Annotated in this window: 48 protein-coding genes, 2 tRNA genes and 1 pseudogene (1 of these 51 running past the window's edge); 23 read left to right on the plus strand and 28 right to left on the minus strand. The window is 65.8% G+C overall.

Annotated features, from left to right (window positions below):
* Positions 1–10: 10 nt before the first annotated feature.
* The 3 genes from WS46_RS31800 to WS46_RS31810 all read right to left on the minus strand — a co-directional run bounded on the left by WS46_RS31800 (position 11) and on the right by WS46_RS31810 (position 1,908).
* Positions 11–1,009, minus strand: a complete 999-nt coding sequence (locus WS46_RS31800) for an NADP-dependent oxidoreductase (protein ID WP_059693321.1) — start codon at positions 1,007–1,009, stop codon at positions 11–13.
* 108 nt (positions 1,010–1,117) lie between these two features.
* Positions 1,118–1,597, minus strand: a complete 480-nt coding sequence (locus WS46_RS31805; RefSeq protein ID WP_011885047.1) for a PaaI family thioesterase — start codon at positions 1,595–1,597, stop codon at positions 1,118–1,120.
* On the minus strand, positions 1,594–1,908 hold the full coding sequence (locus WS46_RS31810) for a Dabb family protein (RefSeq protein WP_059529737.1): 315 nt from the start codon (positions 1,906–1,908) through the stop codon (positions 1,594–1,596). Before WS46_RS31810 ends, WS46_RS31805 begins: the two co-directional genes overlap by 4 nt.
* A gap of 335 nt (positions 1,909–2,243) precedes the next feature.
* On the opposite strand from WS46_RS31810, the pseudogene WS46_RS36980 reads away from it, so the two are divergent.
* The 6 genes and pseudogenes from WS46_RS36980 to WS46_RS34850 form a co-directional block, all read left to right on the plus strand.
* A pseudogene (locus WS46_RS36980) lies at positions 2,244–2,288 on the plus strand (hypothetical protein); the annotation flags it as partial.
* Positions 2,289–2,351: 63 nt separating this feature from the next.
* Positions 2,352–3,320, plus strand: coding sequence for a site-specific integrase (locus tag WS46_RS31815; RefSeq protein WP_257130098.1), 969 nt, complete (start codon positions 2,352–2,354; stop codon positions 3,318–3,320).
* Between the two features lie 310 nt (positions 3,321–3,630).
* Complete coding sequence (locus WS46_RS34845; RefSeq protein ID WP_257130099.1) at positions 3,631–4,422, plus strand: abortive infection family protein; 792 nt, start codon at positions 3,631–3,633, stop codon at positions 4,420–4,422.
* Between the two features lie 364 nt (positions 4,423–4,786).
* The gene (locus tag WS46_RS31825) at positions 4,787–5,281 is read left to right on the plus strand and encodes a hypothetical protein (RefSeq protein WP_059693327.1); all 495 of its coding nucleotides are present in this window, start codon (positions 4,787–4,789) and stop codon (positions 5,279–5,281) included.
* Positions 5,278–5,724 carry a hypothetical protein gene (locus WS46_RS31830; RefSeq protein ID WP_257130100.1) on the plus strand — a complete coding sequence of 149 codons (447 nt, stop codon included), beginning with the start codon at positions 5,278–5,280 and terminating at the stop codon, positions 5,722–5,724. Before WS46_RS31825 ends, WS46_RS31830 begins: the two co-directional genes overlap by 4 nt.
* Before the next feature lie 14 nt (positions 5,725–5,738).
* Positions 5,739–5,942, plus strand: a complete 204-nt coding sequence (locus tag WS46_RS34850) for an AlpA family transcriptional regulator (protein ID WP_082725431.1) — start codon at positions 5,739–5,741, stop codon at positions 5,940–5,942.
* A 173-nt stretch (positions 5,943–6,115) separates the two neighbouring features.
* Here WS46_RS34850 and WS46_RS31835 read toward each other — a convergent pair whose 3' ends face one another.
* From WS46_RS31835 to WS46_RS31845, 3 genes are read right to left on the minus strand one after another with little or no spacing between them, the layout of a single operon-like run.
* Complete coding sequence (locus WS46_RS31835; RefSeq protein ID WP_059693329.1) at positions 6,116–6,643, minus strand: hypothetical protein; 528 nt, start codon at positions 6,641–6,643, stop codon at positions 6,116–6,118.
* Between the two features lie 3 nt (positions 6,644–6,646).
* Positions 6,647–7,201 (minus strand): hypothetical protein, encoded by a 555-nt coding sequence (locus WS46_RS35800; RefSeq protein WP_156443206.1) that lies wholly within the window; start codon positions 7,199–7,201, stop codon positions 6,647–6,649.
* Positions 7,202–7,224: 23 nt separating this feature from the next.
* Complete coding sequence (locus WS46_RS31845) at positions 7,225–7,587, minus strand: hypothetical protein (protein WP_156443207.1); 363 nt, start codon at positions 7,585–7,587, stop codon at positions 7,225–7,227.
* A 1,261-nt stretch (positions 7,588–8,848) separates the two neighbouring features.
* Here WS46_RS31845 and WS46_RS31850 point away from each other — a divergent pair.
* Positions 8,849–10,990 (plus strand): hypothetical protein, encoded by a 2,142-nt coding sequence (locus WS46_RS31850; protein ID WP_059693610.1) that lies wholly within the window; start codon positions 8,849–8,851, stop codon positions 10,988–10,990.
* Positions 10,991–11,135: 145 nt separating this feature from the next.
* Here WS46_RS31850 and WS46_RS31855 read toward each other — a convergent pair whose 3' ends face one another.
* The 5 genes from WS46_RS31855 to WS46_RS31875 form a co-directional block, all read right to left on the minus strand.
* Positions 11,136–12,536, minus strand: coding sequence for a sensor domain-containing diguanylate cyclase (locus tag WS46_RS31855; protein WP_059693338.1), 1,401 nt, complete (start codon positions 12,534–12,536; stop codon positions 11,136–11,138).
* Positions 12,537–12,833: 297 nt separating this feature from the next.
* Positions 12,834–14,012, minus strand: a complete 1,179-nt coding sequence (locus WS46_RS31860) for an acetyl-CoA C-acyltransferase (protein ID WP_059693340.1) — start codon at positions 14,010–14,012, stop codon at positions 12,834–12,836.
* A gap of 45 nt (positions 14,013–14,057) precedes the next feature.
* On the minus strand, positions 14,058–14,690 hold the full coding sequence (gene pncA, locus WS46_RS31865; RefSeq protein WP_059693341.1) for a bifunctional nicotinamidase/pyrazinamidase: 633 nt from the start codon (positions 14,688–14,690) through the stop codon (positions 14,058–14,060).
* Between the two features lie 43 nt (positions 14,691–14,733).
* Positions 14,734–16,818, minus strand: a complete 2,085-nt coding sequence (locus WS46_RS31870) for a 3-hydroxyacyl-CoA dehydrogenase NAD-binding domain-containing protein (RefSeq protein WP_059693344.1) — start codon at positions 16,816–16,818, stop codon at positions 14,734–14,736.
* Between the two features lie 182 nt (positions 16,819–17,000).
* Entirely contained in the window at positions 17,001–18,644 is a 1,644-nt protein-coding gene (locus tag WS46_RS31875) for a 3-(methylthio)propionyl-CoA ligase (RefSeq protein WP_059693345.1), read from the minus strand.
* 164 nt (positions 18,645–18,808) lie between these two features.
* Here WS46_RS31875 and WS46_RS31880 point away from each other — a divergent pair, with 164 nt between their 5' ends.
* The 5 genes from WS46_RS31880 (at position 18,809) to WS46_RS31900 (ending at position 22,613) form a co-directional block, all read left to right on the plus strand.
* On the plus strand, positions 18,809–20,377 hold the full coding sequence (locus WS46_RS31880) for a YdiU family protein (RefSeq protein WP_059693347.1): 1,569 nt from the start codon (positions 18,809–18,811) through the stop codon (positions 20,375–20,377).
* A gap of 38 nt (positions 20,378–20,415) precedes the next feature.
* Complete coding sequence (msrB, locus tag WS46_RS31885) at positions 20,416–20,847, plus strand: peptide-methionine (R)-S-oxide reductase MsrB (RefSeq protein ID WP_059529717.1); 432 nt, start codon at positions 20,416–20,418, stop codon at positions 20,845–20,847.
* A 124-nt stretch (positions 20,848–20,971) separates the two neighbouring features.
* Complete coding sequence (locus tag WS46_RS31890) at positions 20,972–21,502, plus strand: septation protein A (RefSeq protein ID WP_011352350.1); 531 nt, start codon at positions 20,972–20,974, stop codon at positions 21,500–21,502.
* 1 nt (position 21,503) lies between these two features.
* Entirely contained in the window at positions 21,504–21,812 is a 309-nt protein-coding gene (locus WS46_RS31895) for a BolA family transcriptional regulator (RefSeq protein WP_059529714.1), read from the plus strand.
* Positions 21,813–21,830: 18 nt separating this feature from the next.
* Positions 21,831–22,613, plus strand: coding sequence for a peptidylprolyl isomerase (locus WS46_RS31900; RefSeq protein WP_059529712.1), 783 nt, complete (start codon positions 21,831–21,833; stop codon positions 22,611–22,613).
* 160 nt (positions 22,614–22,773) lie between these two features.
* On the opposite strand, the gene WS46_RS31905 is transcribed toward WS46_RS31900, so the two are convergent.
* Complete coding sequence (locus WS46_RS31905) at positions 22,774–23,316, minus strand: GNAT family N-acetyltransferase (RefSeq protein ID WP_059693349.1); 543 nt, start codon at positions 23,314–23,316, stop codon at positions 22,774–22,776.
* Positions 23,316–27,380: a phosphoribosylformylglycinamidine synthase gene (purL, locus tag WS46_RS31910; protein WP_059693351.1), complete on the minus strand. Its 4,065-nt coding sequence runs from the start codon at positions 27,378–27,380 to the stop codon at positions 23,316–23,318. The genes WS46_RS31905 and purL overlap by 1 nt, the downstream gene beginning before the upstream one ends.
* A 330-nt stretch (positions 27,381–27,710) precedes the next feature.
* On the opposite strand from purL, the gene WS46_RS31915 reads away from it, so the two are divergent.
* From WS46_RS31915 to pgi, 3 genes are all read left to right on the plus strand, one after another.
* Positions 27,711–29,012 (plus strand): FAD-dependent oxidoreductase, encoded by a 1,302-nt coding sequence (locus WS46_RS31915; RefSeq protein ID WP_059693354.1) that lies wholly within the window; start codon positions 27,711–27,713, stop codon positions 29,010–29,012.
* Between the two features lie 51 nt (positions 29,013–29,063).
* Positions 29,064–30,608, plus strand: coding sequence for an NAD(P)H-hydrate dehydratase (locus WS46_RS31920; RefSeq protein WP_059693356.1), 1,545 nt, complete (start codon positions 29,064–29,066; stop codon positions 30,606–30,608).
* A gap of 111 nt (positions 30,609–30,719) precedes the next feature.
* Positions 30,720–32,342 (plus strand): glucose-6-phosphate isomerase, encoded by a 1,623-nt coding sequence (pgi, locus tag WS46_RS31925; protein WP_059529697.1) that lies wholly within the window; start codon positions 30,720–30,722, stop codon positions 32,340–32,342.
* Between the two features lie 75 nt (positions 32,343–32,417).
* Here pgi and WS46_RS31930 read toward each other — a convergent pair whose 3' ends face one another.
* Positions 32,418–33,119, minus strand: coding sequence for an ABC transporter ATP-binding protein (locus tag WS46_RS31930; RefSeq protein WP_059529693.1), 702 nt, complete (start codon positions 33,117–33,119; stop codon positions 32,418–32,420).
* Here WS46_RS31930 and WS46_RS31935 point away from each other — a divergent pair.
* The gene (locus tag WS46_RS31935; RefSeq protein ID WP_059693358.1) at positions 33,118–33,792 is read left to right on the plus strand and encodes an arylesterase; all 675 of its coding nucleotides are present in this window, start codon (positions 33,118–33,120) and stop codon (positions 33,790–33,792) included. The genes WS46_RS31930 and WS46_RS31935 overlap by 2 nt on opposite strands.
* 112 nt (positions 33,793–33,904) lie before the next feature.
* Here WS46_RS31935 and WS46_RS31940 read toward each other — a convergent pair whose 3' ends face one another.
* The 7 genes from WS46_RS31940 to tig form a co-directional block, all read right to left on the minus strand.
* Positions 33,905–35,839, minus strand: coding sequence for a SurA N-terminal domain-containing protein (locus WS46_RS31940; RefSeq protein WP_059693361.1), 1,935 nt, complete (start codon positions 35,837–35,839; stop codon positions 33,905–33,907).
* A 137-nt stretch (positions 35,840–35,976) separates the two neighbouring features.
* Positions 35,977–36,053 (minus strand) — tRNA-Asp (locus WS46_RS31945).
* Positions 36,054–36,076: 23 nt separating this feature from the next.
* Positions 36,077–36,152, minus strand: a tRNA-Val gene (locus tag WS46_RS31950).
* Between the two features lie 203 nt (positions 36,153–36,355).
* Positions 36,356–38,779 carry an endopeptidase La gene (gene lon, locus WS46_RS31955; protein ID WP_044843675.1) on the minus strand — a complete coding sequence of 808 codons (2,424 nt, stop codon included), beginning with the start codon at positions 38,777–38,779 and terminating at the stop codon, positions 36,356–36,358.
* A gap of 197 nt (positions 38,780–38,976) precedes the next feature.
* On the minus strand, positions 38,977–40,248 hold the full coding sequence (gene clpX, locus WS46_RS31960; protein WP_006754177.1) for an ATP-dependent Clp protease ATP-binding subunit ClpX: 1,272 nt from the start codon (positions 40,246–40,248) through the stop codon (positions 38,977–38,979).
* 164 nt (positions 40,249–40,412) lie between these two features.
* Entirely contained in the window at positions 40,413–41,066 is a 654-nt protein-coding gene (clpP, locus tag WS46_RS31965) for an ATP-dependent Clp endopeptidase proteolytic subunit ClpP (protein WP_006496351.1), read from the minus strand.
* 140 nt (positions 41,067–41,206) lie between these two features.
* A complete protein-coding gene (gene tig, locus WS46_RS31970; protein WP_059529684.1) occupies positions 41,207–42,553 on the minus strand; it encodes a trigger factor in 1,347 nt (448 codons plus the stop codon).
* Positions 42,554–42,940: 387 nt separating this feature from the next.
* Between tig and WS46_RS31975 the strand changes: the two genes are divergently transcribed.
* Both WS46_RS31975 and WS46_RS31980 read left to right on the plus strand, forming a co-directional pair.
* Positions 42,941–44,086, plus strand: a complete 1,146-nt coding sequence (locus WS46_RS31975) for a glycerate kinase (protein WP_059693363.1) — start codon at positions 42,941–42,943, stop codon at positions 44,084–44,086.
* A gap of 62 nt (positions 44,087–44,148) precedes the next feature.
* Entirely contained in the window at positions 44,149–44,598 is a 450-nt protein-coding gene (locus WS46_RS31980) for a MarR family winged helix-turn-helix transcriptional regulator (protein WP_059693366.1), read from the plus strand.
* A gap of 153 nt (positions 44,599–44,751) precedes the next feature.
* Here WS46_RS31980 and WS46_RS31985 read toward each other — a convergent pair whose 3' ends face one another.
* Positions 44,752–45,750: a 2-dehydropantoate 2-reductase gene (locus WS46_RS31985; RefSeq protein ID WP_059693367.1), complete on the minus strand. Its 999-nt coding sequence runs from the start codon at positions 45,748–45,750 to the stop codon at positions 44,752–44,754.
* A gap of 101 nt (positions 45,751–45,851) precedes the next feature.
* A complete protein-coding gene (locus WS46_RS31990; protein WP_059693370.1) occupies positions 45,852–46,997 on the minus strand; it encodes a LuxR C-terminal-related transcriptional regulator in 1,146 nt (381 codons plus the stop codon).
* A 302-nt stretch (positions 46,998–47,299) separates the two neighbouring features.
* Between WS46_RS31990 and WS46_RS31995 the strand changes: the two genes are divergently transcribed.
* The 5 genes from WS46_RS31995 (at position 47,300) to WS46_RS34860 (ending at position 52,466) form a co-directional block, all read left to right on the plus strand.
* Complete coding sequence (locus WS46_RS31995) at positions 47,300–48,343, plus strand: porin (RefSeq protein WP_059693372.1); 1,044 nt, start codon at positions 47,300–47,302, stop codon at positions 48,341–48,343.
* A gap of 22 nt (positions 48,344–48,365) precedes the next feature.
* Positions 48,366–49,583, plus strand: a complete 1,218-nt coding sequence (locus tag WS46_RS32000) for an MFS transporter (protein ID WP_059693375.1) — start codon at positions 48,366–48,368, stop codon at positions 49,581–49,583.
* 14 nt (positions 49,584–49,597) lie between these two features.
* A complete protein-coding gene (locus tag WS46_RS32005; protein WP_059693377.1) occupies positions 49,598–50,707 on the plus strand; it encodes a class II histone deacetylase in 1,110 nt (369 codons plus the stop codon).
* Positions 50,708–50,804: 97 nt separating this feature from the next.
* Complete coding sequence (locus WS46_RS32010) at positions 50,805–51,035, plus strand: hypothetical protein (protein ID WP_059529650.1); 231 nt, start codon at positions 50,805–50,807, stop codon at positions 51,033–51,035.
* A gap of 618 nt (positions 51,036–51,653) precedes the next feature.
* Positions 51,654–52,466, plus strand: a complete 813-nt coding sequence (locus WS46_RS34860; protein ID WP_082725432.1) for a hypothetical protein — start codon at positions 51,654–51,656, stop codon at positions 52,464–52,466.
* On the opposite strand, the gene WS46_RS35805 is transcribed toward WS46_RS34860, so the two are convergent.
* The 5 genes in view from WS46_RS35805 to WS46_RS32035 are tightly spaced (at most 13 nt apart) and all read right to left on the minus strand, a layout consistent with a single transcriptional unit that may run on beyond the window.
* Positions 52,402–52,923, minus strand: coding sequence for a hypothetical protein (locus WS46_RS35805; RefSeq protein WP_156443208.1), 522 nt, complete (start codon positions 52,921–52,923; stop codon positions 52,402–52,404). The two genes, WS46_RS34860 and WS46_RS35805, sit on opposite strands and share 65 nt — an antisense overlap.
* 13 nt (positions 52,924–52,936) lie before the next feature.
* Positions 52,937–54,280: a hypothetical protein gene (locus WS46_RS32020; RefSeq protein WP_059693382.1), complete on the minus strand. Its 1,344-nt coding sequence runs from the start codon at positions 54,278–54,280 to the stop codon at positions 52,937–52,939.
* Positions 54,277–55,836: a hypothetical protein gene (locus tag WS46_RS32025; RefSeq protein WP_059693385.1), complete on the minus strand. Its 1,560-nt coding sequence runs from the start codon at positions 55,834–55,836 to the stop codon at positions 54,277–54,279. Before WS46_RS32025 ends, WS46_RS32020 begins: the two co-directional genes overlap by 4 nt.
* Positions 55,836–57,338 (minus strand): hypothetical protein, encoded by a 1,503-nt coding sequence (locus tag WS46_RS32030; RefSeq protein ID WP_059693387.1) that lies wholly within the window; start codon positions 57,336–57,338, stop codon positions 55,836–55,838. Before WS46_RS32030 ends, WS46_RS32025 begins: the two co-directional genes overlap by 1 nt.
* A gap of 8 nt (positions 57,339–57,346) precedes the next feature.
* Positions 57,347–57,671: the end of a hypothetical protein gene (locus tag WS46_RS32035; RefSeq protein WP_059693389.1), read on the minus strand. It continues 560 nt past the right edge of the window; only the last 325 of its 885 coding nucleotides appear in the window; its start codon lies off the right edge, out of view — the gene reads right to left on this strand; the stop codon is at positions 57,347–57,349.

Below are 57,671 nucleotides of genomic sequence, written 5' to 3' on the forward strand. Positions count from 1 at the left end.
CACGCGCGGATCAGACGAGCTGCACGAGCTGCTTGCCGAAATTGCGGCCTTTCAGGAGCCCGAGGAACGCGTCCGGCGCCCGCTCGAGTCCGTATGCGATCGTCTCCCGGTAATGCAGCTGCTTCGTCGCGACGAGCTCGCTGAGCTCGGCCAGCGCGGGCGGCCATGCGTCGGGGTATTCGAACACGATGAAGCCCTGCATCGTCAGCCGCGAGCGCAGGATCAGGCCCGGATTCGCGAGCGGCACGGGCACGCCGTCGTAGCCGGCGATCATCCCGCACACGGCGATCCGGCCGAATGCGTTCATCCGCGTCATCGTCGTGTCGAGCACGGCGCCGCCGACGTTCTCGAAACAGCCGTCGACGCCGTTCGGCGTCGCGGCGGCCAGATCGTCCGCCAGCCGGCCGGCCTTATAGTCGACGCACGCGTCGAAGCCGAGCGTGTCGACCACGTAGCGGCACTTGTCGGGGCCGCCCGCGATACCGACCGCACGGCATCCGGCGCGCTTCGCGAGCTGGCCGACGACGCTGCCGACCGCGCCGCTCGCCGCGCTGACGACGATCGTTTCGCCGGCTTTCGGCGCGATGATCCGGTTCAGCCCGACCCACGCCGTCACGCCCGGCATGCCGGTCACGCCGAGCCAGGCGGACAGCGGCACCCGCGACGTGTCCACCTTGCGCAGCCCGTTGCCGTTCGACGTGCCGTATTCCTGCCAGCCGAACTGGCCGACCACGTGCTCGCCGACAGCGAAATCCGGGTGACGCGATTCGATCACCTCGCCCGCCGTGCCGCCGATCATCACTTCGTTCAGCGGCTGCGGCACCGCGTACGACTTCGCGTCGTTCATGCGGCCGCGCATGTACGGATCGAGCGACAGGAAATGGTTGCGGACCCGCAGCTCGCCGTCGGCGAGCGGCACGAGCGGCGTTTCGACGAGCCGGAAGTTGTCGGCGCTCGCGGCGCCTTGCGGGCGTGACACGAGCAGAATCTGGCGATTGATCGTGTTCATGGCTGGCTCCTTGGCTCCGTTCGCAGCGTGACGCGGGCCCGCTGCGAATCCGTGCCGCAAAACAAAACGGCCCTGCCCGTAACCAGGCAGGGCCGCGCGTTCCGGCGCTTACGCGTCGCTCGGGCCGGGGTGGGCATCCGGCGCCGTGCGCGTGCGTTGCCGCTTGATGTCGCGGCCGACCGCGAGCCGCCGCATGTACTTGAACGTGCCGAGCGCCTTCGCGACGAAGTTGCCGTCGCTGTCGCGCACCTCACCTTCGCAGTACGCCATCGTCGTCGAACGATGCATCACGCGTCCGTATGCGCGCAACTCGCCGCGCCCGGGCTGCATGAAATTCACCTTCATCTCGACCGTGACGACGCCGACGCCGTCGTCGGTCAGGCTCCGGGCGGCCATCGCGAGCGCGATGTCCGACAGCGTCATCGTCACGCCGCCGTGCGCGATGCTCCACGTGTTCATGTGCCGCTCGTCGAGCGGCAGCACGATCTCGCTCGCGCCATCCTTCGCGGACACGAGCCGCACGCCGAGCAGATCGACGAACGGGCTTTCGATCGACGGGCCGTCCGTCGGGGATGCCGCGTCGCTCATCGTGCGCTGTCGGACAGGTAGTCGACGCACTGGCGCGATTCGGCCACGGCAACGACGAATTTCTTCACTTCCTGGTGAACCGGGTGCACCTGGTACGCATCGAGCGCGGCCTGGTCCGTGAAATCGGACACGAGCACGACGTCCGACGTGGCCTCCAGGCCCGGCGTCGCGATGCCGACGTCGAGTTGCAGAATGCCCGGCACGAGGTCGCGGCAGCCTTCGAGCTTTTCCTTCAGCTTCAACGCGTTTTGCGCACGCGTGCCGCCTTCCGCCGATTCTTTCAACTTCCACATCACGATATGTCTGATCACTTCGTTCGCTCCAGTTCGTGTTGGTTCGGGACCTTGCCCCAATCCCTTACCAGTTGGGCGTTCTACGCCCTTCCATTGTTCGCTTACGTTCGCCGGAAATCGTGTCCAGCCAAGAAAAAAAGGGGTACAAAAAGGGGTATCATTTCGACGATCCAGAGACGATACCCCCTTTTTCACCGTGCCACTTACCGACATCAAGATCCGACAAGCGAAGGCAGGGAACAAGCCTACCAAACTTACCGACGGCAATGGACTGTATCTGTTGGTGAAGCCCCCCCGGCTCCAAGCTTTGGCGATACAAGTACAGAATCGCCGGAAAGGAAAATGTCTTCGCGATCGGCGAGTATCCCGCCATCAGCCTTCAGGCCGCGCGCGTAGCACGCGACGATGCCCGTGAGCTTGTCAAAAAGGGGCTACACCCGTCCCATGCACGACAGGAAGTCTTGTCTGCGCGCATTAACGAAGGCAAAGCCACTTTTCGTGCCATCAGCGACGAGTGGCTGGAGAAGAAGCGCAAGACGTGGACGGAGCGGCACTTGGGCGAGATTCAGCGCATGCTCGAAGCAGACGCTTACCCGTACATCGGGAACCGCCCGATGCGCTCTATTACCGCGCACGATGTGCTTACGTTGATGCGTCGGGTCGAAAAGCGCGGCTCCCCTTCCGTAGCGATCAAACTGCGTCAGTACGTATCCAACGTGTTCCAGTACGCGGTGATCACACTTCGCGCCGACACCGATCCAGCCTCGGTGTTGCGCGGAGCAGTTCTCAAGCCGCCGACCGAGCATGCTCGGCCGCTAAGTCGTGAAGAACTGAAGGCGCTCTTTCGGCAATTGCCGCTGTACAAGAGCAGGAGAACCACGATTGCGATCCGCCTTCTGATGATGCTGTTTCCGAGAACGATCGAGCTTTGTCGAGCGCGCTGGGAGGAAATCGACCTAGCCGCCCCTGAGTGGCGAGTCCCGCCGGAGAAGATCAAATCGCGACGGCTGCACATCGTTCCACTTCCGACGCAAGCGATCGGCCTGCTACGCGAGTTGCAGGAAATCTACGGCGATCGCGGATATATCCTGCCGATCCTTCATAGCAATCGAAAACGGCCGCACATGAGTCGGGCAACAATCAATCGGGCGCTCGACTCCATGATGCCGAACAATCCCGAACCGATCACGGGCCATGACTTCCGAGCAACAGCGTCGACGAACCTCCACGAGATGGGCTGGAAGGATGAAGTCGTTGAGATGCAGCTGTCGCATAAGGATAAGGACAAGACTCGCTCAACGTATAACCACGCCAAGTACTTGCCGGAGCGGCGGGAGATGATGCAAGCATGGACAAACTGGCTCGACGACGTCGAGGAAGATGCACGCCACGACGGGGCTAGCGCAAGCACCTCCATCAATGACCGATGATGCAGCAGTCCTGCGCCTTGTCTGACAATGGTCGACGCTCAAAGCTACGCCGAAACCTACGCCTACGCTGTTAGGGACCGGCCGTTATCGACCCGGAGCAGTTGTTCACGAGCCCAGCTCTTCGCCCGACTATAGGCTGGGTTGCCAGCCGGCCCCCCTCAAAGATAAGCTTCATTCGGAACACGGGTTGCGTCAGAATTTCTTGGCACGATCGCGTATGTTAACTGGACCCATGGGTCCGCCTATTCAGTAGTTGGGGGACAAGAACCGCATCATGGCGAATCGGCCACCACTTACAGACGCTATCGTCGTGGCAGTTTCTCAGCTTGTCGACGATTCTCAAGGCGACCGGCGCGACCCAGCGCACTCGGATATCGAATTCCAAATCGACAAAGCCGGCTTGGCGTCTGCTGATCCGGGTCGGACAAACGGCAAACCAGTCGGAAAATCAAAGCGTGTACGTGGAGTCTTAAGTTGGGCGCTTTCGAATGACCCTGCTGCCGGAGAAACACTTGTAGCTGGTCTTGTTGCCACGGTTCAAGGCCACGGTGGGTTCCGCCAAACCTCCACCAACTATTGCGGCGCTGAGGCTATTGCAAATCTTGCCTCGGCTTTCACCACTCAAGGGTGGGACCTATTGCCAGACGGATCACTTCAACCAAAGGTCCTTGATTCCCTGAGCGGTAAGGAGCGTACTGCTGCATTGCGCACGTACGCAGATCGTGCGCGCCGAGGCGCCTTGGACAGTCCGCTTCTCGCTGGAACAGCCAAAGACCTACTTGAGGCAACAGCTGCCCACGTGCTCGTTCAAAAGTGGGGGAGTTATCCGAGTACGTCGAACTTTCCGACACTGTTAGGGCAAGCGTTCACCGCTCTCGGTTTGGCAACCCCAAATGATGCCGTCGTTTCGGGAGAGCCTGCGCATAAGCGTATGGAGCGCGCCGCATATGAGCTCGGCTGTGCCTTAAATGCGCTCCGCAATAAGGAAGGCACCGGGCACGGTCGGCCATGGGTCAGCGGGATTACGCCGATGCAGGCAACCTTTTCTGTGGAATCCATGGGCAACATTGCATCGCTACTGCTGGATGCTTTGAGTCCGTGATCTTGCCCCCAATATTTCGCTGCAGCCGACCGTCATCCCGCTGCGCGGGCTGTCGGCGGCTGAGCGCAGGCGGTTAGGTTGCTCAGACAGATGGCTCGTAACCGCAACTTGCCTGCCCCGGGATGCGCCGGCGGGTCCGTTTCTTGGGAGCCCTACGGCGACAGACGCCACAAAGCGGCGTCGGGAGCGTCATTAAGCAATCGGTCCACTTCCGGGAGCAGAGATCGTTGCCTGCGCATCTCGAAGAACACGGTCAGGTGGGGTGTGCCAATGATGTCTGCCTGCAAGAGATCGAGAGCCTCCGCCGCTGCATTTTCTTTGATCTTCGCCACATATTCCCGAAGCCTCGCACGGAATCCACCGAATGCGTTTCGCCGCGCCATACGAACGATTTCCCGGTTACATTCGCGTCGCTCAACCCGCACCGGGCGCGTGGATTTACGCGATTGAATACAACACCGGGACCAGCTTCGCGAGCGACCCGCTGAAGGTATCGCACCAGACGCGCGCGGTATGGACGCGCGTTCAAGCGATTCGTTCCGGCGCAGCGCGGCTCATCGAGACGATCAAATCACCGATCCACGGGCGAACGAAAGCCGAGCAAGCATCATTCAAGCGCATTCTCGAATGGGCGCACGGGATCATCGACATGCCCGATCCCGACATGACAGTCGAATTCTTTGCCGCCACCAACAGGGGTGGACGCCCCGATTTGTCGGATGTGTTGACGGCCATCGGCCATAAGCAGCGGATCGCGTCGAATAAGGCGCTGCTCGATACAGCGTTCCCGTCGCGTAAAGCAAAGCCCGACCTCGACCCCGCATCCGCATGGCCGTTCCCGACCGGAGCCGCAAATTGACCCCGCGCCCGGCCCTTTCTACCCCACGTCCGCTGCCGCGAAAGCGGGAACACGCGGAGAAGCGCCCGGCTATCGCACTGGCGAGCGTTAATGGTACTTCAACGCAGTCGGACTGCAGCGGGCTGGCGCCCGCAAAAGCGATCCAGAAGGACGAAGCGCCGCTCGCGCGGCGCAAACCTATCCAGACGAACGAAGCCTTGGCGAATACCCGCCAAGGCAGGCTCGCCCGCCTCGACGCCTTTCGCATCGAGATCCGCGCGTTGATCACCGAGATCTCGCACGCGGCCGACGTCGAGCTGCTGGACCTGATGGCCGACGAGATCGGATCGTTCGCTCGCCACAAGGCGGCGCAGGACGCACGCACTTGGGCTGCTACCGCCGCGATCACGCTTGAAACGGGACTCATGCAACTCGCCCGTGCAATTCAGCCCGTCACCGAATAACGAGGAACAATACAGTGAGCACCACGACTGAACGACTGTTGCGACTTCCGACCGTTCTCGACATGGTCGGCTTGGGCAAGACGACGATCTACGACATGATGAAGGAAGGTAGCTTCCCGAGACCACGAAGAGTTCGCAATCTCTCTCTATGGGCAGAGACGGAAGTACAAGCATGGATTCGTTCCATCACATCACGCGATACGGCCACCGCTCAATGACGTGTCTGAGTCAGGACTTGATCCCTCAACTGGCATCTAATCAGGTCTGAAATTACTTAGATATGACCGCCGTAATCGGCCCTGACGCGTCGTTTGAGTCTATAGAAGATCGGCGGCAGTTCCAATCCTTCTCTCAAAGCAAATGCTCCGCAGCCGAGCGGGTACCGTTACAGTCACCCGCCGGCCGATACCTCAACCGGAGGGCGAACCGTAGGCTCCCCGCCCTTCGGAAAATCTCCAGCGTCCTTAGCGATTAACACGAAGTGCTCACGCAATCCAGCGGTCGCCTCCGCTGAAATTACCCCCTGCACTTGGAGCTCGCTCCAACTGATCAGATCTGCATGGGCCTGATCAGAATGCGACGGCGTTTCCGCAACGTCAAAACAACCGACAGGCCGAATCTTACGAATACTCTGAGCATCCGAAGCGATAATGCCATGGAAAGTTTTCTTGCCACTCTTGACTTTCTTTAAGCTATCTTTAGCAAAATCCTCTACAGAGCCGGCTTTGCTTAAGAGCCTACCTGAAATCTCATACAGCCACTTACGGTGGCCAGCCGCGGGCTTGAACTTGTTTTCGAAAAATTTCGGATGAAGAATCACTCCCTCACCATCGACCAATTCAACCTCAGTCGGCGTCAATATATGCCGATACCATTTTTCAATATCAGCGGCCATCCCCACTTTTTCTTTTTCAGTCATGCGCTAGTCCAAATTGAACGCTAGCAGGTCATCACCGGCTTCATCGCACGGGTCTTCTACATCAATCACTTCCGACGCATCAATCCAATCAACAAATAAATCGTCCACCTCGATTGACGTGACCCAACTATCCTCATCACTTGCTGACACTTCGAACGCAATACCCGCAGCGACCTGATCAGTCCTATCGAACCAACACAGCGCCGGACTTACTGCTGCAAGCAGTTGCTCAACCGTGTGCCCGGCCGGCAGAAAATCTTCGATCGATACATTTTGTCGATCCGAAAAGTAATAGCGAGTTCGCCCATCTGCACGGAAATCGACGTAAAGCTCTGAACTACGAACCGTCCAATGTATTCCCAGCGACCCGTCTATCCCCGCCATTGCACGTCCCTGCTGGAACATATATGGCAAAGCACACAGGAATTCCTGCGCGCGATCGACTGTTTCCTCCGAAACTGCTTTAGCTCCTTCAGAGTCCCAATCATCGACCAAAAAATCATCGACCCCCACAAGTTCAAGCGGATCACGTAATGGCAATACTTTTATGTAATTCATAATTGCCTACCTCCGCCGCGCGATCACTTAAGCAACCGATCGAGTTGATCCAAGAGTCTTTGACGGTCATCAGCCGTATCCAACTTGTCTTTATTCTTTTTCACGCTTTCCAGCGTTTTTATGCAAAATCGTATGAGCGATGAAGTAGGCATGACCAATTGACCACGAATCTCGCGATTCCGAACGGGCGCACTTTCCTCATCATCTTGCGTGGCCAACCCGGCTACGCTGTAGAACGTCACTTTTGACACGTGAGCCCCAAACAGCGTGCTCGCCACACCGTCGACGTACTCGTCGAAATCCAGACTCTCCCCGATTTCATACTTCGGAGGAAGCTTCGCAGGTACCACGCGTTTACCGCGCCCAGCGTCTTCGTTTGTAGCCATCACCTCTTCCATATCAATAGATTTTCTTAATTTTTACACCATAACATGGTGTATCGTATCACCCTGCAGCGTTCATTTCACCGGCGAGCATTGTCCGGGAACCCAGACGTGTGAATTTTGACCACCGGACGCAAACCGGTCCAGCTGCGAGGCTGAGACGCTGGTGGTTCGTCTGTCAAAGCAATTTTCCGGTCACACAGCTGTCGCTCTGCGTCCGCGCCAATCGGCCGATTGGCGACCAATCAAACGAACGACTCAATGTCCCAAGCCGCGCTGGCTAGGGTACCGAGCATCCGCATCACGATATAATTCGTTATTAATCAATAACTTATTATCATAAACGTCACTGCAGCTTCCACATCACGATATGTCTGATCACTTCCGTTGCTCCTGTTCGTTGGCGTGCGTGCTGCCGGCGCGCCGCTGGGGCGGCGGGCGATGCACCCCGTCTGTTGTCGGTCTGCGCCGTTCGCCCGCGGGCGCGGGCGGGCCGGGACGAAACGAATCGAATATCGACCGTCGTCCGGTCGTTCCGACGACGATACGCGATTTTTCACCGCATCGATATTCGACGACGCGATCCGGGAAACGGCGGCAGGCACCAAGCCTACCAAACTTGACGACCGCGATGGGGTGATCATGCAGCGGGCAGGCCGCATCGGTTGGCGTGCGGCGGCAATGGCGTCCGTCTGCGGCCGAATGGCGGGAACGCGCATTGCTCGGCCGAATCGCCCGGCTTCACGTCGCGATTGGCTCGACTCCGGTCCGGCATCAATCGCCGGATCGCCGGATTGAAGCGCCATTGCCAACCATTTGATCGATCGTTATCCGGATTCGTTATTCATATTTTCATAATCGCAGTTTTTACCGACTAGACGAGTAACAATTGCGATTTAACAGGCAATTAAATATTCAAAAATCCATAAAACACCATTGACTTTGACTTTCATCGAAATTTAGAATCCCATACAACGTCTTTCGTCTGATTTTTCAGAACCGCATGAACATTGCCCTTCGCCTTCGCGAAGGCTTTCTCCAGTGACTACACCCGCATCAAAACGGGCGGCGCGTCCTTTTGCCTTCACTTTTCGGCATTGATCGTCCATTCGATTAATACCGTTCAATTCGCCCCCCGAGCATCACGCGACGATTAATCCCGGACATTTTCAGAATGCCCGCGACGCGGCACAAAGCGGATCAAACCGTCCGCTCATTCAGCATTCCGATAAAAATCACATGCATCAGGAGGGTCGTCATGAACGTGCACCGCTTCACGAAATCGCTGTGTCTCGGATTCGTCTGCGCGGGCCTGCTCGCCGCCTGCAACGACGACGACGTACAGTCGAGCGGTACGCCCTCGAATAGCGCCGCACTGTCGTTCCGCATGGACGCCGGCGGGCAAATCAATGCGTTCTACCGGCAGGACAAGGTCGCCGCGCACCTGCTGGTGCGCTCGTCGACGAAACCGCGTCTGCTCGTGGTGTTTCCGGCCGGCAACAGCGGCACCGGGGTGTGGTTCGACGACGTCGCTCAGCCGGTGAACTGGAGTCTCGACACGCCACCGTCCGCACTGTCGGCGCCCGACACGCGCGGTCGCGCGCTGTACGGCATCGGCGCCGACGTGTCGGTCGACACCGACACGCTGACGATCCGCCAGGGCCTGCTCGGCAATGTGCGCTTCCTGCGCGACTTCAACGGCGGCGCGACGATTCCGCCGGAGATCGTCACCGCCCCGACGGTCCAGGGCAGCGCCTCGCAATGGCAGCGCGACCGGATCGACGGCGCGCCCGGCCAGATGCTGCGCATCACGCTGCGCGACGGCGGCAGCATCGCGACGGCCGCGGGCGGCACGCTCGTGCTGCGCGCGGCGCCCGGCGCGCATACGCTGAAACTGCACGTCGACGCGCTGTCGGGCGAGACGCCGTTGTCGCCGATCCTGCGCGCGGACCTGCTCGCGCCGTCCGTGAATCCCGACCCGGTCAGCCAGAACGTGCTCGAATTCCTGAGCTTCCATGACAAGCTGCTGGCCGGCTCGTGGCAATACGACACCTACTTCGGCCGCGACACGCTGATCTCGGTGCGCATGCTGATGCCGGTGCTCGAGCCCGCGGCGATCGAGGCCGGGCTGACGTCGGTGCTGAGTCGCCTGTCGAACGACGGCAAGGTCGCGCACGAGGAAGGCATCGGCGAATTCGCGCTGGTCGACAACGCGAAGCACGGCCGGCCGAACGATGCAACGCCGACCTACGATTACAAGATGATCGACAGCGACTACCTGCTCGCGCCGATCGCGGCGGCCTGGCTGATCGACGACGCGCGCGGCCAGGCGCGCGCGGCCGCCTATCTCGCGCAACGCGGCAGCGACGGCCAGACGAACGGCAGCCGGCTCGTCGTCAACCTGCTGCACGTCGCGGCGACCGCGCAGCCGTTCGCCCAGCAGCCGTCGGTCGCGAACCTGATCCACCTGCGGCCCGGCGAAATCGTCGGCAACTGGCGTGACAGCACCGACGGGCTCGGCGGCGGCGTCTATCCGTACGACGTGAATGCGGTGCTCGTGCCGGCCGCGCTGCGCGCGGCGAATGCGTTCCTCGCGCGCGGCCTGCTCGATCCTTACCTGGACGCCGGGCAACGCGCGACGCTCGCGAACACGGCGACCGAAGCGGCAACCTGGGAGCAGCAGGCGCCGCCGCTGTTCCAGGTGAGCGTGCCGGCCGCACAGGCCGCGACCGACATATCGGCCTATGCGCCGTCTGCCGGTGTGCCGGCCGGCGCCGCGCCGAGCGCGCCGCTGATGTTCTACGCGCTGTCGCTCGACCAGCAAGGCACACCGATCCCGGTGATGAATTCCGACGGCGGCTTCGCGCTGCTGTTCGGCACGCCGCCGGACGACCAGCTTCAGCGGATCGTCGCCGACGTTACGCGGCCGTTCCCGACCGGGCTCGTCACCGACGTCGGGATGCTGATCGCGAACCCCGCGTATGCGAACCAGGCGCTGTGGCCCAAATTCACGAGTTCCGCATATCACGGCACGGTGATCTGGTCGTGGCAGCAGGCGATGTGGGTCGCCGGGCTCGACCGCCAGCTCGCGCGCCAGGATCTGTCGGACACGACGCGCACGCTGCTGACGCAGGCCCGGCAGACGATCTGGCAGGTGATCTCGAACGGACGCGACATGCGCACGTCGGAAATGTGGACCTGGTCGTACGTGAACGGCCGGTACCAGACCGATGCATTCGGCACCCGCAGCGCGGATGCAACCGAGGCCAACGCGGCGCAGCTGTGGAGCACGACGTATCTCGCGATCCGCGATCCGCAACTGCGCGCGGGCAAGTACTGGTGGCAGGCGTCGCAGCGGATGCAGGACGCGCAGCCGGAGCGTGCGGCGGCCATCGCGTCGCGTTAGCCGATGCGCCAGTGAAACGAAAGCCCCGCACACTCATGCTCGTGCGGGGCTTCATTCCGGGTGCGTGCGAGACGGACCTGCCTCGCGTCGCGCCATCATGTTGCGGCCGCGCGCGCCACGTAGTCGCATGCGCGACGGCCGCTCGTCAGTGCGCGACCACGCGATTGCGCCCGTCGCGCTTCGCCTGGTACAGCCGTTCATCGACCGCCCGCAGCAATGCATCGACCGTGCTCCCGTCGACACCGTACTGCGCGACGCCGACGCTGACCGTCACCTGCACGCGCTTGAAATCCAGCCCGAACGGCGAACTCGCGATGGACGAACGCACGCGCTCGGCCGTCATGCGCGCGCCTTCGAGCGGCATCTCGGGCAACAGCGCCATGAATTCCTCGCCGCCGACCCGCGCGAGCGCACCGGCCGGACGAATCGCCTCGAGACACTGGCGCACGACGCCGCGCAGCACCTCGTCGCCGATCTGGTGCCCGTATGCGTCGTTGATGTTCTTGAAGTTGTCGAGATCGAGCGCGAGCAGGCAAAACGGCGTGCCGTCGCGCTCCGCGCGCACGATCTCGCGCTCGACCTGCGCGATGAACTGGCGGCGGTTCGACGCGCCCGTCATCGGATCGGTCGCGGCCATGTATTCGAGCTTCTGGTTCGTGCGCCGCAATTCCTGCAGCGCACTCTCGGTGCGCGCCATCGATTCCGACAGCCGGCTCATCAGGTCTTCCTGGCTGTAGATCGCCGAGAACGAGCGCGTCGTCTGCAGCGCCTGCACGACGCCGTAGCTGAGCAGGAAGAACCCGCCCGCGAAGATCGCATGCGCGAGCCACCACATGTGGTTCCAGGGCTTGCCGAGGATGAACGCGAGCGACGACAGCGCGAACGCCATGATCGACACGCCGTAGATCACCATCAGCGGCGAACGGATGCGCCGCGCGAGCAGCACGCCGACGTTGAGCAGCGAAAACACCAGCGCGCCGCCTTCCATCGACAGTCGCGTGCCCAGCGCGCCCGCGACCGGCGAATACGCGATGTATGCGACCGCCACGTCGACGACCAGGAACAACACGATCCACGGCAGCCACGTTCGCGCGCGCGTACGCTTCTCGAACCGATCGGGCGGCTGCGAATACGACAGCAGCCCCGTCAGCAGCAGGATCGACATCACGAGGCGCGATGCGGGCCCGTACAGCAGGAACAGCCAGATGTTGTGATGCGCCATCCCGGTGAACACGCCGTGCATCGCATAGATCATCGCGAAGCCCAGAAAGCCGAGTGTCAGCCAGCGCAACAGCGGCTCGCCGGACGACCGGTAGCACACCCACGTCACGTAGGTGACGAACGCACCCTCGAGGGTGGCGGCGGCGATCGCAATTTCATGGAAGGCGTGGCTCTCGAACACGACGTGCGGGTCGCTGAAGAACCACAGATAGGCGATCAGATAGGCTGGCAGCAATGCGAAGCCGACCAGCAGGCATTTCGCATAGAGCCTCGCGGCCGCGCTGACGACGCGCGGCGGTTCCCCGGCTGCATAGGTCGTGCTCAATTCGGTCCCCGTTCGGTCTGCTGCGTGGTTCGAACGTTCACGGTGCCGGACACGCGCGATGCATCGACTGCGCCGGCTACCGGAAACGCATCGCGTGCGTCGGTGCGATGCACGCGTTGCCCCATCCCGCCGAAAGGCAAATGTCAGAGCAAGTATAGGTGCGGCAATTCGTTTGACAAGTAAGGGGAAACGGCAGCATCGAACCGGCACCGTTTGCTTCCCGATCCTTTCGAATCGCATTCGACGGCCGCGGCTTGCGTCGGCGCAAGCGGCAGCCGTCGGCCGGCATGCAAAAAATCAGACGATTTCGAACAGGCCGGCGGCGCCCTGCCCGCCGCCGATGCACATCGTGACGACCACGTATTTCACGCCGCGCCGCTTGCCTTCGATCAGCGCATGGCCCGTCAGGCGCGCACCCGACACGCCGTACGGATGGCCGACCGCGATCGCGCCGCCGTTGACGTTCAGGCGGTCGTCAGGAATCCCGAGCGTATCGCGGCAGTACAGCACCTGCACCGCGAACGCTTCGTTCAGTTCCCACAGGCCGATGTCGTCGACCTTCAGCCCCGCCTGCTTCAGCAGCCTGGGCACCGCGAACACCGGGCCGATGCCCATTTCGTCCGGCTCGCAACCGGCGACCGCGAAACCCCGGAACACGCCGAGCGGCTGCAGCCCTTCGCGCTGTGCGACATCCGCGTTCATCACCACGCACGCCGACGCGCCGTCCGAGAACTGGCTCGCGTTGCCCGCGGTGATCACGCCGCCCGGCACGGCCGAACGGATCTTCGACACGCCGTCGAGCGTCGTGTCCGGCCGGATGCCTTCGTCGGCCGACACCGTCACGTCCTGCGTGAACAGCCGGCCCGTCGCCTTGTCGGCGATGCCCGCGCGTACGGTGATCGGCACGATCTCGTCGTTGAAGCGCCCGGCCTCCTGCGCGGCCGCGGCCCGCAGTTGCGACCGCACGCCGTACTCGTCCTGCCGCTCCTTCGAGATTCCGTAGCGCTTCGCAACGTTTTCTGCCGTCTGAAGCATGTTCCAGTAGATCTCGGGCTTGTGCTCGACGAGCCAGCCCTCCTGGATCATGTGCCGGTTCATCTCGTTCTGCACGCACGAGATCGATTCGACGCCGCCCGCGACATACACGTCGCCCTCGCCCGCGATGATCCGCTGCGCGGCGAGCGCGATGGTCTGCAGCCCGGACGAGCAGAAACGGTTCACCGTCATCCCCGGCACGCTCACCGGCAGCCCGGCGCGCAGCGCGATCTGCCGCGCGATATTCGCGCCGGTCGCGCCTTCGGGGTTCGCGCAGCCCATGATCACGTCCTCGATGCGCGCCGGGTCCAGCTTCGCGCGTTCGAGCGCGGCCGCGACCACGTGGCCGCCGAGCGTCGCGCCGTGCGTCATGTTGAATGCGCCACGCCACGATTTCGCGAGCGGCGTGCGTGCGGTCGATACGATTACGGCTTCGGTCATGCGAGTCTCCTTCGGTCCTGCTGTCCTGAATCGGATGGGAATGCGCTACGCCGTCTGGCGCGCGCCCGCGGACGTCACGTGCGCGACGCCCGCCGCCTGCATCTGTTGCCATGCGTGCGCGAGCGACCCGTTCAGGTCGATCGCACGGCACGCATCGTTGATCACGGCGGCCTCGAAGCCGGCCGCGCGCGCATCGAGCGCGGACCACGCGACGCAATAGTCGGTCGCGAGCCCGCAGCACCACACGCGTTTCGCGCCGAGCTCGCGCAGATAGCCGGCCAGCCCCGTGCGCGTCGTGCGGTCGGCTTCGACGAACGCGGAATAGCTGTCGACCTGCGCGTCGCCGCCCTTGCGGATCACGAGCCTCGCATGCGGGATGTCGAGGTCGCGATGCAGCGCCGCGCCTTCGGTGTCCTGCACGCAATGCACGGGCCACAGCACCTGCTCGCCGTACGGCAGCGCGAGCGTCGAGAACGGCTCGCGCCCCGGATGATTCGCCGCGAACGACACGTGGTCGCGCGGGTGCCAGTCCTGCGTCAGCACGACCTGGTCGAAGCGTCGCGCGAGCGCGTTGATCACCGGCACGACCGCGTCGCCGTCCGGCACCGCGAGTGCGCCGCCCGGCATGAAGTCGTACTGCACGTCGATCACGAGCAACACGTCGTCAGTGCGTTTCATTGCGTTTCTCCTTGCAAGCCCGGTCGCGCCGTCGCGCCTGGCGTCAGCCGTTGAAGCCGCGTCCGGCCTTCGCCAGTTCGACGATCGACGGCGCGAGCGTCCACGCATCGCCGTTCGGCGCGGCCGCATAGCGGCGGATCGCGCGCTCGACGTTGTAGAGGCCGACCATGTCCGCATACAGCATCGGGCCGCCACGCCACAGCGGGAAGCCGTAGCCGGTCAGATAGACCATGTCGATGTCGGACGCCTTCGACGCGATCTTCTCCTCGAGAATCTTCGCGCCTTCGTTGACGAGCGCGAACACGAGCCGCTCGACGATCTCGTCGTCGCCGATCTTGCGCCGCTCCACGCCGCGCTCCTTCGAATACGCGACGACCATCTCGTCGACGAGCGCCGACGGCTTCGCCTTGCGCTCGCCCGGCACGTAGTCGTACCAGCCGCCGCCCGTCTTCTGGCCGAAGCGGCCCTGTTCGCACAGGCGGTCGGCGATCTTCGAGTAATGCAGATCGGGCTGCTCGACATAGCGGCGCTTGCGGATCGCCCAGCCGATGTCGTTGCCGGCGAGGTCGCTCATCCGGAACGGGCCCATGGCGAAACCGAACTTCTCGATCGCGCGATCGACCTGCGCGGGCAGCGCGCCTTCCTCGAGCATGAAGAGTGCCTGGCGGATGTACTGCTCGATCATCCGGTTGCCGATGAAGCCGTCGCACACGCCCGACACGACCGCCGTCTTGCGGATCTTCTTCGCCACCGCCATCACGGTGGCGAGCACGTCCTTCGCGGTCTGCGCGCCGCGCACGACCTCGAGCAGCTTCATCACGTTCGCCGGGCTGAAGAAGTGCATGCCGACCACGTCCTGCGGCCGCTTCGTGAACGCGGCGATCTTGTCGACGTCGAGCGTCGACGTGTTCGACGCGAGGATCGCACCGGGCTTCGCCACCGCATCGAGCTGGCCGAACACCTGCGCCTTCACGCCGAGCTCCTCGAACACGGCCTCGACGATCAGGTCCGCATCCTTCAGGTCGTCGTAGGACAGCGTCGGCGTGATCAGCGCCATGCGCGCGTCGAGCTTCTGCTGCGTGAGCTTGCCCTTCTTCACCTGCGCGTCGTAGTTCTTGCGGATCGTGGCCAGCCCGCGGTCGAGCGCGTCCTGCTTCGTCTCGAGCAGCGTGACGGGCAGGCCCGCGTTGATGAAGTTCATCGCGATCCCGCCGCCCATCGTGCCCGCGCCGATCACGCCGACGCGGCGAATTTCGCGCACCGGCGTATCGGCCGGCACGTCGGGAATCTTGCTCGCCGCGCGCTCGCCGAAGAACGCGTGGCGCAGCGCGCGGCTTTCCGGCGTCATCATCAGCGCGACGAAACCGTCGCGCTCGGCGACGCTGCCCTTGTCGAAACCGTTCAGCACGCCCGCCTCGATCGCGTCGATGCACTTGTGCGGCGCGGGGAAGTTCGGCGCGGCGGCCCGTGCGGAATTGCGCGCGAACTGGATGAAGCCCGCCGCGTTCTCGTGGACGATCCCGCGATCGCGCACGCGCGGATGCGGTCCCTGCCGCGCGCCGACCTTGCGCGCGAACGCGACGGCCGCGTCGAGCAGGTCGCCGTCGGCCATCTCGTCGAACAGCCCGCTCGTCGCGAGCTGCTCCGACGGCACCGGCGCGCCCGACACGATCATGTTCAGCGCGGTTTCGAGGCCCACCGCGCGCGGCAGGCGTTGCGTGCCGCCCGCGCCCGGCAGCAGGCCGAGCTTCACTTCCGGCAGCGCGACCTGCGCGCCGGGCGCCGCGACGCGATAGTGCGCGCCGAGCGCGAGCTCCAGGCCGCCGCCCATCACGACGCTGTGCAGCGCCGCGACGACCGGTTTCGCGCTCGCCTCCACCGCGCGGATCACGGTGTGCAGCGTCGGTTCCTGCAGGGCCTTCGGGGTATTGAATTCGGTGATGTCGGCGCCGCCCGAGAACGCGCGGCCCGCGCCGGTCAGCACGATCGCCGTGACCGACGGATCCTGCGCCGCGCGATCGAGCGCGTCCATGACGCCCTGGCGTGTCGACAGGCCGAGCCCGTTGACGGGCGGATTGTTGAGCGTGATGACGGCCACGCCGTCGCGAGTCGAGTAATCCACTGCCATCTGCCTGCCTCCATGCATCGCGCGCCGGGGTGGCTGCGCTTCATTGTGCGCGGTCGAACGGCCGCATGTCCGGATCGAACGGAGGCAGCATACAACGAAAAAGCACGGTCGTTCAATTTGATTTTGTCCCGATCCGGGGGCCGGATCGGGAGACCGCGCGGCGGGGCGTCGCCGGCCGCGGCTTACGGCTCGCCGACCGCCGTCGGCAGCACGTAGTTGCGGAACGTCTCGCGCAGCTTCAGCTTCTGCAGCTTGCCGGTCGCGGTGTGCGGCAGCGATTCGACGAACACGACGTCGTCGGGCACCCACCACTTCGCGACCTTGCCCTCGTAAAACGCGAGCAGCGCGTCGCGCGTCAGGTTCGCCCCTTCGCGCGGCACCACGACGAGCAGCGGACGCTCGGTCCATTTCGGATGCGCGCACGCGATGCAGGCGGCTTCGGCGACACCCGGGTGCGCGATCGCGACGTTCTCGATGTCGATCGAGCTGATCCATTCGCCGCCGGACTTGATCACGTCCTTGCTGCGGTCGGTGATCTGCAGGAAGCCGTCGGGGTCGATCGTCGCGACGTCGCCGGTCGGGAACCAGCCGTCCGACAGCGGCGACGTATCGCACCCGAAGTAGCGATCGATCACCCAGGGCCCGCGCACCTGCAGTTCGCCGAACGCGACGCCGTCCCACGGCAATTCGTTGCCGTCGTCGCCGACGATCCGCATGTCGACACCGCAGATCACGCGCCCCTGCTTCTCCAGCAACCGGCGCTGCGCGTCGAGCGGCCGCTGCGACTGCGCCCAGTTCAGCGTCGCGAGCGTGCCGAGCGGCGACAGCTCGGTCATCCCCCACGCGTGGATCACGCGCACGCCGTATTCGTCCTCGAACGTGCGCAGCATCGCAGGCGGACACGCGGAGCCGCCGATCACCGTGCGGTTCAGCGTCGAGAAACGCACGCCGGCCTCGCGCATGTAGTTCAGCAGCCCGAGCCACACGGTCGGCACGCCCGCGGAAAACGTCACGCGCTCGGCCTCCATCAGTTCGTACAGCGACTTGCCGTCGAGGTCCTTGCCGGGCAGCACGAGCTTGCCGCCCGTGAGCGGCACCGCATACGGCAACCCCCACGCGTTCACATGGAACATCGGCACGACGGGCAGCACGGCGTCGAGCGCCGACAGGTTCATCGCGTCGGGCAGCGCAGCGCCGTATGCGTGCAGCACCGTCGAGCGATGCGAATACAGCACGCCTTTCGGGTTGCCGGTCGTGCCCGACGTGTAGCACAGGCCGGACGCCTGCAATTCGTCGAGACGCGGCCAGTCGTAGCGGCCGTCCTCGGCGTCGACGAGCGTTTCGTAGCAGAGGAACGGCGTCGCGCCGGACGGCAGGTGCGCGGCGTCGGTCATCGCGATCCAGCCTTTCACGTGCGGACACTGCGGCGCGATCACGTCGATGAGCGGCGCGAAATTGATGTCGAAGCAGACGTAGCGGTCTTCCGCGTGATTGACGATGTAGGCGATCTGCTCGGGAAAGAGACGCGGGTTGATCGTATGGCACACGGCGCCCATCCCGCCGATCCCGTAATACGCCTCCAGATGCCGGTAGCCGTTCCAGGCCAGCGTGCCGACGCGGTCGCCCGATTCGACGCCGAGCCGCGCGAGGGCCTGCGCGAGCCGTTTCGCGCGCTGCTCGCAGTCGCGGTACGTGTAGCGATGCAGGTCGCCTTCCACGCGCCTCGACACGATCTCCGTGTCGCCCGCATGACGCGCGGCGTGCGCGATCAGCGACGACACCAGCAACGGCATGTCCATCATCTGGCCCAGCAACGGCTTACCCATCGTCTTGTTCTCCCGGAAGGACGCGAATCGGTGACCAGCCTCGACACGGTGCGCCAGCTTGCAGCCTGTCCACGGCCCGGACAGGCCTGGCGCAAGGCGCGCGGGCCGCCATGCGGGCGGCGCGGCGCCGCCTTACAATATCGGCTTACCCAGAGGCGCTCAACATGTCGTTTTCCCGAAGCGCAGCCGATACGGCTGACACTCTCCCCGACCTCGCCGCGACGCTCGGCGCGCCGGCCACGGGCGCGTTCGTCACGCTCGGCGACGCGTTTCATACGCGGCTGCCGGCCGCGCCGCTGCCCGCGCCGTACGTCGTCGGCTTTTCCGACGAAGTCGCGAACCTGCTCGGGCTGCCGGTGTCGCTCGGCCAGCAGCCCGGGTTCGCCGAGCTGTTCGCCGGCAACCCGACGCGCGACTGGCCGGCGAGCGCGATGCCGTATGCGTCGGTGTATTCCGGTCACCAGTTCGGCGTGTGGGCCGGCCAGCTCGGCGACGGCCGCGCGCTGACGATCGGCGAACTCCCCGGCGCGGACGGCCAGCGCTACGAACTGCAGATCAAGGGCGGCGGCCGCACGCCGTATTCACGGATGGGCGACGGCCGCGCGGTGCTGCGCTCGTCGATCCGCGAATTCCTGTGCTCGGAAGCCATGCATCACCTCGGCATCCCGACCACCCGCGCGCTCACGGTAATCGGCTCCGACCAGCCGGTGGTGCGCGAGGAGATCGAGACGTCGGCTGTCGTCACGCGTGTTTCGGAGAGCTTCGTGCGCTTCGGCCACTTCGAGCATTTCTTCTCGAACGATCGCCCGGACCTGCTGCGCCAGCTCGCCGATCACGTGATCGACCGCTTCTATCCCGCATGCCGCGACGCCGACGATCCTTACCTCGCGCTGCTCGAAGCCGCAATGCTGCGCACGGCCGACCTCGTCGCGCAGTGGCAGGCGGTCGGCTTCTGCCACGGCGTGATGAACACCGACAACATGTCGATCCTCGGCGTGACGATCGACTACGGCCCGTTCGGCTTCGTCGACGCGTTCGACGCGAATCACATCTGCAACCACTCCGACACGAGCGGCCGCTACGCGTACCGGATGCAGCCGCGCATCGCGCACTGGAACTGCTACTGCCTCGCGCAGGCGCTGCTGCCGCTGATCGGGCTGCAGCACGGGATCGCCGACGAAGATGCGCGCGCCGAGCGCGCGGTCGACGACGCGCAGGCCGTGCTCGCGAAGTTTCCCGAACGCTTCGGCCCCGCGCTCGAACGCGCGATGCGCGCGAAGCTCGGCCTCGAGCTCGAGCGCGAGAACGACGCCGAGCTCGCGAACAAGCTGCTCGAAACGATGCACGCGAGCCATGCGGACTTCACGTTGACGTTCCGCCGGCTCGCGCAGCTGTCGAAGCACGACGCGAGCCGCGACGCGCCGGTGCGCGACCTGTTCATCGATCGCGACGCATTCGACGCGTGGGCGAACCTCTATCGCGCACGGCTGTCCGAGGAAACGCGCGACGACGCGGCCCGCGCGGCCGCGATGAATCGCGTGAATCCGAAATACGTGCTGCGCAACCATTTGGCCGAAGTCGCGATCCGGCGCGCGAAGGAAAAGGATTTTTCCGAAGTCGAGCGACTCGCGCAGGTGCTGCGCCGGCCATTCGACGAACAACCGGAACACGAAACGTATGCGGCATTGCCGCCCGACTGGGCCGGGTCGCTCGAAGTGAGCTGCTCGTCGTGACCCGCACGACCCGACCGACCGATCAGGAGAACATCCACATGTCACACGATTCCGACGACAAGACCTTCCCGTACCAGAAGGACGACGCCGAACTGCGCCGCCGGCTCACGCCGATGCAGTACGAGGTCACGCAGCATGCGGCGACCGAGCGCGCCTTCACCGGCGAATACACCGACACCGAGGACGCCGGCATCTACAAATGCGTCGTCTGCAGCACGCCGCTGTTCGAATCCGGCGCCAAGTTCCATTCGGGCTGCGGCTGGCCCAGCTACTTCAAGCCGCTCAACGGCGAGGTGATCGACGAGAAGATCGACCGCTCGCACGGCATGGTGCGCGTCGAGGTCCGCTGCAACCATTGCGGCGCGCATCTCGGCCACGTGTTCGAGGACGGACCGCGCGACAAGACCGGTTTGCGGTACTGCATCAATTCGGCTGCGTTAAACTTCGAGTCCCGACCCGAAAACGAATGAGCGGCACCGGACGGATCGGTCGGACAGCCTGCCCGGCTGCCCCGATCCCGGACGGTGGCGCCAGGCGGGTCCCCACAACGGTGAACGGCCGCGCGATGCGGCCTTTCACGCAGCTGCGAGCGCCATGAAATTCCTGTTCGATCTGTTTCCGATCATCCTGTTTTTCGCCGCCTTCAAGGTCTGGGGCATCTTCACCGCCACCGCCGTCGCGATCGTCGCGACACTGGCCCAGGTCGCGTGGGTGGCCTTCCGGCACCGGAAGGTCGACACGATGCTGTGGGTCAGTCTCGGCGTGATCGTCGTCTTCGGTGGCGCCACTCTCGTCCTGCATGACGAGAAATTCATTCAATGGAAACCGACTGTGCTGTACTGGCTGTTTGCGATCGGGCTGCTGGCCGCACGCTATGCGTTCGGCAACAACCTGATCGAGAAGATGATGGGCAAGCAGCTCACGCTGCCGCACCCCGTGTGGGACAAACTGAACGTCGCGTGGGCGCTGTTCTTCGCGGTGCTCGGCGTCGCGAACCTGTACGTGGTGCACAACTTCACCGAATCGCAGTGGGTGAACTTCAAGCTGTTCGGCACGACGGGCGCGATGGTCGTGTTCATCATCCTGCAGAGCCTGTGGCTCACGAAGTACCTGAAGGACGAATGACATGACCGACGCCTTTCTCGCCGCCTCTCCCGACGAACGCATCGCGCTGATCGAAGCGCGCCTGAGCGCAGCGCTCGCGCCGCTGTCGCTCGCGGTGCGCGACGACAGCGCGCAGCACGCGGGCCACGCCGGCGCGGCCGCCGGCGGCCACTACACGGTGACGATCGTGTCGGCCGCCTTCGCGGGCAAGCCGCGCGTCGCGCGGCACCGGCTGGTGTATGATGCGCTCGCTGATGCGATGCAGCGCGGCATTCACGCGCTCGCGATCGTGGCTTATACGCCCGAAGAATTCAACGAATCTTCAATCTAGTCTCAACAGGAATTCCCGATGATCCTGAAATCCCCCCGCCTGTGGGTCGCGGCGGCTGCATTCGCAGCGGCACCGGCATTCGCCCAGAACATCGCCGTCGTCAACGGCACGCCGATTCCGAAGTCGCGCGCCGATGCGATGGTCGCGCAGCTCGTCCAGCAAGGCCAGACCGACAGCCCGCAACTGCAACAAGCCGTGCGCCAGGAACTCGTGAACCGCGAAATCCTGATGCAGGAAGCGATCCGCGAAGGCATCCCGAACCGTCCGGACGTGAAGGCGCAGGTCGCCGTCGCGCAACAGACGGTCGTGCTGCGCTCGATGATCGAGAGCTTCCTGAAGAAGAACCAGCCGACCGACGCGGAAGTGAAGGCGCGCTATGACGATCTCGTGAAGGGTGCCGGCGGCAACCGCGAGTATCACCTGCACCACATCCTCGTCGACAGCGAGCAGCAGGCGAAGGATCTGATCGCGAAGATCAAGGCCGGCGCGAAGTTCGAGGATCTGGCCAAGCAGTACTCGAAGGATCCGGGCTCGGGCAAGAACGGCGGCGACCTCGACTGGTCCGATCCGAAGGCGTACGTGCCGGAATTCGCGGCCGCTGCGCAGAAGCTCCAGAAAGGCCAGATGACCGACGCGCCGGTGAAGACGCAGTTCGGCTGGCACATCATCCGTGTCGACGACGTCCGCGACATCGCCCCGCCGCCGTTCGACCAGGTGAAGGCGCAGATCGCGCAGCAGCTCGTGCAGCAGAAGCTGCAGGCGTTCGAGGAAGGCCTGCGCCAGCAGGCGAAGATCCAGTAACGTCGGCGACGATCGCCCACGCAAAGGCCGCTCCCCGGAGCGGCCTTTTTCTTTGCTCGCTTGCGGTCGACCGACCCACGCGGTGGCCGCGCAAAGAAAAAGCCGCTTCGAGGCGGCTTTTCAGGACTGCGGGATAGCGTTCGGGCAGCGCGGCGAACCGCTATGCCGGATAAAACACATCGTGGTAGCGGACTTCGCCCGACGGCCGCGGCGCGTCTTCGTCGAACGCCAGCGCGAGAAAATACTCGGGCGGCGCATCCGGGAACACCAGATCGCCGGACTGCACGAAGTCGAAACGCGCGTAATACGCGGGATCGCCGAGCACGACGCAGCCGCGCGCACCGAGCCGGCGCAACGCGTCGAGCCCCGTGCGCACGAGCCCCGCGCCGATGCTTTGCCGCTGGCAGTCGGGCAGCACCGCGAGCGGTGCGAGCCCGTACCACTGCTGGCTGCCGGCCGGCTCGCCGCCGATCGACACCGGCGAAAACGCAACGTGACCGATCACGCGCTCGTCGCGCTCCGCGACGAGCGACACGCTGAGCCCCCCCTCCGCGCGCAGCGCATCGACGATCTGCCGTTCGAACCGACCGTGCTGCGGCTCGTCCGCGAACGCGGCCACGATCACGCGACCGATCGCATCGACATCGCTTGCGCGTTCGTCGCGCAGCGTGACGATCTCGACCGGTGCGTGCGGATCGAACATCAGCCGATCCAGCGGCGTGCGTTACGGAACACGCGCATCCACGGGCTCGCTTCGCCCCAGCCTTCCGGATGCCAGCTCATCGTGACCGTGCGGTGCACGCGCTCCATGTGCGGCATCAGCACCGAGAAGCGGCCGTCGGCCGTCGTGACCGACGTGATGCCGGCCGGCGAGCCGTTCGGGTTGAACGGATAACGCTCGGTCGCCTCGCCACGGTGGTCGACGTAGCGCATCGCGACCGCGACGCGATCGATGTCGCCCTGCTGCGAGAAGTCCGCATAGCCTTCGCCGTGGGCGACCGCCACCGGAATCCGCGAGCCTTCCATCCCCGCGAAGAAGATCGACGGCGACTTCTCCACTTCGACGAACGAGAAGCGCGCCTCGAACTGCTCCGACTTGTTGCGCGTGAACTTCGGCCATGCCTCCGCGCCCGGAATCATCGACGCGAGGCTCGACAGCATCTGGCAACCGTTGCAGATGCCGAGCGCGAACGTGTCGGGACGCGCGAAGAAGGCAGAGAACATGTCGGCGAGATTCGCGTTGAAGCGGATCGTCTTCGCCCAGCCTTCGCCCGCACCCAGCACGTCGCCGTACGAGAAGCCGCCGCATGCCACCGCGCCCGCGAAATCGGCGAGCGTCGCGCGGCCGGCCAGCAGGTCGCTCATGTGCACGTCGTGCGCATCGAAGCCCGCGCGGTCGAACGCATAGGCCGTTTCGAGATGCGAATTCACGCCCTGCTCGCGCAGGATCGCGACACGCGGACGCGCGCCCGTCGCGATGAAAGGTGCTGCGATGTCGTCGGCCGGGTCGAAGCTCAGCACCGGCGAGATGCCCGGGTCGGCCGCGTCCAGCAGCGCGTCGTATTCGGCGTCCGCGCAAGCGGGGTTGTCGCGCAGGCGCGCGATGCGCCAGCTCACTTCGCTCCACGCGCGATGGAGCTCAGCGCGCGGCGCGTCGAACACCTTCTTCGCGTCGCGGTACACCTCGATCACGTCGCGATCGTTGACCGTGCCGATCACGTGCGAGCACGCCGACAGACCGAACTCGCGCAGCGCGCCGAGCACCGCGTCGCGATCGGCCGCGCGCACCTGCACGACGGCGCCGAGTTCTTCCGAGAACAACGCGCGCAGCGTGCGATCCTCGCGACGGCCGCTCGTCTGCTTCGCCCAGTCCTTCGCGTCGCCGTAGTCCGATTCGTGATTCGGGTCGAGCGTCAGCATGTCGACGTTCAGCGACACGCCCGCGTGACCCGCGAACGCCATTTCGCACACCGTCGCCCACAGGCCGCCGTCCGAGCGGTCGTGGTACGCGAGCAGCTTGTCTTGCGCGTTGAGCGACTGGATCGCGTTGAAGAAGCGCTTCAGGTCTTCCGGATCGTCGACGTCCGGCGTCGTATCGCCGACCTGCTGCGTGACCTGCGCGAAGATGCTGCCGCCCATCCGGTTCTTGCCGCGGCCGAGATCGATCGCGATCAGCACGCTGTCGCCCGCGTCGGCGATGCGGCGCAGTTGCGGCGTCAGGTGACGGCGCACGTCCTCGACCGGTGCGAACGCGGAGATGATCAGCGACACCGGCGACACCACTTCCTTCGCGACGCCCTGCTCGTCCCACTTGGTCTTCATCGACAGCGAATCCTTGCCGACCGGGATGCCGATCCCGAGCGCCGGGCACAGCTCCATGCCGATCGCCTTGACCGTGTCGAACAGCGCGGCGTCCTCGCCGGCCGTGCCGCACGCGGCCATCCAGTTCGCCGACAGCTTCAGCTTGTCGAGCGACGCGATCGGCGCGCTCGCGATGTTCGTGATCGCTTCGCCGACGGCCATGCGGCCCGATGCCGGCGCGTCGATCACCGCGAGCGGCGTGCGCTCGGCCATCGTCATCGCCTCGCCCTTGAAGCCCGCGTAGTCGAGCGCGGTCACCGCGCAGTCGGCCACCGGCACCTGCCACGGGCCGACCATCTGGTCGCGCACCGACGTGCCGCCGACCGAACGGTCGCCGATCGTGATCAGGAACGACTTGCTGCCGACCGTCGGGTGCTTCAGCACGTCGACCGCGACTTCCGACAGCGCGATGCCCGTCACCTCGACCGGCGCGCGCTCGGTCGCGACGCGCGCGACGTCGCGGTGCATCCGCGGCGGCTTGCCGAGCAGCACTTCCATCGGCATGTCGACCGGGAATTCCTCGATGCCCGTTGCTTCGTCGTCGACGAGCTTCAGCTGGCGTTCGTCGGTCGCGACGCCGACCACCGCGAACGGGCAGCGCTCGCGTGCGCAGATCGCCTCGAAGCGCGGCAGGTCGGCCGGCGCGATCGCCAGCACGTAGCGCTCCTGCGCCTCGTTCGACCAGATTTCACGCGGCGACAGGCCCGATTCCTCGAGCGCGACCTTGCGCAGTTCGAAGCGCGCGCCCTTGCCCGCGCCGTCGACGATTTCGGGGAACGCGTTCGACAGGCCGCCCGCGCCGACGTCGTGGATGCTCAGGATCGGGTTTTCCGCGCCGAGCTGCCAGCAGCCGTTGATCACTTCCTGCGCGCGCCGCTCGATTTCCGGGTTGCCGCGCTGCACCGAGTCGAAGTCGAGTTCGGCCGTGTTCGCGCCGGTCGCCATCGAGCTCGCCGCGCCGCCGCCCATGCCGATCCGCATGCCCGGGCCGCCGATCTGGATCAGCAGCGAACCTGCCGGCACGTCGTGCTTGTGCGTGTGTTGATCCGCGATGTTGCCGAGGCCGCCCGCGATCATGATCGGCTTGTGATAGCCGCGCACCTGGCCGCCGACGTTCTGCTCGTACACGCGGAAGTAGCCGCCGAGGTTCGGACGGCCGAATTCGTTGTTGAACGCGGCGCCGCCGAGCGGGCCGTCGATCATGATCTGCAGCGGCGACGCGATGCGGTCCGGGCGGCCGTACGGGCCGTGCTGCTCGTTCGGGTTGCGCTCGCCGACCGGCTGCGCCGCGTCGCGTGCGTTTTCCCACGACTGGCGTGCGTCCGGCAGATCGAGGTTCGACACGGTGAAGCCCGTGAGGCCGGCCTTCGGACGCGCACCGCGGCCCGTCGCGCCTTCGTCGCGGATTTCGCCGCCCGCGCCGGTCGCCGCACCCGGGAACGGCGAGATCGCCGTCGGGTGGTTGTGCGTCTCGACCTTCATCAGCGTGTGAGTGAGCTCGGTGTGACGACCGTAGCGTTCGCCCGGCTCGCCGGCCGCGCCCGCGTTGCGCGGGAACCAGCGCTCGGCTTCGGCGCCGACCATGATCGACGAGTTGTCCGAATACGCGACGATCGTGCCTTGCGGGCTCAGCTTCTCGGTGTTGCGGATCATCGCGAACAGCGACATGTCCTGCGCTTCGCCGTCGATCGTCCACTGCGCGTTGAAGATCTTGTGGCGGCAATGCTCGCTGTTCGCCTGCGCGAACATCATCAGTTCGACGTCGGTCGGGTTGCGTTCGAGCTTGCGGAACGCGTCGACCAGGTAGTCGATCTCGTCGTCGGCGAGCGCGAGGCCCAGCTCGACGTTCGCGCGCTCGAGCGCGGCGCGGCCGACGCCCAGCACGTCGACGGTCGCGAGCGGCTTGGCCGGCAGCTCGTCGAACAGGTGCTTCGCGTCGTCGCGCGCGGCGACCACGCTTTCGGTCATCCGGTCATGCAGCGCGGCCGCGACGGCTGCGCGCGCGTCGTCGGACAGCGCCTTCTTGCCGCCGAGCAGGCCCGACTTCAGCGTGACCGTGAATTCGACACCGCGTTCGATGCGGCGCACTTGCGTGAGGCCGCAGTGCTGCGCGATGTCGGTCGCCTTGCTCGCCCACGGCGAAACGGTGCCGAAGCGCGGCAGCACGACGAACGTCTCGGTCGTGCCCTTCTCGGCCGCCGGCTCGAACGGCGCGCCGTAGTGCATCAGTGCGTCGATGCGTGCGCTGTCGTCGGCCGACAGCGGCTCGGCCGCATTGACGAAGTGCAGGAACTGGCCGCGCACCGCGACGATGTTGGCGTCGATTTGCCTGAGCGTGTCGAGCAGACGGGTTTGACGGAAATCGGAGAGGGCCGAAGCGCCGGGAAAACACGAGAAGTGAGCCATGGGCTGGACTGACGTCGATGAGTCGCGCGAGGTGGCGACGTGGGGCGAAAGGAAGGCCGTAATTATACCCGGAAGTCGGCCGTCCCAGACCGGCTGATCGGCACCCGTCACGCACCGCAACGGTGCGGCGGCATCCGCGGCGCACAGCCGGCCGCCGGACCGGCACGCACGGCCGCGGTGGCCGGCGACCACGTGATGGCGGAATCGGACGAGGTCGCACGACGCCGGTTCGCGCGATTTTGGCGCTATCATTCCCGGTTCACCGGGCCGGGAGCCCGTCAGCGAATCCTCACCGGGCGGCATGCATGCCGCCCGTCATCGAAGCAATCCATGGATGTCATCGTCATCGGCGGCGGAATCAGCGGCGTCGCCACCGCCTACCAGCTGCGCGCGGCCGGCCATCGCGTGTGCGTGGTCGAACGCCACGCGACCGTCGCGCAGGGCGCGACCTACGGCGACGGCGGCACGCTGCTGCCGAGCCCGCTCGACGTCTGGTTCGGGCCGACCTTCATGCGCCAGCGCCAGGCGCAAGACACCGGCATCGTCTACAAGCCCGGCTTCAACGGCGGCGTGCGCCGCTTCGTCAAACAGCTCGCCGCGCTGCGCGAGCCCGACGCATTCGCCGCGCAGTATGCGCGGCTGCGCCCGCTGATCGACGCGTCGCGCGAGTCGCTCGCCGACATCGAGGCGCGCATCCAGATCGAATTCGAGCAGAAACCCGGGATCCTGCACGTCGTGCGCGACCCGCGCGACTGGGAAGCGCTGCAACCGGCACTCGACCTGCTGCGTGCGCTCGACCAGCCGTACCGGGTGCTCACGGCCGACGAATGCGCGGCGCTCGAGCCGTCGGTGCCGGCCGAGCCCGGCTTTGCCGGCGGCGTGCTGCTCGAGAGCGAGCGCACCGGAAATTGCCCGCTGTTCGCGAAACTGATCAAGCAGACGCTCGACGAGCACGGCGTGCAGTTCCGCTTCGGCGCGGACGTCGCCGCAATCCGCGTCGACACCGGCCGGGCCGCGGTCGAGCTCGCACCGGCCGGCGGCCGGCACGCGACGAAGGCGCACGAGGTCGACGTGATGTCGGCCGACGCGATCGTGGTCGCCGCGGGCGCCGGCAGCCTGCCGCTGCTGGAGCGGCTCGGCTGGCGGCTGCCGCTGCATCCGGTGCGCACACATACGCTGACCGCCCCGGTCGCGTACGAAGAACATGCGCCGCACCTGAGCGTCGTCGATTCGATCAAGCGGATCTCGATCACGCGCACCCACCAGCGGCTGCGCATCGGCGGCGGCGCCGTGCTGCAGAGCCTCACCGACACCGCGAAGCCGCTCCCCGAGCCGCTGTCCGAGGCCGCGCTCGCGCTGCTCGGCCAGGCCGTCCACGACTGGGTGCCGGGCGCCGCGAAGATTTCCGCCGCGCTGTCGTGGCAAGGCACGCAGCTGCTGTCGCCGGACGGCCTGCCGGTCGTCGGTCCGACCCCGCATCCGCGCGTGTTCGTCAATTTCGGGCATGGCCCGGCCGGTTGGGGCCTCGCGTGCGGGTCTGCTAAAGTGGTGACAGACTGTCTGAGCGGCGACACGCAGCAGTGGCCCGCCGACACGCTCGCCGCGCTGAGTCCCGCGCGCTTCACGACCTGACCGCCACGGGCCCGTCCCGGGGCGGCCTCCTCCCGCCGCCATGACCCCGCGATGACGAATCCCCGCCCGCTTCCCGACTCCGCCCCGCTCGCGCTGCTGCGCGTCGCCGACCTGCGCGCGGCCGAGGCCGCCGCGACCGCCGAACTGCCGCCGCACACGCTGATGGGCCGCGCGGGCACCGCCGCCGCGCGCTGGCTGTCCGAACGGGTGGCCGGAGACGACCGCCCGGTCTGGTTCGCGGTCGGCCCCGGCAACAACGGCGGCGACGCGCTGGTGGCCGCCGCGCAACTGCAGCAGCTCGGCGTCGCGACGCAGGCCTGGATGCCGGTGCCGGTCAAGCCGGACGATGCGCAATGGGCGCTCGGCCTCGCGCGCGCGGCCGGCGTGCCGCTGTCGACCGAACCGCCCGCCTCGCTCGACGATTTCGCGTGGGTCGTCGACGGGTTGTTCGGCATCGGCCTTGCGCGCGCACTCGACGGACCGTTCGCCGCCCAGGCCGCGCGCATCGCCGCACATGCCCGAAGCGGCGGCCGCGTGCTCGCGCTCGACGTACCGAGCGGGCTCGACAGCGACACGGGCCGGATCGTCGGCGCGGGCGTGGCCGTCACCGCGACGCACACGCTCACCTTCATCGGCGCGAAGCCGGGGCTTTATACCGGCGACGGCCGCGACCTCGCCGGCGAGATCGACATCGCGTCGCTCGACGTCGCACCGCCCGCCGCGCCGGCCGTCGTGCTGAATGCACCGGCACGGTTCGCCGCCGCGCTGCCCGCCCGCGCGTTCGCTTCGCACAAGGGCACGTTCGGCAGCCTGGCGGTGCTCGGCGGCGACACCGGCATGTGCGGCGCGCCGATTCTCGCCGCGCGTGCCGCGCTGTTCGCGGGCGCCGGCAAGGTGCATGTCGGCTTTCTCGGTGCCGGCGCGCCGCCGTACGACCCGCCGTTTCCCGAACTGATGCTGCATCCCGCGGACAGCCTCGAGCTCGATGCGATGTCCGCGATCGCGGCAGGCTGCGGCCTCGGCGCGCGCGAGGCCGCGGTCACCCTCGTGCGCGACGTGCTCGCGCAGGACGCCGCGACGCTGCTCGACGCCGACGCGCTGAACCTCGTCGCGACGCACGCCGACCTCGCCGCCGCCGTCGCCGCCCGCGGCGCCCGGGGCAACGCGTGCGTGCTGACACCGCATCCGCTCGAGGCAGCGCGGCTGCTCGGCAGCGATACTGCGACGGTGCAGCACGACCGGCTGGCCGCGGCGCAGGCGCTGGCCGCACGCTACGCGAGCATCGTCGTGCTGAAGGGTTCGGGCACGGTGATTGCGGCGCCCGACGGCCGCCTGACGATCAATCCGACCGGCAATGCGGCGCTCGCCACCGGCGGCACCGGCGACGTGCTCGGCGGCCTGATCGGCGCGTTGCTCGCGCAGCGCGTCGCGCCGTACGAAGCCGCCCTTGCGGGCGTATACCTGCACGGCCTCGCGGCCGACACGCTGACCGCGAACGGCACGGGGCCGGCCGGCCTCACCGCGGGCGAACTCGCGCCGATGGTGCGCACGCTGATCAATCGCCTTTTTTACCCGTCGGCGCGCGCCGACATATAACGCCGCTATACTGGGTGCCCCGCCGCACGGCGGGCCCGCTCGTCCGCCGGCGTTCCGATCCCGATGCGCCGGCGCGGCATTCCTCCCGATTCACGCTTCACTCGAACCGCCATGACGCTGAATTCGCTCCCCGCCTGGACTGCCCTTCAATCCCACTTCGAACAAATCCGCCATGCGCGGCTGCGCGACTGGTTCGCGCCGGAAAACGACCGCGCGCCGACCCGCGCCGAACGCTTCACGATCCCCGGCGGCGGCCTTGCGGCCGACTTCTCGAAGAACCGCATCAACGACGACACGCTGCGCCTGCTCGTGCAGCTGGCCCGCGAAGCGGGCGTCGAGGCGCGCCGCGACGCGATGTTCGCCGGCGAGATCGTCAACCCGACCGAAGGCCGCGCCGCGCTGCACACGGCATTGCGCGCGACCGACCCGCACGCGCCGTTCCATGCGCAGGTCAGCGCCGAGCGCGCGAAGATGGCGACCTTCGCACGCGCCGTGCGCAGCGGCGCGTGGACCGGCTACACCGGCAAGCGCATCCGCCACGTGATCAACATCGGCATCGGCGGCTCGGATCTCGGACCGAAGATGGTCACGCATGCGCTGCACCATGTCGCGACGCCCGACATTTCGACTCATTTCGTATCGAACGTCGACGGCGCCGATCTCGCGCGCGTGCTCGAACAGGTCGACCCGGAGGAAACGCTCGCGATCATCGTGTCCAAGACCTTCACGACGCTCGAGACGATGACGAACGCACGCTCGCTGCGCGACTGGTTCGTCGCGCGCGGCTGCCCGGAAGATGCGCTGGCGAAGCACTTCGTCGGCGTGTCGGCGAACCCGGCCGAAGTCGTGAAGTTCGGCATCTCCGCCGACAACGTGTTCGAAATGTGGGACTGGGTCGGCGGCCGCTATTCGCTGTGGTCGGCGGTCGGCCTGTCGATCATGATCGCGATCGGGCCCGAGCAGTTCGACGAACTCCTCGCGGGCGCGAACGACATGGATCGCCATTTCCGCGAAGCGCCGCTCGAGCGCAACCTGCCGGTGCTGCTCGGCCTGATCGGCATCTGGTATCGCAACTTCTTCGGCTCGCAGAGCTATCTCGTCGCGCCGTATTCGGAAGCGCTGCACTACCTGCCGTCGTACCTGCAGCAGCTCGAGATGGAAAGCAACGGCAAGTCCGCACGCCTGGACGGCACGTTCGTCGACTACCCGACGTCGGCCGTCACGTGGGGCGAGCCTGGTACCAACGGCCAGCACGCGTTTTTCCAGATGCTGCACCAGGGCCCGACGATCGTGCCGATCGACTTCATCGCGGTGCTGACGCCCGAGCATCCGCTCGCGAGCCATCATCCGAAGCTGCTCGCGAACTGCTTCGCGCAGAGTGAAGCGCTGATGCTCGGCCGCACGCTCGACGAAGCGCGCAAGGTCGCCGGCCCCGGCAAGGAAGCGCTCGCGCCGCACCTGACCTTCCCCGGCAACCGCCCGACGACGACGCTGCTGGTGGATGCGCTGACGCCGCGCACGCTTGGCGCGCTGATCGCGCTCTACGAGCACAAGGTGCTGGTGCAGGCAACGGTGTGGGACATCAATCCGTTCGACCAGTGGGGCGTCGAGCTCGGCAAGATTCTCGGCAAGGTCGTCGAAGCCGACCTGTCGGCCGAATCGGTCGATCCCGCGAAGCACGATTCGTCGACGACCGCGCTGATCGAGCGCGCGCGTGCGGCGCTCAAGCGCTGACGCGACAGCATCGAACGCACGCCGGCCGCACCGGGTGAGCCACCCTGCGCGGCCGGCAAGAAATTCGGTCTCGCGCTATGCCGCGTGCGGCGCGACGATGCGGCCGGCGTCGATGGTGATCGTCGTCGCGCAGCGCCGCGCGAGTTCGGCATCGTGCGTGACGAGCACGAGCGTTGCGCCGTGCGTGCGGTTCAGTTTGAACATCAGGTCGATGACGGCGTGGCCGGTGGCTGCATCGAGACTGCCGGTCGGTTCGTCGGCGAACAGGATTGCGGGATGCGTGACGAACGCGCGCGCAAGCGCGACGCGCTGTTGCTCGCCACCCGACAGCAGCTTCGGATAATGCGCGGTGCGCTCGCCGAGACCGACCTGCACGAGCAACGCACGCGCCCGATCGGCGGCGTCGCGCGCGTTGATGCCGCCTTGCAGCTCGAGCGGAAGCATCACGTTCTCGAGTGCCGTCAGGTGCGGCATCAACTGAAACGACTGGAACACGAATCCGACCGCGCCATTGCGCAGCGCGGCGCGCTCGTCCTCGTCGAGCTGGTCGAGCGCGCGGCCGAGCAGGCGAACCGTGCCGCTCGTCGCGCTGTCCAATCCCGCAAGCAGGCCGAGCAGCGTCGATTTGCCCGATCCTGATGCACCGACGATCGCGAGGCTGCTGCCGGGCCGCACGGCGAACGTGATGCCGTCGAGGATCGTCAGCTCGCCCGTTGCGTCGGCGACCCGCTTGCACACGTCATGGACTTCGATGATCGGATCGGTAATCTTGAACATGGACACGACATTCCGCTGGAAAAGACGCGCGGCGTTCGCCGCGCTGCTGGGTACCCTGCTCGCAGCAAACGTGCCCGCACGCGCCGCAACGGCGGCGGCCTCGACATCGGGCCAGCCCGCGCTCGTCGTGCTCGGCGACAGCCTGTCGGCCGAATACGGGTTGCCACGCGACACCGGCTGGGTTGCGTTGCTGCGGCAACGGCTCGCGACCGAGCGAATCGATTATAGCGTCGCGAACGCAAGCGTCAGCGGCGACACCACGAGCGGCGGCCGCGCGCGACTGCCTGCGGTGCTGCAACGGCTCAAGCCGTCGATCGTCGTCGTCGAGCTCGGCTCGAACGACGCGCTGCGCGGCGTGCCGCTCGCGACGACCGAACAGAACCTGCGCGACATCATCGCCGATGCGCGGCAAGCGCGCGCGAAGGTCGTGCTGGTCGGCATGTACGTGCCGCCCAACTACGGGCCCGATTACACGCAGAAATTCCATGCGGTCTACACGCGCCTGTCGAAGGAACTCGGCGTACCGCTCGTGCCATTCCTGCTGGCCGGCATCGAGAACAAGCCGGAGATGTTCCAGTCGGACCAGATGCATCCCGCGCAGCAGGCACAGGGCATCCTGCTCGACAACGTCTGGCCGGCGCTGAAGCCGCTGCTCGGCAAGCCGCGCGGCTGACCTCGCGGCGCGCCATCGCCGGAAAGCAAAAAGCCCCGCGTCGAGCGGGGCTTTGTGTTGCTGCACGCGAAACCGTGAACGGCGCTTCGCTGGGTTGTCGCTTGGCCGCGGTTTAGTTGCCGCCATCCTGCGACTGGCTCTGCGTGGTGCCGTACAGCTTCACCTTCGAGCGGTCGCGCAGCGCGGCGAGATACGCCTCGCCTTCGCTTTGCGCTTCGACCTGCGCCATCTGCTGCTGCGCGGCCGCGAGCTGCTGCGGATCGACGGCCGTGCCCGGGATCACCGCGTTCACGCGATAGATCGCGTAGCCGTCCGCGCCGAGATCGACACCGACGTATGCCGGCAGTGTCTTCGCATCGACCTTGTAGACGGCGCTCAGCGCCGCCGGCGTCAGGCCCTGCGACTGCGTGCGCGACACCTTCTGCGCGGCCGTGAAGCCATCGACCGACTTCGACTTCTGCAGCTCGGCCAGCTTCGCCGCGCCGTCCTTCTTCGCGCGTTCCGCGGCCTGCTCGGCGATGACCTTCTGACGCACCGCGTCCTTGATCGTGTCGAGCGCCGGCACGGCCGCCGGCTTGTAGTCCGTCACGCGCGCCGAGATCAGCGTGTTGTTGCCCACGTCGATCGCCTGCGTGTTGTTCTGGCTCTTCACCGAGTCGTTCGCGAACACCGCAGCGAGGAACTTCGGATTGTTCAGCGGGCTCGTCGGCGGCAGTTGCGGATTCGGCGTCGGCGTGACGGTGGCCGTCTGGATCGTCAGCTTGTACTTGTCGGCGGCCGGCTGCAGCGTCTTCGCCTTTTCATAGACGGTCGACGTGAAGCCTTCCGCGTTGTCCGAGAACGCCTTCGCCGCGTATTGCTGCTTCAGGTCGACTGCGATCTGGTCCTTCACGTCCGCGAGCGGCTTGACCACCGACGGCTTCACTTCGGTCGCCTTCAGGATGTGGAAACCGAGATCCGATTGCACGATACCGCTCACGTCGCCCTGCTTCAGCGCGAACGCGGCATCGTCGAACGCCTTGCCGCCCGCCGTCGAGCCCCGCGTGATGAAGCCCAGATCGCCGCCCTTCGCCGCCGACGGCGCGTCCTGCGAGTTCTTCTGCGCAATCTGCGCGAACTGGTCCGGATGCGCCTTCACGTCGGCCAGCAACTGCTCGGCCTTCGCCTTCGCGGCCGCCTTGTCGGCCGCGCTTGCGTCGCTCGCCGCGGCGATGAAGATGTGGCTCACGCGCACCTGCGCTTCCGAGCGGAAGTGCGTCGGGTTGTCGTCGTAGAACTTCTTGATGTCGGCATCGGTCGGCTGCGCGCTCGCGGCGGCAGCGGCCGGCGAATAGACGAGATACTGGATCGTCGCGGTTTCCGGCGTCGCGAAGCCCTGCTTGTGCGCGTCGTAGTATGCGGTAAGCTGTGCGTCGGTCGGCTGCACCTTCGACGCGTAGTCGCTCGTCTTCAGCACGAGCGCCTGCACTTCACGCTGCTGCGCAGCCAGTTCCGACAGTCGTTGCGCCGGCCCCTTCGGCGTGAACGCGCTCGCCACGATGCTCGCCGGAATCTGCTGCAGCGCGAGGCTGTAGCGCACGCGCTCCTGGTACTGCTCGGGCGTCATCCCCTGGAACGACAACAGTTGCGCGTAGCGCTGGACGTCGATCGTACCGTCGGGTTTCTTCAGCGACGCGATCATCGGGTCGCTCATCAGCGCGTCGCGCACCGCGTTGTCGGATGCGGTCAGGTGCAGGCGCTGCGTCTCGTCGGCCAGCACGCGTTGCTGGATCAGGCCGTCGAGCACTTGCTTGCGATGTTCGGGCGTGTCGAATGCCTTGATGTCGAACTGCCCGCCGAGCGCCTGGCGCGCCTGGTCGATCTGCTGGCGGAACGCGCCGTCGAATTCGACCCGCGTGATCTTGTGCCCGTTGACCGCCGCGACGTTCGCGCTGTCGTCGAAGAAGCCGCGGAAACCTTGGATCCCGACGAAACCCAGCCCCGGCAACACGATCAGGAGCAGGAGCGCCATCATCAGGCGCTGGTGATTACGGAAGAAATCGAGCATGCGTGACGGGAAAATTGGACAAAACGTCCGATATTACAACATACGGGGTGGCACGGGAGAAAAGCAGGTGCGCAACGAACGGGCGCAACCGACGACGCAAATGAAAAAGCCCGCACATGGCGGGCTTTCTCATTTTTTGGCGGAGCGGACGGGACTCGAACCCGCGACCCCCGGCGTGACAGGCCGGTATTCTAACCGACTGAACTACCGCTCCTTGGTCTGGCTGAATCAGGAAACTGGTGGGTGCTGAGGGGTTCGAACCCCCGACCTACGCCTTGTAAGGGCGCCGCTCTACCAGCTGAGCTAAGCACCCGTTTCCGATTCGTTCTGGCTGCGATCTGCGTTTCGGCATCAACAACCAGCGAGCCCGCAAGTTTAATTCATCCCCGATCATTTTGCCAAGCCCGTGCGCAAAAAATTTAACGCGCCGCTCAACCCACGATGTCGACGCACATAAAAAACCCGCGGACACGCCGCGGGTTTCGTGAACAACCGTCAGAGACGGCGTTCAGGTTTTCAGTGCTTGACGACTTCCGTCGAGCCGGCATCCTTCGCCGCCTCGCCGACCGGTGCCGCAGCCTTCGCCTCTTCTTCCGGCGGCAGCGGGGTCGGCGTACGTTCGAGCGCGAGCTCGAGCACCTTGTCGATCCAGCGGACCGGCACGATCTCGATCGCGTTCTTCACGTTGTCCGGAATGTCCGCGAGATCCTTCACGTTCTCTTCCGGGATCAGCACGAGCTTGATGCCGCCGCGATGCGCTGCCAGCAGCTTTTCCTTCAGCCCGCCGATCGGCAGCACTTCGCCACGCAGCGTGATCTCGCCCGTCATCGCGACATCGGCACGCACGGGGATTCCCGTCAGCACCGACACCAGCGCGGTCGTCATCGCACCGCCGGCGGACGGACCGTCCTTCGGCGTCGCGCCTTCCGGCACGTGGATGTGGATGTCCTGCTTCTCGAACGCCTCGTCCTTGATACCCAGACGGCGCGAACGCGAGCGCACGACCGAACGTGCGGCCTCGACCGACTCCTTCATCACGTCGCCGAGCGAGCCCGTGCGGATCACGTTGCCCTTGCCCGGCATCACCGCGGCTTCGATCGTCAGCAGGTCGCCGCCGACTTCCGTCCACGCGAGGCCCGTCACCTGACCGACCTGGTTTTCCTTCGCCGCGAGGCCGAAGTCGTACTTGCGCACGCCGAGGAACGTATCGAGGTTCTCGCCATCGACCTTGATCGCGCCCGATGCCTTCTTCAGCAACAGCATCTTCACGACCTTGCGGCAGATCTTCGACACTTCCCGCTCGAGCGAACGCACACCGGCTTCGCGCGTGTAGTAGCGGATGATGTCGCGGATCGCCTGCTCGGTGACCTCGATCTCGCCGTCCTTCAGACCGTTGTTCTTCTTCTGCTTCGGCAGCAGGTAGCGCTGCGCGATGCTGACCTTCTCGTCTTCCGTGTAACCCGACAGACGAATCACTTCCATCCGGTCGAGCAGCGGCGGCGGGATGTTCAGCGAGTTCGACGTCGCGACGAACATCACGTCCGACAGGTCGAAGTCGACTTCGATGTAGTGGTCGGCGAACGTGTGGTTCTGTTCCGGATCGAGCACTTCGAGCAGCGCCGACGACGGATCGCCGCGGAAATCCATGCCCATCTTGTCGACTTCGTCGAGCAGGAAGAGCGGATTGCGCACGCCGACCTTCGCCAGGCTTTGCAGGATCTTGCCCGGCATCGAGCCGATGTACGTGCGGCGGTGACCGCGGATCTCGGCTTCGTCACGCACGCCGCCGAGCGCCATCCGGACGAACTTGCGGTTCGTCGCGCGAGCGATCGACTGGCCGAGCGAGGTCTTGCCGACGCCCGGGGGCCCGACGAGGCACAGGATCGGCGCCTTCACCTTGTCCACGCGCTGTTGCACCGCGAGGTACTCGAGGATACGTTCCTTCACCTTCTCGAGGCCGAAGTGATCCTCGTCGAGCACCTGCTCGGCGTTCGACAGGTCGTTGTTGACCTTGCTCTTCTTGCGCCACGGCAGGCCGATCAGCGTGTCGATGTAGTTGCGCACGACGGTCGCTTCGGCCGACATCGGCGACATCAGCTTCAGCTTCTTGAGCTCGGCATCGGCCTTCTTCTTCGCTTCCTTCGGCATGCGCGCGGCGTTGATGCGCTTCTCGAGTTCCTCGAGGTCCGCACCCTCTTCGCCTTCGCCCAGTTCCTTCTGGATCGCCTTGACCTGCTCGTTCAGGTAGTACTCGCGCTGGCTCTTTTCCATCTGGCGCTTCACGCGCCCGCGGATGCGCTTTTCGACCTGCAGGATGTCGATCTCGGCTTCGAGCTGCGCGAGCAGGTGCTCGAGGCGCTCGATGACCGGGAACATCTCGAGGATGTGCTGCTTCTGGTCGAGCTTAAGCGGCAGACGCTCGGCGATCATGTCCGCGAGGCGACCGGCTTCATCGATGCCCGACAGCGACGTGAGAATCTCCGGCGGGATTTTCTTGTTCAGCTTCACGTACTGGTCGAACTGCGACACGATCGCACGGCGCAGCGCTTCCGTTTCCGCGCTGTCGGCGTGATCGGGCTCGAGCGGCATTACTTCACAGGAGAACTGCGTCTCCTGCTCTTCGATCGACAACGCCTTCGCACGCTGCAGGCCCTCGACGAGCACCTTCACGGTGCCGTCCGGCAGCTTCAGCATCTGCAGGATGTTGGCGATACAACCGACCTCGTACATGTCCTTTTCGGTCGGTTCGTCCTTGGCCGCGGTTTTCTGGGCGACGAGCATGATGTGCTTGCCGCCTTCCATCGCTGCTTCGAGGGCCTTGATCGATTTCGGCCGGCCCACGAAGAGCGGAATCACCATGTGCGGGAAAACGACGACATCCCGCAGCGGCAGCAGCGGGAGCGTGATGCGTTCCGGCGGGAGAAGTTGGGTGCCTGACATTTCATTTCCCCATGAGTGGAATCAATTGTTCGGTAATTGAGGCCGCCACAACGAATTGCAAGCCTTCAAGTGCGGGAAATATTCGGTAAGAAAGTAACCACCGCGTGTCGAGTCAGAGTTACCCACAAGATAAACGAAAAAAAGCCGCCCACGGACTCATGAACGGCCTTTTTCGCAGAACATCGTCGGCAAGCCGGTCAGTTCGAACCCGCCACCTTCGGCGTGTCCTCATAGATCAGCAGGGGTTTGCCGTCGCCATCGATGACGTTCTCGTCGATGATGACCTTGCTGACCCCTTTCATCGCCGGCAGCTCGTACATCACGTCGAGCAATGCCTGTTCGATGATCGAACGCAAACCGCGCGCGCCGGTCTTGCGGCGGATCGCCTTGCGGGCGACTGCCTGCAGCGCACCCGGCCGGATTTCCAGCTCGACGCGCTCCATCGCGAACAGCTTGTGATACTGCTTGACGAGCGCATTCTTCGGCTCGACGAGAATCTTCATCAGCGCGGCTTCATCGAGCTTGCCGAGCGTCGCGACCACCGGCAGACGGCCGATCAATTCGGGGATCAGACCGAATTTGATCAGGTCTTCCGGTTCCGTTTCGCGCAGCACTTCGCCCGCGTCGCGTTCCTGCTTGCTCTTGACCGTCGCACCGAAGCCGATGCCCGTCTTTTCGGTACGGTCGGTGATCACCTTCTCGAGGCCGTCGAACGCACCGCCGCAGATGAACAGGATGTTGGTCGTGTCGACCTGAATGAAATCCTGGTTCGGGTGCTTGCGGCCGCCCTGCGGCGGCACCGACGCCATCGTGCCCTCGACGAGCTTCAGCAGTGCCTGCTGGACGCCCTCGCCCGACACGTCGCGCGTGATCGAAGGGTTGTCCGACTTGCGGCTGATCTTGTCGATTTCGTCGATGTAGACGATCCCGCGCTGGGCCTTGTCGACCTCGTAGTTGCAGTTCTGCAACAGCTTCTGGATGATGTTCTCGACGTCCTCGCCGACGTAGCCGGCTTCGGTCAGCGTCGTCGCATCGGCGATCACGAACGGCACGTTCAGCAACCGCGCGAGCGTCTGCGCGAGCAGCGTCTTGCCGGAGCCCGTCGGGCCGATCAGCAGGATGTTGCTCTTCGACAGCTCGACGTCGTCCTTCTTGTCGAGATGCTTGAGGCGCTTGTAGTGGTTGTACACGGCCACCGCGAGGATCTTCTTCGCGCGCTCCTGGCCGATCACGTACTGATCGAGGATGTCGCGAATTTCCTGCGGGCTCGGCAGATCCGACCGGGACAGGCTGGCCTCGACGCCGGCGGCAGCCGCCTCGTCGCGAATGATCTCGTTGCAGAGGTCGATGCACTCATCGCAGATGAATACCGACGGGCCCGCGATGAGTTTCTTCACCTCATGCTGGCTCTTCCCGCAAAACGAGCAATACAACAGCTTCTCGCTGTTCGAACCTTTTTTGTCCGCCATGAATGTAGAGCCTCCGGACAGGTAAATGACATGATACGCCGAATGCTCCGGACGCCGCGCCTAGGGCGCGACCGGAGCCGGCTGGATGCGCTTGCCGCAGATGCTCAGAGCACTCGGGACGTTGCAGGGGCACCGCGCGAATCGGGGCGGCACCCCACTTAAGCTCACGGGCGCTTCAGCAGCACCTGATCGATCAACCCGTACGCCTTCGCATCTTCGCTCGACATGAAGTTATCACGGTCGGTGTCGCGGGCGATGCGCTCGACGTCCTGACCCGTATGCTGCGCGAGCAGGTTGTTCAGCCGTTCCTTCAGGTAGAGGATTTCGCGTGCCTGGATCTCGATGTCGGACGCCTGGCCGCGCGCGCCGCCGAGCGGCTGGTGAATCATCACGCGCGAGTTCGGCAGCGCGAAACGCTTGCCCTTCGCGCCCGACGCGAGCAGGAACGCGCCCATGCTGGCCGCGAGGCCCATGCAGAGGGTCGACACGTCCGGCTTGATGAACTGCATCGTGTCGTAGATCGCCATGCCGGCCGACACCGAGCCGCCCGGGCTGTTGATGTAGAGGCTGATGTCCTTGTCGGGATTCTCGCTCTCGAGGAACAGCAGTTGCGCGACCACGAGGTTGGCGGTCTGGTCGTTCACTTCGCCGACCATGAACACCAGGCGCTCCTTCAGGAGACGCGAATAGATATCGTACGAACGCTCGCCGCGGCCGCTCGTTTCGACGACGATCGGCACCAGCCCCAGCGCTTGCGCCTCGAAACCCTGCGGCGCGTTCGAAGCAAGCATGTCCAGCAATTCAGCGCGAGTGATCATTCAATGAACCTTGTTCGAATGGAAAATTGAACGGAGGGAAGCCGCCCGCTCAATCGCCATATTAATGGCAACCGTGCGCTTGACGTAAAAACGGCGTGCGGGCCGTCGCTCCGACAGCCGGCACGCCGCTAGAGCGACACTTACGCTTGCGCCGATGCGCTCGCGAGTGCCTCGAAGCTCACTTCCTTGTCCGTCACCTTTGCCTTGCCCAGCACGAAGTCGACGACGTTGCTTTCAACGACGAACGCTTCCATCTCGGCGAGGCGCTGCTGGTTCGAATAATACCAGCGGACCACTTCCTTCGGGTCTTCGTAGCTCTTCGCGAACTCGTCGACTTCCGCGCGGATCTGCTCCGGCTTCGCTTCGAGGCTGTTCGACTTCACCAGCTCGGCCAGCACGAGGCCCAGCTTCACGCGACGCTCTGCCTGCTCGGCGAACATCTCGGCCGGGATCGGTGCGTCCTTCGCGTTCGGCACGCCGCGCTGCGCCAGATCCTGGCGAGCCATTTCGACGAGACGTTGCTGGTCCTGCTCGATCAGCGCCTTCGGCACGTCGAGTTCGGAAATCTTCAGCAGTGCGTCCATCACCTGGTTCTTGACGATGGCTTGCGTGCGACGCTTCGCTTCGCGCTCGAGGTTTTCCTTGATTTCGGCGCGCATCTTCGTCAGGTCGCCGTCTTCGATGCCGAGCGACTTCGCGAATTCGCCGTCGATTTCCGGCATGTGCGGCCACTCGATCTTCTTCATCGTGACCGTGAATTGCGCCGTCTTGCCCGCCACGTCCTTGCCGTGGTAATCGTCCGGGAACTTCAGGTCGAACGTACGCTGTTCGCCCGCCTTCAGGCCCAGCGCCGCCGTTTCGAATTCCGGCAGCATGCGGCCTTCGCCGAGCACGAACGGGAAGTCTTCGGCCGTGCCGCCCTGGAACGCGACGTCGTCGATCTTGCCGACGAAGTCGACCGTCACGCGGTCGCCGTTCTTCGCTGCGGTGTCCGCTCCGCCGTCGCCATGCTCGCCGGCTTCGCCGCGAGCGTGGTAGTGCACGCGCTGCTTGCGCAGGATTTCCAGCGTGCGGTCGATTTCCGCGTCGCCGATCGACGTCGTCGAGCGCTCGACTTCAGCCGTCGCCAGATCGCCGATCTTCACTTCCGGGTAAACCTCGAACGTCGCGTCGAACGCGTATGCGTCCTCAGCCTGCTCCTGCTTCGGCTCGAAGCTCGGCTGGCCGGCGACGCGCAGGTTTTCCGCGCGGCTGATCGTGAAGAATTCCTGGCCGATCTTGTCGCTCAGCACTTCCGCCTCGACCTGACCCGCGTACTGCTGGGCGACCATCTTGAGCGGCACCTTGCCCGGGCGGAAACCCGGCATGCGAACGTTCTTCGCGAGTTTCTGGATACGGGCGTCGATTTCCTTCTGCACGGTGTCCTTCGGCAGGGAAATCGTCACGCGGCGTTCAAGCTTGCCGAGGTTCTCAACAACGTTAGCCATGGCTTCAATCGTCCTAAAATTATTCGAGCGAATCGGGTTTTCCTTGCCGTGCCTGCCTGCGGCGTGAGGTGCATCGCATGCACACGCCGCGCCGGAGCGCCACGCCATCCCTGCACGCGCCGGATGGCTAGCGCAAGCGGCTCGGAGCACGGCTTTGGCCGGAAGAATCGACTATTCTAGCAAACAATTTTCCTCGTACCGCCAGATCGGTACGACAACGATGTCGACCGGCCATGCCGCCCGCTCCCGCGCACGGCAATGCGCGCGGATCGCCGCTATGCCGAACGGCGTATCCACCGCGGGCCCACCATCCTGTAAGCTCCGAATGAGGATGCGCCGCGATCGCGGCCGCCATTCTTCACACCAATCACGCCTTCCGGAGACACCATGCCGCAACACCCGTCCGCGCCTGTCGTCGTCATCGCGCCCGATTCGTTCAAAGGCTCGCTTTCCGCCGAGCAGGTCGCGGACGCGATCGCCAGCGGCATCCGCCGTGCCCGTCCCGACGCGGTCGTGCGCTGCTGCCCGATGGCCGACGGCGGCGAAGGCACGCTCGACGCGATGCTGGCGGGCGGCGGCACGCGGCGCACGCTGCGGGTGGCCGGCGCATCGCTCGCGGCACGCGACGCGGCGGTCGGCGTGATCGACGCGCGCACCGCGATCGTCGAGACGGCCGAGATCGTCGGGATCACCGACGCGGTCGGCATGAGCGTGACCGTCGACGCGCGCAGCACGCGCGGCATGGGCGAAGCGATCCGCACGCTGCTCGACGAGGGTGTGCGCCGCTTCTTCGTCGCGCTCGGCGGCAGCAGCACCAACGACGCGGGCGCCGGGTTGCTCGCGGGCCTCGGCCTGCAATGCTTCGACGCGGCCGGCCAGCCGGTCGAACCCGTCCCGGCGCGGCTCGCCGATATCGCGCGGATCGACGCGTCGGGGCTCGATCCGCGCCTGAAGGAAGCGGAATTCATCGGCATGTCCGACGTCGACAACCCGCTGACGGGCACGCACGGCGCGACCGCGGTGTTCGGTCCGCAAAAGGGCGTGACGCCCGAGCAGGTTGCGACCCTCGACGCCGCGCTCGGCCGTTTCGCCGACCTGCTCGAGGCCGCGCTCGACCGGCGAGGCCGTGACCTGCCCGGCGCCGGCGCCGCGGGCGGCCTCGGATTCGCACTCCACATGCTGGGCGCACAATTCGAAGCCGGCGCGGAAGTCGTCGCGCGGCAGATCGGGCTCGATGCCGCGCTGGCCGGCGCCGACTGGCTGATCACCGGCGAAGGCCGCTCCGACGTGCAGACGCTGCACGGCAAGGCACCGTTCATCGCCTGCCTTCATGCGCGGGTCGCGGGCGTACCCGCGTCGCTGCTGTCGGGCGCGGTCGACCCGGCCGCGCTGCCGCGCCTGTCCGAGCACTTTTCCGGCTGCTTCTCGCCCGCGCCCGGCCCGATCACGCTCGACGTCGCGATCCGCGACGCGGCGAACCTGCTCGCGAACGAAGCCGAACAGTTGACACGGCTGAAGTACGGCGCACACTGACCGTTGACCCGAGCGCGCGATACAGGAACAATCGGGCCCGCCCTTTTTCTTCAGGATTCGACATGAAAGGCCGCCAAGCCGGGCTCGATCAGTTTCTGACCTATCGCCTCCATGCGCTCACGAAGCGATCCGACCGCGGGATCGCCGACGTGTACCGGCACAAGCTGGACATCTCGCTGCCCGAGGCGCGGGTGATCGCCGCCGTCGGCGCCTTCGGTCCGTTTTCGATCATGGATCTCGCTCGCCACACCAACCTCGACAAGAGCCAGGCGAGCCGCGCGGCGGAAGCGCTGCTGCGCCAGGGGCTGCTCCAGCGCAGCGCGAGCGAGGAAGACGGCCGGATCGTGCTGATCGCGCTGACCGCCGACGGCCGCGCGCTGCATCGCAAGATCATGCCGATCGTGCGCAAGTGGAATGACGGCTTGCTCGCTTGCCTGTCCGACAGCGAGCGCCAGACGTTCGAGCGACTGCTCGACAAGGTCGTCGCGAACGCGGTCGAACGCGACGACTGAGTCGCAATACGGGTGCCTGCGGACCACCCGAGTCGCGCAAGGGCAGGCCCAAGGCAGCGTGCCCGGCTTCTCTTGCCGTGGCTACCGGACGACTGCCCGGCACTTCTTCATCCTTCTTCTCGTGCCGGCCATCGGCGCGGTCATGCGCCTCCGCTATAGCCCGCTGTTCGCCGCACGCTGGCGCAGCAATCCCAGCACCGCGTCGCAATAAGGCGTCGGCACGTCGAGCTTGCGTCCCAGTTCCGGAAACACGCCGAGGATCGGCCCGATTTCCAGTGCTCGCCCGGCCTCGAAATCCTGCAGCATCGATGTCCTGAACGCACCGAGCTTGCGCGTCACGGCAATCCGCTCCGGCCCGCTCATTCCCGTATCGAGACCGAGCTTCGCGCCGATCGCGGCCGCCTCCTCCATCATCCGCAATGCGAGGTCGTGCGTGAACGGATCGTCGAGCAGTTGCGAGGCGGTCGAACCCGTCAGCGCGCTCAACGGGTTCATGTTCATGTTGCCCCACAGCTTTGCCCAGATTTCGGTGCGGATCGCCGCGGTCGCCTCGACGTCGAAGCCGCCCGCGGCGAGCGCCGCCGCGAATTGCGCAGTCGACGCATCGAGCCGCGGATCGGGCGAGCCAATGATCAGACGGTTGCCGCGACCGCGGCGCACGATACCGGGCGCGTCGGTGCTCGACGACAGGTGCACGACGCAGCCGATCGCCTGCGCGGGCGGCAGCGCCGCCGAAACCGCCCCCGCCGGATCGACCGCATCGAGCGGCACGCCGTCGAGCGGGCCCGCGAACCCGTGCGTGAACCACCACGGCAGCCCGTTCATCGCGGCGACGATCACCGTGCCGGGCCCGACCAGCGGCGCGATGCGCGCGGCCAGCGCCGGCAATGCCTGCGCTTTGAGGGCGATCACCACGTAGTCCTGCACGCCGAGCGCGGCCGCGTCGTCGCTCGCACGCACCGGGACCGACGACTCGGCGCCCGCTTCGTCGATCACGCGCACGCCGTGCGCGTTCAGGGCATCGAGCGTCGCGCCGCGCGCGAATGCGCTCACCGTCATGCCGGCCCGCGACAGCGCGGCCGCGAGCAACCCGCCGATCGCGCCGACACCGACCACCGCCGCGCGCACCGACCCTGAATTCGTGTCATTCATGATGGAAATCCGTCTACCGGGAGCTGACGAGCATAGCGCCAGATGGTTGTGGATACAACCATTCATGCAAGCATCTGCGTGACCGTGTTCGCATGAGCGATTCAGCGCGGCGCGATGCCCGCCTCCACTGGCTCGTCGTCGGTCGAGCCGCCCGTCGCGCCGAGCACGCCGGCGATCTGGCTCTTGTCGTGCATGCCGAGCTTGCGGTACGCGCAGCGCAGATAGTGACGCACGGTCGTCGGCGAAATCGCCATCTGCTGCGCGACCTCCTTGTGCGAACGGCCGGCACCGTAATAGCGGATCGCCGCCAGCTCGCGCGGGCTCAGCCGGTCGAGCAGCGAGCGCGGCCGCGCCTCGATCTGGAACAGTCCCGCGACGGGCACGCACTGGATGCGCAGCGCGTCGCCGATGTACGGCTGGCCCGACTGGCGCCGCACATGCGCGACCAGCGGCTCCGGCACGCGCGGGCCCGTCCACGCCGGCCATTCAGTCCGCAGCACGTCGTCGAAGCCGTGGTCAGCGTGATGCAGCACGCCGAAGTTGTCGCACAGCGCGCGGGCCGCCGGCGCCACCGCATCGGCACGCTCGCGCGTGAGCTGTGCCGCGCGGTTGATCGTCAGCGCGGCCGCCAGATGCGGAATCACTTCCTCGAAGCGGCTCGCGTCGTCGTCGCTGAACGGACGGTTCAGGCCCTGGCGGTAGATCGACATGAACGTCGTCAGCCCGAAGCGGCGATCGAGCGTACACACGCACATCAGTTGCGCCAGCCCGTACTTCACGCACCAGTCGCGAAACCGCGCGTCGAACCCGGGCTCGACGACCGACAAGCGCACCGCGCGACCATGCGCGCCGAGCAGCGTGCGCTGCGCGAGCGGATCGCAGTCGCGCACGCGTTTCCAGTCGCTGAAGAACGCGTGCGGAAGACGGTACAGGAAACTGTTGTGCATCACCGGGCCGGTCGGCACGTGCGTCGCGACGCCGGTCCATGCGGCGTCGAACGGGATGAGCCCCTGCAGCAGCGAAAAGAAGCGGCACTCGAATTCGCCGATGCTCGACTGCGCGGCGAGCGCGTACAGGTCGAGCAGCATCAGGCCGAGTTCGCGTCGCGCCGCGTCGCCGCGCGTCACGCCGTCGAAATCGGCGCGGCGCGACGGCAGCGGCGGCCATGCGGATTCGTCGAGCACGATCGCGGCCGGCACGTCGCGCAGCGCATCGGGATCCTGCCTGATATCCGTGGTGATCCTCACCTTCCGCTCCCCTGCCCGATCGGGCCGCTGATGCGCGCAACGCAGACCGGCCGATTATAGCGACCGGCATTTTTGGCGGGCCCCGTCGCCGGAACACGCGGCAACCCCATCCATTTGAACGGTGCACCGCCCGTTGCTGCTGCGCAGCACGCCGCGCCGCGGTGTCGCGGTACGTCCATCCCATACACCGCGGGTTTTCCTCACCGTTCATCTGCACGACTGTTCAGCGGTTTTCCCGCTGCCGACACTGCGTCGCGACGACACCAACGACAAACGATGCAGGACGGTATGGAGAACCCCACGTGACGACATTCCGCTTCATCCGCACGGCGACCGCCGCGGCGCTCGCCGCGTGCAGCCTCGCCGCGCACGCGCAATCGACCCTCACGCTGTACGGCGCGCTCGACGCCGGCGTGCAGTACCTGACGCATGCCGACGGACGGCACGCGGCCGTGCAGTTGCAGAACTACGGCATCCTGCCGTCGCAGGTCGGGCTGAAGGGCACCGAGGATCTTGGCGGCGGCTGGCGCGCGCTATTCAAGCTCGAACAAGGCCTCAACATCAACGACGGCACCTCGACCGTGCCCGGCTACGCGTTCTTCCGCGGCGCGTATGTCGGCATCGCGGGGCCCGTCGGCACCGTGACGCTCGGCCGTCAGTTCAGCGTGCTGTTCGACAAGACGCTGTTCTACGACCCGCTGTGGTACGCGTCGTACAGCGGCCAGGGCGTGCTCGTGCCGATGAACGCGAACTTCATCGACCACTCGATCAAGTACCAGTCTCCGACGTTCGCCGGCTTCGATGTCGAGGCCCTCGCCGCGACCGCCGGCGTCGCGGGCAACACGCGCGCCGGGCGCGTGCTCGAGCTCGGCGGTCAGTACGCCAGCAACGGACTGTCGGTCAGCGCGGTGCTGCATCAGGCGCACGGCGACGCGTCAGCCGCGGAGGACGCGTCCGCGCGCCGCCGCGAGCTCGGCACGCTCGCCGCGCGTTACGCGTTCGCGACGCTGCCGCTCACCGTCTACGCGGGCGTCGAACGCCTGACCGGCGACCTCGATGCGGCGCGCACGATCGTCTGGGGCGGCGCCCGTTATCTGACGCCGGGCGGCATCGGACTGAACGCGGGCGTCTACCACACCGATTCGCACACGCCGGCGATCGGTCACCCGACGCTCTTCATCGCCAGCACCACCTACGCGCTGTCGAAACGCACCGTCGCCTACGTGAACCTCGGTTATGCGCGCAACAGCGGCCAGAGTTCACAGACCGTCTACGAATACGACCCGACACCGCTCGCCGGCGCATCGCAGTTCGGCGCGATGGTCGGCATGTATCACCTGTTCTGATTCCGTCCAGCGAGATCCCGCCATGAAAACCCTTTGCTCCGATGCCGCGCCGTCGTCCGACGGCCGCGCGGCGCCTTTCGCGCGCTCGACGCTCGTCGCGCTCGTCGTGTTCGCGGCCATCACGCCGCTGCTGCTGCTCGTCGCGCCGGCCGTAGCCGGTCAACTGGCAACGCAGCTCGGGCTGTCCGCGTCGCAGATCGGCACCTACTTCTTCGTCGAACTCGGCGCGTTCAGCCTCGCGACCGTGCCGTCGTACCTGTGGCTCGGCCGCGTCGATGCGCGCCGCGTCGCTGCGTGCGCGATCGCGCTGTTCGGCGCGGGCAATCTCCTGACCGCGTTGTGGATGCCCGGCTTCGGCCCGCTGCTCGCGCTGCGAGCCGTCACCGCGCTTGGCGGCGGCTCGTTGATGGTGCTCTGCATGACCAGCGCGGCCACGAGCGAGAACAGCGATCGTGTGTACGGGCTGTGGGTCGTCGGCCAGTTGGTCGCCGGTGCGGTTGGCCTGTTCATGCTGCCGCACGTGTTCGCCGCGTTCGGGCTGCGCGCGCTGTACGTCGCGCTCGCCGCGCTCGCGCTGGTTGCCGCGCCGTTGTCACGCGGCTTTCCGGCGACGCTCGGTGCGCGGACCGCGTCGACCCGGGCCGCGCGCGGCGCCGCGACGGATGCACCACGGCTCTTCGTCGCGCTCGCGATCGGCGCGGTACTGAGCTTCTATCTCGCGATCGGCAGCGTATGGACATTCGCGAGCCGCGCGGCGGCGGAAGCCGGACTCGACCCGCAATCGACCGGCAACGTGCTCGCGATCGCGAGCGTGATGGGGATAGCCGGCGCGGCGCTCGCATCGTGCGCGGGCGGCCGGCTTGCGCGGCGCACGATGCTGGCCGCCGGTTACGCGCTACTCGCGGCGTCGCTCGTCGCACTCGCCGCGCTGCCGCATGCGAGCGGCTACGGCGCCGCGATCTTCGCGTTCAAGTTTGCGTGGACGTTCGTACTGCCGTTCATTCTCGCGACCGTCGCTCAGATCGACACGTCCGGACGCCTCGTCGCGACGCTCAATTTCGTGATCGGCGCGGGCCTCGCGGCCGGCCCGCTCCTCGCCGGGCTGTTGCTCGACGCCGGCGGCACGATGCGCGCGCTGTTCGCGGCCGCGACGGCCGTCGCGATCGCGTCGTTTGCCGCGCTGCGCCATATCGATCGGCGCGCGCGGTCTTCCATCACTTCCGTTTCTTCCCAACCGTGACAGGTCACCGATCCATGAATCGCACTGCCTTCTTCACCGACGAACGCACCTTCTGGCACACCGGCGGCACGCACGCGCTGTTCTTCCCGGTCGGCGGCTGGGTCCAGCCGCCGTCGAGCGCAGGCTACGCGGAATCACCCGATTCGAAGCGCCGCCTCCTGTCGCTCGTGCAGGCGTCGGGCCTGGCCGACCACCTCGACATGCGCGGTGCCGCGCCGGCCACCACCGGCGATCTGCTGCGCATCCACCCGGCGAGCTATCTCGACGCGTTCCGCGCGCTCAGCGATGCGAACGGCGGCGACCTCGGCGATCTCGCGCCGTTCGGCAAGGGTAGCTACGAGATCGCCGCGCTGTCCGCGGGTCTCGCGATCGCGGCGGTCGACGCCGTCGTCGCCGAGCGCGCGGCGAACGCGTTTTCGCTGTCGCGGCCGCCCGGCCATCACTGCCTGCGCGATCGCCCGATGGGCTTCTGCCTGCTCGCGAACATCCCGATCGCGATCGAGGCCGCACGCGCGAAGCATGGCATCGACCGCATCGCGGTGATCGACTGGGACGTGCATCACGGCAACGGCACGCAGTCGATCTACTACGACGATCCGGACACGCTGACGATCTCGCTGCATCAGGACCGCTGCTTTCCGCCCGGCTACAGCGGCGGCGGCGAGCGCGGCGCAGGCGCGGGCATCGGCGCGAACCTGAACGTGCCGATGCTCGCGGGCAGCGGCGACGACGCGTATCGCCATGCGTTCGAGCGGATCGTGCTGCCTGCGCTGGAGCGGTTCCGGCCGGAACTGATCGTCGTCGCGAGCGGCCTCGATGCGAACGCGGTCGATCCGCTCGCGCGCATGCAATTGCATACGGACAGTTACCGGTACATGACGCGCGCGGTAAAGGAGGCGGCGCAACGCCATTGCGGCGGGCGGCTCGTGATCGTCCACGAGGGCGGCTATTCGGAAGCGTACGTGCCGTTCTGCGGACTCGCGATCGTCGAGGAACTGACCGGTATCCGAACCGATGTCGCCGATCCGATGCTGGATCTCGCGATCGCGCAGCAGCCGGGCGAGCGGTTCGTCGCGTTCCAGCGCGAACTGCTCGACGAACTGGCCGTGTCGTTCGGCTTGTAACGCGCGCTCACCAACGATGCGGAGCCGGCCCTTGCGCGATCGGTGCGGATGGGGTTTCCTGTGCTTTTACACCTGCCAGGTCCGGCCCCCTCTTCAGATGAAATCGTCTCCGCGCGACCCCGACACCAACGACAAAGCGCGCCGCCAGCCTTCGAAGCTCGCACTGAATATCGCCGCCGTGCTGGTCGGGCTCGTCACGTTCGCAATCGGCGCGGCGTGGTTGATCTATAGCTGGATCGTCGATCGCGAAGCGCAGTATTTCGCGATTCCGCTGGTGTTCTCGGTGCCGGTGATCGTGGCGGTCGCGGTGCGGAGTTTCTGGGACTAGGCACGCTTGAAACGACGAAGCGCCGCGGTCGGCGGACGCGCGGCGCTTCTTTTTCAGGTCCAGTACAGGTATCTGCGGCGAGCAGCAGGCCGCTCCATTCGGATTGGAACCGTTCATAAGCCCGCGCGTGCACTCCGCGCGGAACCGCACCAACAAAAAAGCGCTGCCGGTCAGCCAACCGGCAGCGCTTTTTTGGAACGGCCCTTGGCGGGGTACGTTCGACTTCGTGGTGTGAGGCCGGAGTCACATTAAAAGCGCTCTGCCTTTCTGCCATTGGCATTCCACGAGTTCGTCTTTTACGGATGCCCCCGCATATGCCCCCTTGCGATAAACCTGTCGGTTTTGTGTCTCATCGACACAACACATCGACGGATTCCATCATCGCGCAAGGAGATCGTCATGGCAAAGAACTTCGTTGGGGCATTTCGTTTTTCGTTGGCCGTTGCTGTACTGCTCGCATGTGCCGCATGCGGCGGTGGTGACGACCCCGGTCCTCTGGTAGCACGCAATGCGACGGCCGGCGGACAAGTTGGGCCTGCACTCCGGCCGTGCGAGGCACCCGAGGCGCCCTGCCCGGCTTCGCAAGCTCAAGGCGGCCTTCGGAAGTGACGAGACGCCGTGAAGCTCTATTCGACCTCTGATACTGCCGGCTCGATCCGGAAGGCGTTCGCAGATTTCACTCACGTACTCGTGAACCGCGGATACACCACGATCAAGCCGGCATTCTTTAAGAGCGCATCGATCGCCGATCTTCCGGTCTACGTCTGGGCGTGGTGGGATCGTGCGAGCGACGGTCAACTGGCGAAATGGCGAGACGGCGGGGGCGTGTTGCTCGATCGCTACACGTATTCCGACCGTGCAGGTCCGGCAGACGTTCTCGTGTTCGTGGAGTGCCCGATGACGATGGACCGACTGACCCGATCCTATGCGCATACGTCCGAGTACACCGTGATCCCGACCCCGCATACCTGGCGCGTACACGAGGAGTGCATCAACCTGCGCACACCGCGCGTCGAAGACCTGCGTTTGATTTGGGAGGCATGCCAAGGTCAGCGGCTAACGGATGAGCAACTCGAGTCGAATACCGGCATTCCACGTCAGCGCGTTACGTACATGCGCAAGAGTCTCAAGCCAGTGGAGGAATGGGAAGTTCGTCCTCGGCTAGCGCCTGAAGCGCCCGGCTTATTGCCGGCGTGGGAATGGATCGGATCCGGCCGCATGGAACTAAAAAAAATAATCCGCGAGGAAGGTCACAAAGCAGCCATCAAGGAGATGGCGCGCCTCGGACACATCACGTTGACGAAGTGGCAGGTCTACCGGAGCAACGAACCCGATTGGGACTTCCTCGAGCGCAAGCGCAAAACCGCTATTTCTGACCTCGCTGAAGTTCGATCACTCGTTGAGTCGCTTCCCGACCATCTTCAAGCTTGACGACAGTCTGGCGGATCTCTTTGATGCGTGGGGCGTTGGCGTGATACAGCTGGTTGAGCTCGGACAGAGCGTGCTCGATCTCTCGATCGCCAACGGCGCGCTGTTCGCCGCCACGCAGAGCGATCGCAGCCTGCAGTTTGACCTTCGCCATCGCCGCGCTGTCCTTGTGATTCATCGTCGCCAGACCATGAAGTTCCTCGAGTCCAACAACCTTGTAAGCGCGTGTGAGATCCGCTACTCGCGAGTCGAACTGCTCGCTGCTCATGCGTGAGTACGACGGATCCACCTTGACCTTCTCGGTTGCCGCGGCGAATCCCTGAAGTTCAGCGGACGCGCGGATGTATCCGTCCAACTCGTGGGCGGTGCAGTCGAGCGTCGAGGCAGCCAGGAAGATGTCCCCCTTGGCTTCGGTCAGGGCGGTCTTGATCGATTCCTCCGAGATCAGGCCGGCGCGCATGGATCGTCTCATTTCAGTAACTCAGTCCTTTCGCATAACCCATCTGCTGCAGCTCGGGCAGTTGCTTCGTCAGCCGGCCGACACCGATGTCAGTGCGGTAGAACGGGCTGTTCGGGATCTTGACCTTCTTGATCGCGCTGTAGGCCGAGCGGCGCGCGCCCGTAATCGTCTCGCCGGTGCCCGTTGCGATCAGCACATAGTCGCCGGCCGTCACCGGCCCCGGCAGCTCGACCACCTTGCCGTTCACCTCGCGCGGCGCGACGCCCATCATCACCTCGGAGAAGTGCAGGTGTTCCATGTCCTCGGCGCCGTAAATCGGGATGCCGCACAGCTCCTTGTTAGTGATCTTCGAGTACGGGAAGTCGGGCAGCGCCATCAGGACCGAGATGCACACCTCGTCCACGCGGATCTTCAGTGTGTCACGGCCCTGGATCTTGTCGGCCATCCACTGGGCCGGGTCGCCGTCGATCAGCGCGGTCAGGTTGTGACGGATCGGCCATCCGTCGCGCATCGTCCACTCGAGCGGATACGGGCCCTTCCCGTCGGTCGGGATCATGCAGTTCACGTCGACATACCCGACATACCCGATCCGCTTCAGGTGCTCGGTGGCGGGCTTCAGCACCTCGTCGGCGAGCTTCGACTGCCGGACAACGCGCACTGTGGTGCCCATCTCGCCGGTGTTCACGCCCAGGTCGCCGTTCATCAGCTTCTTGTTTTCCCAGTTCTCGACCCACCCGCGGGACCAGCCGTCCGGACCGAAGAAGCCGCCCACAGCCATCTCGATGCCGCTGATCTTTTCCTGCAAGATGAAGCCGTCCTTGCGCGCGGCCGAGCGGTACTTGTCGATCTTGTTCCAGCGCCCGAGCATGTAGACCATATCGGCCGCGCTGTCAGCAACGTACGACATTGCGCGCTCGCCGTCGCCGGACGGCTTTGACACGAACGCTTTGCCCTGCTTCTTCACGTAGGCGATCGCGGACTCGTAGTCGTGAAACGTCTTGCCGGGAATGATCCGCATCCCGCACTCCTCCATGACCTTTTGCCCGGCCTCGCGATCAAGCTCCCATTCGACGGCCGCCAGGTTGCATCCGTAGATCGGATAGCCGATCCGACGGTACGGTTCGAGCATCTCGAGGTAACTGACGTTGTCGGGCGTGTAGATCAGGTCGGCCCAGCCGAGCCACTTCCGGCGCAGCTCGTCGTAGTCGCGGATCTTCGGCACCATGCCTTCGCCGGCGTGGCGGTCGGTACCATCCGGGCGCGGCTTGTCGTACCAGAGGACCTGATGGCCCCACTCCTGGCAGCGCATCAGCCAATCGAGGCAGTTCGAACCGACGTCGATCGCGAGGATTCTCATGGGGCGGGCGGTCGTTGAAGGAGTTGTTCGGTAACGGCGGGCCCGAAGCGGTTGTAGGCGTTTGCCGCGAGCCACGGCGGGACAGCGGCGAAGGGCGCGAGCCCCGCGCCGCCCGCCATCAGACCGGCCACAATGCCGCGCTCTGCTGTGTTCGACGTGCCCGGCTCGCGCAGGAACAGCGAACCGATGTCCGCCAGCTTGCCGAGTTCGCCGCCCTGGCCCATCGCCATCGCGCGCTTTCCGTATGCGTTCGACGTGACCGCGCCCATCAGCGCCTTCGGGCTGATATTCCCGCCCGGCGATTTCGCCACGAGCGGCTCGATCGTCTTCCCCATTGCGTACTGTCGGCGGGCGGCCGCGTAACGCGCGGCCTCGTCGGCGGACAGCTGCGGCAGGAACGCATCTTCGATTTCGCCCTGCAGATCGCTCAATGCGTGTCGCAGGTCGCCGTTAGACGTGCTGCGGATGGTCGACTTCAGCTTGGTCAGGTACGGCCGGAGTTTTGCCCCGTCGAGTTGCCGCGCAGCAGACGTCGCACCGCCGCCCGCGAGCTTCTGCCGGGGGCCGGCCAGCGCTTCCAGGTCGTCGATGTACCCCTGAACCACGCCCTGCACTTCCGGCAGTTGGTTTCCCTTGGCGCGCTGCAGGCGATTCAGGAACGCGTTGTCGACCGGAATGCTGTGCGCAGCAGTGATCGTGTCGATCTCAGTCCCCGACTTCTTCATCGCGTTGGCGTACACCTGGCGCGTCAGCTTGTCGCCTTCGCCACCGATCGCACTGATCAGCCGCTGGTTGAACACGCGCTGGTTCGCGCTCGACGTTTCACCCGAAAACGGTACGTCGGACGTGAGCTGACCCGCGATGCGCCCGAATTTGTTTTCGTACATCTGGTCGGGCCGAAACCGGAAACCCATCTGGTGCGCCTCGCGCGCGAGCCGAAGCGTCTCCGGATCGACTTCCGGTAGCGCTCGCGCAGCTGCGCGTACGGCGCCGCGGCCTACAGCATTCGCGCCAGCGCGGGCCGCACCGGCGACGCCTTCTTCGGTCGCCAGCACGCCGCGCGGCACTTCCGGGATCCGCGCAATCATCGTTCCTTCCACGGGCAGGCCCGCGAGCTTACTGGCATCCATCATGTTGCCGAGGGCTTCGACGTCGCTACGGCCGGCTTCGGTGCGCGGCTGGTATGTCAGCCCGTTCGCGAGCGCCGCGCCGGCTTTCTCGCCTTCCTCTATGCCATGCTGCGTGCCGTACTTGCCGCTCGACAGCGTCTTGCCGACACCGTATGCGGCGCCCACGGGCGCGGCCAGCGCACCGGTCACCGCCGACAGTCCGGCCTCGCCGAGCCCGACCGCGCTCTTTCCCAGACCGAGCAGGCGCTCCGCGATGGTATCGGCGTGCTGCAGCGCCGTGCTCGCCGCTGGGCTATCAGGCGGAAGTCGCTCGAGAGGCGCGACAGGACCGCGCGGCGCTGCTACCGGCGTACCGCCGTACTTGTCCCACGGCCCAGTCGCCGACGCCGCAGTGTCCTGCGCGTATTTCTCCCATGGGCCAGCCATTACATCTTCTCCCAGTTGCTTTGCTTCGACGGGTCGCCACCCTTGAACCGGTAACCACCCTCGACCGTGCCGACGGCGGGGGCGCCTTCACCGCGACCGGAGATGCGGGCTTTTTGCTGCGCCTGCACTTCCGTCGGTGCCTGGCGCGCCGCCGCCATCTCCTTTTCCATCATCGACAGCACCGCGTTCAGCTGGTCCGGAGTGCTCGCGGTGGACAGCAGCTCGCGCGCATGCTCCTTGTCCGATACAGTCGGGACGCCGGTCGGGCTGATCGCGCGCGCGTAAGCGTTGATCGACGTGTTGAGAGCGGTTCCCAGCGCAACGACGCGCGGATCCCCGCTGCCTGTTTGAGCAGCCTGCAATGCCCGGTTCACGCCCGGAAACTCCGTGCGCGGCAGTGCGGCCGATGCCTGCCGCACGAGCGGGAAGGTCTTCTGCGCCTCTGCGACGGCCATGCCGATGTTCGCCGCGCGCGTAGCGCCCGTCCGGGCGGCAGCCTTCTCGCCCTGGAAACCAGCATTCGCGGCGGCGATGTCCGCGCCGGTGCCGCCCGCTTCGCGCTCCTGCCGCATCACCTCGCGGCGCAACGCGATGATGTTCTTCGCGCCCTGCGCGCCGCGGCCGAGGTTCTGGTAGACCGACGTATCGCCGGCACGCGCCTGCTCCGCCAGGAACTTCAGGTCTTCCGGCGAGAACTTGGCGTCGTCTCCGTTTGCCATTGCGATCGACTGCCGGCGAAGCGCAATTGATTCAGCACGGAGAGCATTCGACTCAGCGCGCGCCTGCGCGCGGTCCGCACGATCAAGCGCACGATCTTCTGATCTCTGGTTAGCTTCACGGATTCGCTCCTCGAGTGCAGCGTGGCGATCCTGCACGGCCTGCAGCTTCATTTCCTGCTCGAAGCGCATCTGAATTTGCGCGGCCTGCGCTTTCGCCTGCGAGTCGAGGATCGGTGTCAGCTGTTGCAAGCCCATCATCAGGTCCGCACCGGACAGACCCTGGTCCTTCAGGACCTTGATCGCACTGTCGAGCGTCAGCGGGCCGCCCGGTTGCTGCGAGGCGGCGGGCGCTGCCGGCGGTGCGGGAATCTGGGCGGGGATGGCTTGCGTCGGGCTCCCGACCGTCGGCATCGGCTGGAACGTCGGCAGCGGTGGCTTACCAGGCACGCTACTGCCACCGCCCATACCCCGGGGTACGCCGGGCGGAAGCGATGGCATCTGGCCCGGTCCAGCGCCTGCGGCCGACGGCTGCGCCGGCACGGACGGTTGACCGGGATTCGGCGTCTGGGGCGGCGGGGGCATCTGCGGGGGCTGCTGTTGCTGGCCGAGCAGCATCGGCAGCGCATTGCCTGCTGCCGTCAGTGCGGCTTGCTGCCGCTGTCGATCCTGCTGCGCCTGTTGGAACTGGGCGAGCTGAATCTGCGCGTACTGACGCTGCAGGGCCTCGTCCTGCGCCTGCTTCTGGTATTGAAGGAAGTACGGAAGCCCTGCGAGGCCGGCCATTTCTCACCTCACATCGTGAAGCCGTACGAATTCCCACCGCCCGAGTAGTACGGGCTCGATGAGAACGCGCCGCTAAAATCCCCGCCGCCGAATGATCCGCTCGCCGGGCTGAAGAAGTTGGAAATGCCGTTCTGCACCTGTTGGTTGCCGAACAGTCCGGAAATGCCCTGAGATACCAAGCTGCCCAGCGCGCCGGCGCCCTGCGCCTGGCTCTGGTACGGCACCGCCTGCGCGCCCTGGCCGTAGTTCATGTACGGGATGATCGACCCCATGATCCCTTCGGCCGGACCGTAGATGTTCGAATTCAGGAACGAACCATACGTGTTGCCGAGG

The organism is Burkholderia sp. RF4-BP95 (assembly GCF_001521985.1).
In the GTDB taxonomy this organism is placed as follows: Bacteria; Pseudomonadota; Gammaproteobacteria; order Burkholderiales; family Burkholderiaceae; genus Burkholderia; species Burkholderia diffusa.

Bases quoted from the DNA above. Each gene is read 5' to 3' on its own strand.
- WS46_RS31800 (WP_059693321.1), bottom strand. From the start codon at position 1,009: ATGAACACGATCAATCGCCAGATTCTGCTCGTGTCACGCCCGCAAGGC.
- WS46_RS31805 (WP_011885047.1), bottom strand. From the start codon at position 1,597: ATGAGCGACGCGGCATCCCCGACGGACGGCCCGTCGATCGAAAGCCCG.
- WS46_RS31825 (WP_059693327.1), top strand. From the start codon at position 4,787: ATGCGTTTCGCCGCGCCATACGAACGATTTCCCGGTTACATTCGCGTC.
- WS46_RS31835 (WP_059693329.1), bottom strand. From the start codon at position 6,643: ATGACTGAAAAAGAAAAAGTGGGGATGGCCGCTGATATTGAAAAATGG.
- WS46_RS35800 (WP_156443206.1), bottom strand. From the start codon at position 7,201: ATGAATTACATAAAAGTATTGCCATTACGTGATCCGCTTGAACTTGTG.
- WS46_RS31845 (WP_156443207.1), bottom strand. From the start codon at position 7,587: ATGGCTACAAACGAAGACGCTGGGCGCGGTAAACGCGTGGTACCTGCG.
- WS46_RS31860 (WP_059693340.1), bottom strand. From the start codon at position 14,012: ATGACCGAAGCCGTAATCGTATCGACCGCACGCACGCCGCTCGCGAAA.
- pncA (WP_059693341.1), bottom strand. From the start codon at position 14,690: ATGAAACGCACTGACGACGTGTTGCTCGTGATCGACGTGCAGTACGAC.
- WS46_RS31870 (WP_059693344.1), bottom strand. From the start codon at position 16,818: ATGGCAGTGGATTACTCGACTCGCGACGGCGTGGCCGTCATCACGCTC.
- WS46_RS31875 (WP_059693345.1), bottom strand. From the start codon at position 18,644: ATGGGTAAGCCGTTGCTGGGCCAGATGATGGACATGCCGTTGCTGGTG.
- WS46_RS31880 (WP_059693347.1), top strand. From the start codon at position 18,809: ATGTCGTTTTCCCGAAGCGCAGCCGATACGGCTGACACTCTCCCCGAC.
- msrB (WP_059529717.1), top strand. From the start codon at position 20,416: ATGTCACACGATTCCGACGACAAGACCTTCCCGTACCAGAAGGACGAC.
- WS46_RS31890 (WP_011352350.1), top strand. From the start codon at position 20,972: ATGAAATTCCTGTTCGATCTGTTTCCGATCATCCTGTTTTTCGCCGCC.
- WS46_RS31895 (WP_059529714.1), top strand. From the start codon at position 21,504: ATGACCGACGCCTTTCTCGCCGCCTCTCCCGACGAACGCATCGCGCTG.
- WS46_RS31900 (WP_059529712.1), top strand. From the start codon at position 21,831: ATGATCCTGAAATCCCCCCGCCTGTGGGTCGCGGCGGCTGCATTCGCA.
- WS46_RS31905 (WP_059693349.1), bottom strand. From the start codon at position 23,316: ATGTTCGATCCGCACGCACCGGTCGAGATCGTCACGCTGCGCGACGAA.
- purL (WP_059693351.1), bottom strand. From the start codon at position 27,380: ATGGCTCACTTCTCGTGTTTTCCCGGCGCTTCGGCCCTCTCCGATTTC.
- WS46_RS31915 (WP_059693354.1), top strand. From the start codon at position 27,711: ATGGATGTCATCGTCATCGGCGGCGGAATCAGCGGCGTCGCCACCGCC.
- WS46_RS31920 (WP_059693356.1), top strand. From the start codon at position 29,064: ATGACGAATCCCCGCCCGCTTCCCGACTCCGCCCCGCTCGCGCTGCTG.
- pgi (WP_059529697.1), top strand. From the start codon at position 30,720: ATGACGCTGAATTCGCTCCCCGCCTGGACTGCCCTTCAATCCCACTTC.
- WS46_RS31935 (WP_059693358.1), top strand. From the start codon at position 33,118: ATGGACACGACATTCCGCTGGAAAAGACGCGCGGCGTTCGCCGCGCTG.
- WS46_RS31930 (WP_059529693.1), bottom strand. From the start codon at position 33,119: ATGTTCAAGATTACCGATCCGATCATCGAAGTCCATGACGTGTGCAAG.
- WS46_RS31940 (WP_059693361.1), bottom strand. From the start codon at position 35,839: ATGCTCGATTTCTTCCGTAATCACCAGCGCCTGATGATGGCGCTCCTG.
- lon (WP_044843675.1), bottom strand. From the start codon at position 38,779: ATGTCAGGCACCCAACTTCTCCCGCCGGAACGCATCACGCTCCCGCTG.
- clpX (WP_006754177.1), bottom strand. From the start codon at position 40,248: ATGGCGGACAAAAAAGGTTCGAACAGCGAGAAGCTGTTGTATTGCTCG.
- clpP (WP_006496351.1), bottom strand. From the start codon at position 41,066: ATGATCACTCGCGCTGAATTGCTGGACATGCTTGCTTCGAACGCGCCG.
- tig (WP_059529684.1), bottom strand. From the start codon at position 42,553: ATGGCTAACGTTGTTGAGAACCTCGGCAAGCTTGAACGCCGCGTGACG.
- WS46_RS31975 (WP_059693363.1), top strand. From the start codon at position 42,941: ATGCCGCAACACCCGTCCGCGCCTGTCGTCGTCATCGCGCCCGATTCG.
- WS46_RS31980 (WP_059693366.1), top strand. From the start codon at position 44,149: ATGAAAGGCCGCCAAGCCGGGCTCGATCAGTTTCTGACCTATCGCCTC.
- WS46_RS31985 (WP_059693367.1), bottom strand. From the start codon at position 45,750: ATGAATGACACGAATTCAGGGTCGGTGCGCGCGGCGGTGGTCGGTGTC.
- WS46_RS32000 (WP_059693375.1), top strand. From the start codon at position 48,366: ATGAAAACCCTTTGCTCCGATGCCGCGCCGTCGTCCGACGGCCGCGCG.
- WS46_RS32005 (WP_059693377.1), top strand. From the start codon at position 49,598: ATGAATCGCACTGCCTTCTTCACCGACGAACGCACCTTCTGGCACACC.
- WS46_RS32010 (WP_059529650.1), top strand. From the start codon at position 50,805: ATGAAATCGTCTCCGCGCGACCCCGACACCAACGACAAAGCGCGCCGC.
- WS46_RS35805 (WP_156443208.1), bottom strand. From the start codon at position 52,923: ATGCGCGCCGGCCTGATCTCGGAGGAATCGATCAAGACCGCCCTGACC.
- WS46_RS32020 (WP_059693382.1), bottom strand. From the start codon at position 54,280: ATGAGAATCCTCGCGATCGACGTCGGTTCGAACTGCCTCGATTGGCTG.
- WS46_RS32025 (WP_059693385.1), bottom strand. From the start codon at position 55,836: ATGGCTGGCCCATGGGAGAAATACGCGCAGGACACTGCGGCGTCGGCG.
- WS46_RS32030 (WP_059693387.1), bottom strand. From the start codon at position 57,338: ATGGCCGGCCTCGCAGGGCTTCCGTACTTCCTTCAATACCAGAAGCAG.